Annotated in this window: 44 protein-coding genes (2 of these 44 only partly in view); 15 read left to right on the top strand and 29 right to left on the bottom strand. The window is 42.0% G+C overall.

The genetic code is table 11. From position 1 onward, the window contains the following. From OQX62_RS06655 to OQX62_RS06640, 4 genes are all read right to left on the bottom strand, one after another. Nucleotides 1-71, bottom strand: partial view of a TonB-dependent siderophore receptor gene (locus OQX62_RS06655; RefSeq protein ID WP_265830884.1) — the 5' end (the start) only. Its footprint begins 1,033 nt before the window's first position; only the first 71 of its 1,104 coding nucleotides appear in the window; it begins with the start codon at nt 69-71; its stop codon lies beyond the left edge, outside the window. A gap of 42 nt (nt 72-113) precedes the next feature. Further along, nucleotides 114-1,349, bottom strand: a complete 1,236-nt coding sequence (locus tag OQX62_RS06650; RefSeq protein WP_265830649.1) for a TonB-dependent receptor — start codon at nt 1,347-1,349, stop codon at nt 114-116. Between the two features lie 246 nt (nt 1,350-1,595). Then, nucleotides 1,596-2,204, bottom strand: coding sequence for a GIN domain-containing protein (locus OQX62_RS06645; RefSeq protein ID WP_265830648.1), 609 nt, complete (start codon nt 2,202-2,204; stop codon nt 1,596-1,598). Nucleotides 2,205-2,924: 720 nt separating this feature from the next. Next, the gene (locus OQX62_RS06640) at nt 2,925-3,530 is read right to left on the bottom strand and encodes a GIN domain-containing protein (RefSeq protein ID WP_265830647.1); all 606 of its coding nucleotides are present in this window, start codon (nt 3,528-3,530) and stop codon (nt 2,925-2,927) included. A 242-nt stretch (nt 3,531-3,772) separates the two neighbouring features. Between OQX62_RS06640 and OQX62_RS06635 the strand changes: the two genes are divergently transcribed. Further along, complete coding sequence (locus tag OQX62_RS06635; protein WP_265830646.1) at nt 3,773-4,279, top strand: peptide-methionine (S)-S-oxide reductase; 507 nt, start codon at nt 3,773-3,775, stop codon at nt 4,277-4,279. 81 nt (nt 4,280-4,360) lie between these two features. On the opposite strand, the gene OQX62_RS06630 is transcribed toward OQX62_RS06635, so the two are convergent. The 10 genes from OQX62_RS06630 to OQX62_RS06585 all read right to left on the bottom strand — a co-directional run bounded on the left by OQX62_RS06630 (nt 4,361) and on the right by OQX62_RS06585 (nt 19,530). Continuing rightward, entirely contained in the window at nt 4,361-5,062 is a 702-nt protein-coding gene (locus OQX62_RS06630; RefSeq protein ID WP_265830645.1) for a DUF1826 domain-containing protein, read from the bottom strand. Between the two features lie 137 nt (nt 5,063-5,199). Further along, complete coding sequence (locus tag OQX62_RS06625) at nt 5,200-6,330, bottom strand: alpha/beta hydrolase family protein (protein ID WP_265830644.1); 1,131 nt, start codon at nt 6,328-6,330, stop codon at nt 5,200-5,202. A 1-nt stretch (nt 6,331) separates the two neighbouring features. Beyond that, complete coding sequence (locus OQX62_RS06620) at nt 6,332-8,329, bottom strand: TlpA family protein disulfide reductase (RefSeq protein ID WP_265830643.1); 1,998 nt, start codon at nt 8,327-8,329, stop codon at nt 6,332-6,334. Nucleotides 8,330-8,416: 87 nt separating this feature from the next. After that, entirely contained in the window at nt 8,417-10,348 is a 1,932-nt protein-coding gene (locus tag OQX62_RS06615) for a TlpA family protein disulfide reductase (protein WP_265830642.1), read from the bottom strand. Between the two features lie 101 nt (nt 10,349-10,449). Further along, nucleotides 10,450-11,991 (bottom strand): PKD-like family lipoprotein, encoded by a 1,542-nt coding sequence (locus OQX62_RS06610; RefSeq protein ID WP_265830641.1) that lies wholly within the window; start codon nt 11,989-11,991, stop codon nt 10,450-10,452. A gap of 17 nt (nt 11,992-12,008) precedes the next feature. After that, nucleotides 12,009-12,773, bottom strand: a complete 765-nt coding sequence (locus OQX62_RS06605; RefSeq protein WP_265830640.1) for a DUF4843 domain-containing protein — start codon at nt 12,771-12,773, stop codon at nt 12,009-12,011. 11 nt (nt 12,774-12,784) lie between these two features. Further along, nucleotides 12,785-14,188 (bottom strand): RagB/SusD family nutrient uptake outer membrane protein, encoded by a 1,404-nt coding sequence (locus OQX62_RS06600; protein WP_265830638.1) that lies wholly within the window; start codon nt 14,186-14,188, stop codon nt 12,785-12,787. Nucleotides 14,189-14,197: 9 nt separating this feature from the next. After that, complete coding sequence (locus tag OQX62_RS06595; RefSeq protein ID WP_265830637.1) at nt 14,198-17,656, bottom strand: SusC/RagA family TonB-linked outer membrane protein; 3,459 nt, start codon at nt 17,654-17,656, stop codon at nt 14,198-14,200. A 160-nt stretch (nt 17,657-17,816) separates the two neighbouring features. Further along, nucleotides 17,817-18,794, bottom strand: coding sequence for a FecR family protein (locus OQX62_RS06590; protein WP_265830636.1), 978 nt, complete (start codon nt 18,792-18,794; stop codon nt 17,817-17,819). 166 nt (nt 18,795-18,960) lie between these two features. Then, the gene (locus tag OQX62_RS06585; protein ID WP_265830635.1) at nt 18,961-19,530 is read right to left on the bottom strand and encodes an RNA polymerase sigma-70 factor; all 570 of its coding nucleotides are present in this window, start codon (nt 19,528-19,530) and stop codon (nt 18,961-18,963) included. Between the two features lie 491 nt (nt 19,531-20,021). Between OQX62_RS06585 and galA the strand changes: the two genes are divergently transcribed. From galA to OQX62_RS06555, 6 genes are all read left to right on the top strand, one after another. After that, the gene (galA, locus tag OQX62_RS06580) at nt 20,022-22,913 is read left to right on the top strand and encodes a beta-galactosidase GalA (protein ID WP_265830634.1); all 2,892 of its coding nucleotides are present in this window, start codon (nt 20,022-20,024) and stop codon (nt 22,911-22,913) included. A gap of 191 nt (nt 22,914-23,104) precedes the next feature. Beyond that, entirely contained in the window at nt 23,105-23,695 is a 591-nt protein-coding gene (locus OQX62_RS06575; protein WP_265830632.1) for an RNA polymerase sigma factor, read from the top strand. A 52-nt stretch (nt 23,696-23,747) separates the two neighbouring features. Continuing rightward, a complete protein-coding gene (locus OQX62_RS06570; RefSeq protein ID WP_265830631.1) occupies nt 23,748-24,743 on the top strand; it encodes a FecR family protein in 996 nt (331 codons plus the stop codon). Between the two features lie 120 nt (nt 24,744-24,863). Next, nucleotides 24,864-28,076, top strand: a complete 3,213-nt coding sequence (locus OQX62_RS06565) for a TonB-dependent receptor (protein ID WP_265830630.1) — start codon at nt 24,864-24,866, stop codon at nt 28,074-28,076. A 17-nt stretch (nt 28,077-28,093) separates the two neighbouring features. Continuing rightward, complete coding sequence (locus OQX62_RS06560) at nt 28,094-30,601, top strand: phosphocholine-specific phospholipase C (protein ID WP_265830629.1); 2,508 nt, start codon at nt 28,094-28,096, stop codon at nt 30,599-30,601. 2 nt (nt 30,602-30,603) lie between these two features. After that, nucleotides 30,604-33,876 (top strand): TonB-dependent receptor, encoded by a 3,273-nt coding sequence (locus tag OQX62_RS06555; RefSeq protein ID WP_265830628.1) that lies wholly within the window; start codon nt 30,604-30,606, stop codon nt 33,874-33,876. Between the two features lie 121 nt (nt 33,877-33,997). Here the strand turns inward: OQX62_RS06555 and OQX62_RS06550 are convergent, their stop codons facing one another. The 3 genes from OQX62_RS06550 to OQX62_RS06540 are packed head-to-tail and all read right to left on the bottom strand — an operon-like array spanning nt 33,998 to nt 35,541. Continuing rightward, complete coding sequence (locus OQX62_RS06550; RefSeq protein ID WP_265830627.1) at nt 33,998-35,002, bottom strand: type II toxin-antitoxin system HipA family toxin; 1,005 nt, start codon at nt 35,000-35,002, stop codon at nt 33,998-34,000. Then, entirely contained in the window at nt 34,980-35,327 is a 348-nt protein-coding gene (locus OQX62_RS06545; protein WP_265830626.1) for a HipA N-terminal domain-containing protein, read from the bottom strand. The genes OQX62_RS06550 and OQX62_RS06545 overlap by 23 nt, the downstream gene beginning before the upstream one ends. Continuing rightward, on the bottom strand, nt 35,299-35,541 hold the full coding sequence (locus OQX62_RS06540) for a helix-turn-helix domain-containing protein (protein ID WP_265830625.1): 243 nt from the start codon (nt 35,539-35,541) through the stop codon (nt 35,299-35,301). The genes OQX62_RS06545 and OQX62_RS06540 overlap by 29 nt, the downstream gene beginning before the upstream one ends. A 187-nt stretch (nt 35,542-35,728) precedes the next feature. Here OQX62_RS06540 and OQX62_RS06535 point away from each other — a divergent pair, with 187 nt between their 5' ends. Continuing rightward, the gene (locus OQX62_RS06535; protein ID WP_265830624.1) at nt 35,729-35,860 is read left to right on the top strand and encodes a hypothetical protein; all 132 of its coding nucleotides are present in this window, start codon (nt 35,729-35,731) and stop codon (nt 35,858-35,860) included. Here OQX62_RS06535 and OQX62_RS06530 read toward each other — a convergent pair. Beyond that, the gene (locus OQX62_RS06530) at nt 35,852-36,913 is read right to left on the bottom strand and encodes a carboxymuconolactone decarboxylase family protein (protein WP_265830623.1); all 1,062 of its coding nucleotides are present in this window, start codon (nt 36,911-36,913) and stop codon (nt 35,852-35,854) included. The two genes, OQX62_RS06535 and OQX62_RS06530, sit on opposite strands and share 9 nt — an antisense overlap. A 21-nt stretch (nt 36,914-36,934) precedes the next feature. Then, the gene (locus OQX62_RS06525) at nt 36,935-37,828 is read right to left on the bottom strand and encodes a helix-turn-helix domain-containing protein (protein WP_265830622.1); all 894 of its coding nucleotides are present in this window, start codon (nt 37,826-37,828) and stop codon (nt 36,935-36,937) included. Between the two features lie 444 nt (nt 37,829-38,272). On the opposite strand from OQX62_RS06525, the gene OQX62_RS06520 reads away from it, so the two are divergent. After that, nucleotides 38,273-39,025: a hypothetical protein gene (locus OQX62_RS06520; RefSeq protein ID WP_265830621.1), complete on the top strand. Its 753-nt coding sequence runs from the start codon at nt 38,273-38,275 to the stop codon at nt 39,023-39,025. 474 nt (nt 39,026-39,499) lie between these two features. On the opposite strand, the gene OQX62_RS06515 is transcribed toward OQX62_RS06520, so the two are convergent. Then, nucleotides 39,500-39,859, bottom strand: coding sequence for a winged helix-turn-helix transcriptional regulator (locus tag OQX62_RS06515; protein WP_265830620.1), 360 nt, complete (start codon nt 39,857-39,859; stop codon nt 39,500-39,502). A gap of 129 nt (nt 39,860-39,988) precedes the next feature. Between OQX62_RS06515 and OQX62_RS06510 the strand changes: the two genes are divergently transcribed. The 3 genes from OQX62_RS06510 (at nt 39,989) to OQX62_RS06500 (ending at nt 42,484) form a co-directional block, all read left to right on the top strand. Beyond that, nucleotides 39,989-40,786: an SDR family oxidoreductase gene (locus OQX62_RS06510; RefSeq protein WP_265830619.1), complete on the top strand. Its 798-nt coding sequence runs from the start codon at nt 39,989-39,991 to the stop codon at nt 40,784-40,786. A gap of 202 nt (nt 40,787-40,988) precedes the next feature. Next, nucleotides 40,989-41,216 (top strand): hypothetical protein, encoded by a 228-nt coding sequence (locus OQX62_RS06505; RefSeq protein WP_265830618.1) that lies wholly within the window; start codon nt 40,989-40,991, stop codon nt 41,214-41,216. A gap of 254 nt (nt 41,217-41,470) precedes the next feature. Continuing rightward, entirely contained in the window at nt 41,471-42,484 is a 1,014-nt protein-coding gene (locus tag OQX62_RS06500) for a hypothetical protein (protein WP_265830616.1), read from the top strand. Nucleotides 42,485-42,744: 260 nt separating this feature from the next. Here OQX62_RS06500 and OQX62_RS06495 read toward each other — a convergent pair whose 3' ends face one another. From OQX62_RS06495 to OQX62_RS06480, 4 genes are all read right to left on the bottom strand, one after another. Beyond that, the gene (locus OQX62_RS06495) at nt 42,745-46,653 is read right to left on the bottom strand and encodes a PAS domain S-box protein (RefSeq protein ID WP_265830615.1); all 3,909 of its coding nucleotides are present in this window, start codon (nt 46,651-46,653) and stop codon (nt 42,745-42,747) included. A gap of 542 nt (nt 46,654-47,195) precedes the next feature. Beyond that, nucleotides 47,196-47,843 carry a hypothetical protein gene (locus OQX62_RS06490; protein WP_265830614.1) on the bottom strand — a complete coding sequence of 216 codons (648 nt, stop codon included), beginning with the start codon at nt 47,841-47,843 and terminating at the stop codon, nt 47,196-47,198. Nucleotides 47,844-48,011: 168 nt separating this feature from the next. Beyond that, nucleotides 48,012-48,725, bottom strand: coding sequence for a DUF3891 family protein (locus OQX62_RS06485; protein WP_265830613.1), 714 nt, complete (start codon nt 48,723-48,725; stop codon nt 48,012-48,014). A 13-nt stretch (nt 48,726-48,738) separates the two neighbouring features. Continuing rightward, nucleotides 48,739-50,235, bottom strand: coding sequence for a DEAD/DEAH box helicase (locus OQX62_RS06480; RefSeq protein ID WP_265830612.1), 1,497 nt, complete (start codon nt 50,233-50,235; stop codon nt 48,739-48,741). 169 nt (nt 50,236-50,404) lie between these two features. Between OQX62_RS06480 and OQX62_RS06475 the strand changes: the two genes are divergently transcribed. Further along, complete coding sequence (locus OQX62_RS06475) at nt 50,405-51,199, top strand: SDR family oxidoreductase (protein ID WP_265830611.1); 795 nt, start codon at nt 50,405-50,407, stop codon at nt 51,197-51,199. A gap of 72 nt (nt 51,200-51,271) precedes the next feature. Here the strand turns inward: OQX62_RS06475 and OQX62_RS06470 are convergent, their stop codons facing one another. The 3 genes from OQX62_RS06470 to OQX62_RS06460 form a co-directional block, all read right to left on the bottom strand. Beyond that, nucleotides 51,272-51,667, bottom strand: coding sequence for a winged helix-turn-helix transcriptional regulator (locus OQX62_RS06470; protein ID WP_265830610.1), 396 nt, complete (start codon nt 51,665-51,667; stop codon nt 51,272-51,274). Nucleotides 51,668-51,684: 17 nt separating this feature from the next. Next, nucleotides 51,685-52,278 carry a GNAT family N-acetyltransferase gene (locus OQX62_RS06465; protein ID WP_265830609.1) on the bottom strand — a complete coding sequence of 198 codons (594 nt, stop codon included), beginning with the start codon at nt 52,276-52,278 and terminating at the stop codon, nt 51,685-51,687. Nucleotides 52,279-52,402: 124 nt separating this feature from the next. Beyond that, nucleotides 52,403-53,182: an SDR family NAD(P)-dependent oxidoreductase gene (locus OQX62_RS06460; protein WP_265830607.1), complete on the bottom strand. Its 780-nt coding sequence runs from the start codon at nt 53,180-53,182 to the stop codon at nt 52,403-52,405. A gap of 207 nt (nt 53,183-53,389) precedes the next feature. Between OQX62_RS06460 and OQX62_RS06455 the strand changes: the two genes are divergently transcribed. Both OQX62_RS06455 and OQX62_RS06450 read left to right on the top strand, forming a co-directional pair. Then, nucleotides 53,390-55,495, top strand: a complete 2,106-nt coding sequence (locus tag OQX62_RS06455; protein ID WP_265830606.1) for a carboxy terminal-processing peptidase — start codon at nt 53,390-53,392, stop codon at nt 55,493-55,495. A 177-nt stretch (nt 55,496-55,672) separates the two neighbouring features. Then, complete coding sequence (locus OQX62_RS06450) at nt 55,673-56,620, top strand: hypothetical protein (protein WP_265830605.1); 948 nt, start codon at nt 55,673-55,675, stop codon at nt 56,618-56,620. Here the strand turns inward: OQX62_RS06450 and OQX62_RS06445 are convergent. After that, nucleotides 56,617-57,297, bottom strand: a complete 681-nt coding sequence (locus OQX62_RS06445; RefSeq protein WP_265830604.1) for a DUF421 domain-containing protein — start codon at nt 57,295-57,297, stop codon at nt 56,617-56,619. The two genes, OQX62_RS06450 and OQX62_RS06445, sit on opposite strands and share 4 nt — an antisense overlap. 87 nt (nt 57,298-57,384) lie before the next feature. Next, nucleotides 57,385-57,671, bottom strand: the 3' portion of a protein-coding gene (locus tag OQX62_RS06440; protein ID WP_265830603.1) for an NAD(P)/FAD-dependent oxidoreductase. 637 nt of this gene lie beyond the right edge of the window; only the last 287 of its 924 coding nucleotides appear in the window; its start codon lies beyond the right edge, outside the window — the gene reads right to left on this strand; its stop codon occupies nt 57,385-57,387.

The following is a 57,671-nucleotide window of genomic DNA, read 5'->3' as shown; positions in this document are numbered from 1 at the left end:
ACCGTTACATCGCCATTAAAATTTTGCTGCCCGTTAAGAGAGGTAAAAATTCTTGGGCCGTAATTGAATATAGACCTGTTAAACTTATTGTCTGCCGTCCACTGCGGATAAACCTAGCTGCTGTGGTCAATCTGATTTTCCCCATAAGCAACACTTGTAGTAGATGTCCAGTGTTCGTTGATTTTATAGTTTCCTTCTGCAAAGAAATTAGTAGAAGTAAGTGCAGCATCAAGATTTGAGCCTGTCAGCGCATTTTCAAAAGGCACGGGGATATCCTTTAAACTTTTATACGAGGTATTTTGTAAATTCTGGTGATAGGCAATAGTGGACCTGTTAGTTTTATTCAATTCGGCCTCTATCAGAAAAGAAAGTTTCTCATCTACTCTATAAGAAAAACTTGGTGCAAAAGTATACATCTTTTTAAACCCGTAGTTCTGAAAAGAATTCTCCTTGTGGGCAGCGGCGTTAATTCTCATCAAGGCTGATTTGTCAGCATTTAAAGGCATATTAATATCAGCGGTAAGTCTGCTCAGCTCATATTCGCCTAAAGTCAGCCCTATTTCTCCCATCAGTGTATCCAATGGTTTTTTTGTCACCTGATTAATTAAACCACCAAAGTTCACAATACTGCTTCCAAACAGTGTTCCCGATGGACCTTTGATTACTTCTACGCGTTCTATGTTGATAGGATCTGTCTGATAGGATTGTACAGCCAATCCGTTTCTCACCGTTGTACCAGTTGTAAAACCCCTGATTGTTCCACCTGTTCCGCCGGCAGGGTTATTATTAGGTACCACTCCCGGCACATTTCTTAGAGATTCTTTAAAATCAACCACGAGTTGCTCAGTAAGCAGCTGTTTGGTCACGGAGGTATATACCTGAGGATTTTCTAGATTTGAAATCGGCATCCGGGCTACATAGCTTGTTTTTTTGCTGGCAAACTTGTTAACTTTTGCTGCCGAGATATTCACTGCATTTAACTGTCCGGATGTTTCCTTCAGTATAAAACTGAGCGTATTATTTTGCCCACTTACCAGTACTACATTTTTTTCCTGACTTTGTAATCCTATTGAGCTTGCTGTTACTTTATAAGTACCGGGCTGCAATTTGGTGATTTTAAATTCCCCCAGATGGTTTGTCATACTGCTTCGATTCAGCGAAGGGATAGAAATAGTCACGTTCTCTGCAGGCTGTCCATCAGCTGTTTTGATTGTTCCAGTTAAGATTACGTTTTGGGCTTGTGCAGAAATGCCTGTATTAAAGGCAATAAAAACCAGCAGCAGCATAAAGAGTTTTTGTCCCCTTTGCAATACCTTAATTCGGATAAGGTCGGGTAAATGTTGAATCATTTTTTTAAGATTTGGTGTAAGAATTCGCCAAATCTAGCATTATTTATAATAGGTATAAATAAAGATAGGGAAATAATTACCACTTGCGTCGCTTATTCTCATGATAAGGCACACGATTACTTCATAATCAGTCTGGCCTTCAATAAAATTGTTGTGTTTATAGAAAAGCAAAGAAGTCGATTCAGGTTGTACCCGGATCGACTTCTCCAATAAGTAATAAGTTAAGAGGTGTTGAATGAAAAGATGTTACCTTTTAGCTACTACGGCTATTCTATATGCTGCTTCCTTATTTTCTCCATTGATAGATTCGGTTTTTAACGCTGCGAATTTATCCTTATCAATTGTTGCAAGCCCAGCCATTTTAGAGATATGGCTGTCTGAAGTACCAATCAGTTCCAGCTTTGCACGTCCGTCAATTACGGTATATAAGCTTGCAGTAGTGGCTTTGATACGGGCTTTAGCGTCATCTTTCAGCATTACCTGCAGGTTTTTCAAATTAAAGTTGCCTGATGTTTTAACGCTGGCTTGATCTGCAGCATCGATACGGTATAAATCTTTCGCATAAACAGTCACGGTTACAGGATTACTTTCTGATGAACTGATCGTTAATGTGTTACCCACTTGTTTCAGTGATACCTTCTCCAGATCCAGGTTATCCATCGTTACATATTCTTTGTTGTTCTGTACCAGCAGCACTTTGGTATTACCGGTCACGATTACTTTTTTAATATCCGGATTAAAGGATCCCCTATCGGCTGTAACGTTGGCGGCTGATGCAGTAAGGCTGAATACTGATACTAATAGAACGATGGCAACTGAACCTGATTTTAATACGGTGGCGAATAAAGTTTTCATATCTTTTGTTTTTGAGTTTTCTTAAATGTCTTTTTCTTAATTGTTTATAGTTAAGACGTCAACACCCCGCAAACGTTTCAGCAGATTTCACCGTATTATACCACGGCACTGTAACTCCCGACCAACTCCTGTAATTTTTCGACCAACGGTCACTACCTGCGGTCGTTTAATATTTTAAACACCAGCAGGCTAACTAATCTTTTGAAAACTTCCCTTTTGCTCTTATCATCACAGTGTGCTGATTTATTTTAAACGAATGTAAATCATCATTTTAACAAAGAAAAATATTCGAATAGCAATGTCCATAATTGTCCTCCCTTGTCCATAATTGTCCGGTCAGCAGATGTAAAAAGAATAGACAGGAGGAGTGCCCGGGGTAGCGTTAAGGTAAGTCTAGGGTACGAGTAGGTTTAAACTAGGGTGAGTCCGGTTCAATTCTACTAGTTAAAAAGTACCGGACTCACCCTAGACTTACCCTAGTAGATCTCTAGAGCTAACACAACCCGTCCTACAGCACAGGCGCATGTTACCCTGAAAATGAGTCCGGGTGTTACAGAAAGTCAGAGGCAATAATTTATCGTATTTAAGGAGAAAAAAGTGGAATGCAAATCTTCATTTCAATAGCTCAAAATGATGCTGCTAAACAAAAACAGACAATGCGGGTATGAATCCGCATTGTCTGTTTTTTACTATTTTAAATAGAACCGAAATTAATTTGATCTACTTCAAATTTCTATGTGAATTGAAGGCTACAACTTCATTACCTGCAGTGATCGCTTCCGTTTTTAATGCTGCGAATTTATCCGTATCAATTGTTGCAAGCCCAGCCATTTTAGAGATATGGCTGTCTGAAGTACCAATCAGTTCCAGCTTTGCACGTCCGTCAATTACCGTATATAAACTTGCAGTAGTGGCTTTGATACGGGCTTTAGCGTCATCTTTCAGCATTACCTGCAGGTTTTTCAAATTGAAGTTACCTGAAGTTCTAACATTAGATTGATCTGCAGCATCGATACGGTATAAATCTTTCACATAAACAGTTACTGTTACAGGATTACTTTCTGATGAACTGATCGTTAAAGTGTTACCCACTTGTTTCAGTGATACTTTCTCCAGATCCAGGTTATCCATCGTTACATATTCTTTATTGTTCTGTACCAGCAGCACTTTGGTATTACCGGTCACGATTACTTTTTTAATATCCGGATTAAAGGATCCCCTATCTGCTGTAACTGTGGCGGCTGATGCAGTGAGGCTAAATACTGATGCGAATAAAACGATGGCAATTGAACCTGATTTTAATACGGTGTTGAATAAAGTTTTCATATCTTTTGTTTTTGAGTTTTTTAAATGTCTTTTTCTTAATTGTTTGTAGTTAAGACGTCAACACCCCGCAAACGTTTCAGCAGATTTCACCGTATTATACCACGGCACTGTAACTCCCGACCAACTCCTGTAATTTTTCGACCAACGGTCATTAAAAAATATATCAAAAAGTAAGAATACATTCTATCCTTACCTGATTTGGGATTGGGATGCAGGATCAGAATAATTAACTTTGTGATGTAATGGAACAAATAGGGTTTGGTGGAAGTTGCCACTGGTGTACAGAAGCAATCTTTTTATCTTTAAGGGGTATTATCGAAGTGCTCCAGGGCTGGATTGCTGATGCAGAACAGACAGATTGTTTCTCAGAAGCCGTGCTGGTTACATTTGATCCGGAAATCATATCACTTCAGGAACTAACCGCCATCCATCTCTATACACATAGCTGCACCTCTTCGCATGCGATGCGAGACAAATACCGTTCCGCAGTCTACTGCTTTAACGCTGCTCAAATTGGAATGGTAAAAAATGCCATGCTTGAACTACAGGAAAACTTTCCGGCACCTGTCATCACCGAAAACTTGATGTTCGGACAGTTCAGACTCAACACGCCGGAATACCAGAATTATTATTATAAGGATATAGCAAAGCCTTTTTGTACCAACATCATTAACCCTAAACTGAATGAACTGATCAGCAGATTCAGCAATAAGGTGGATCTGGTTAAATTAACACATTTAACATCCTGATAAACAATCGATTTGAGTGATGTCGCATGCTATCATCCAGCTAGCAATTTTCAAAAGACGTCTGTCATCAAGGAATTATGATCAACAGATCAGTAACAGCCTGCTTTGTCCGGATTTTTCCTCAGGTGCACGGTGAAGACAGGGAAGAACCTGACTTTCCGGATGATCAACTGCCAATCGCCACAGGTTCCCCAGGCCTAAGCTGATGGGCCGTGCATCAGGTTTAGCCTGGTAGTGAAGATCGAAGAAGTTTTCACTTAAGAATGACTCAAAATCTTCCTCTGCACCACGATGCAGTTTTTCAAGTTCAACACGTATTTCCGGAATAAGCACTTTCTGTATGCCCTGTGAATTTGGCAATATGTCGCTCGACTCGCCATAGTAAGTGCATAAAAAGGTATCTGTTGGTATGGGTGAGCGATCTACATGAAAAGAATAAACATCGGTTGGAAGAAAGGGGAAGCTATCATCCCGATCATAGTGGTTGATTATGTTAAGGATTGGCGATGCGCCATGTGCATTCAATAGCTTCAAATCATTTAAAAGAATTTCGCGGGCAAGTTGTCCTTGTTCACTTAACTGAAGTTCACGAATTTCCTCTTCTTCAATAGTTGTTATATTTCCGCTTAGCTCCACTTTTTTAACAATTTCAGAGAAATCACCCATGAGGCTGCGCGTCCAGCAAATGGCATTCATTTCTCCCTTAAATGGCATGGAAACCAAGTCCTGAAAATCTGTGACACAATGAATCTGATGCTCCGCGTAAGATAAGTCTATCATCATACCAATAAAATCATTTTACAACAAAGCTAAGAGAAAGTTCTTTACAACTCATAGAAAGCCTTCAAATCTGCTAATCATACAAAGAGGCTGATCATGTGAATGAACAGCCTCTCAGGTTTTCTATTTAATCGGAAGGATTATATTTTATTAATCCAGGTACCAATAATCTGCAATGCTTCAGGAGAAAAATCGGCTTTTAATGTTGAAGATTCCTGCTGTGTGCAAGTTACACATGGCAGAAAGAGATGATTCAGACCGGGAAGCAAATGCGTTTCTACTTTAGTATTTCCACCCGCAGCAGCGTAATTTTTCCAGTTGGCCAGATTTGATTGGGGGGATACCATCAGATCCTTATCACCGTTCAATGCTAAAATAGGCACCTTTACCTGTGCAATAGTTTTTGGCGCATCAAATTTCACAAAATACCTGTACCACGGACCAATTGCATACCTTACATAACTGTAAACCGGAAAACGGAAATGATCAAACTCTATATTTAATGTTTTAAAATAAGCATCATCTTTTACTTTCCAGTCATTGTAAGTAGTATTCAGCTTATTCTCCAGACTATCAGAATCCGCATATTTCAATGCTACATCAAACATCAACCTATTGATCTCATTGGAACGTTTTTTATCTACCGCTGTAAGCTGCGAATTGTTCACCAGATCTTCATTCTGCTGGATCAGGGAAGCATAACCGGAGGTAGCCAGACCCGCTATGCTGACAATAAAGGCTACATCTTTGCTTTTTCCAGCAGCGATAGCACTGGCGGCACCACCTTCACTATGTCCTAAAAGTCCTATTTTGGCAGGATTAATGCCTTTGATACTTTTCAGGTATTGAATCGCTTTGAGCGCGTCATCAGCAAAATCTCCGGTAGTTGAGGTGCCATAATTACCGGTAGTCTTACCTGTACCACGATCATCCAACCGTAATACAGCTATGCCATTACTGCTCAGGTAATCAGCAATTTCTTTGAACAGTGGATGACCCGCCATCATCCCGTCTCTATCCTGCTGGTAACTACCGGATACGATGACTACAGCAGGCACATTTTTCTTTCCCTTAGGCACAGTTAAGGCACCGGCAAAGGTGATTGTATCTCCCGGGCTCTTGAAGCTGACCGTAGTCTCTGTATATTTTTTCTGTTGCGCGGCCGGAACAACCTGCTCTTTCAGGGCCTGTTGGATTTTCGAAGGTTGCGTTTGTGCATTTGCTGCAACACCGCAGCATAGAATAGATAGTATTAAAAAAAAGTTTTTCATGTTATTTTGCTGTTTTAGTCATTTCAACCAGTGTAGAGATATCATCCGCCAATGCAGAAGCACTGCCATTGTAACCTACGGAGATGAAGCGCAGTTTACCGTTTTTATCGATGAATAATTTTTGTGGTATCCCGGAAATAGTAAATTCTTTACAGATACGGTCAAAAACCTCACTGTTTTGCTTAGACCCTGCTGCTGTGTTATCAAATAGGATATTAAAAGGATAATTGTTCTCCTTGATATATTTCATCACTTCCGCTTTGTAAGTTGTACCACGCTCTTCGGTATCTACGAAATAAAAAACAACATCTTTATCGTTTTTATATTTATCTACCGCCAGCTTCATCCCCGGGAAGGAGGCTTTGCAAGGCACGCACCATGTAGCCCAGAAATCAAGTACAACGGTTTTACCGCGCAGTGCTTTTGAGCTGACTACCTTACCATTCATGTCTTTCATAGACCATTCCGGCATCGCTTTATTGATCATCCCCTCCGCTACCATTTTCTCAAACTCCGCTTTATCAGCCGGATTCTTCAATTTGCTCAGGTAATCATCATATCCTTTATCCGAACCATTTTGCCTGATATAATCTGCTTTAACCATTTCCAGCATTTCGGGTGTTGCCTGGTTATTGTACAAGCTGTATTTCAGTACTTCGTTTAAGTGTGTCGTTTCACCTCTCTTTTGAAGCAGGATGGCGTAGTAATTGTTGACAGTTGCATCTTTATACTCCAGGTACTTTTCTACTACTTCAGTGTATTTAAAAGCTTCTTCGTCTCTGCCCGCACTCATCAGTAAACTGATATAAGGAATGTATTCGAATTTGGCGCGCTCCTGCTCCCAGTTTGTTTTCCATTCCAGGGGTGATAAGTAAGCTAAATCAGCAGGCTGGTTCGCCAGAAAATACTTATATCTTGTGAGCATTATTTCTGCTTTAGTCAATAATCTTTCTGGTGTTTCGTCTTTCCTTTTATAAGGGATACCAACTATTTTATAAAAGATAGTAGATAAAATGTTATAGGGTAATACATCGATGTATTTTTTGAGATAGCTATCATCTTTATTAAGATAACCACCAACCACAATGATATTCTGATAAACTGTGCCATAATTGATAAAGTTATCTTTGTCAAAATCCGCATTGGTTTCAGCAGCCGGAAAATCTGCCAGGAATTTTTCAGATGCTTGAATAAGGGCAGGCATTTCTTTATTTTTACTGATATTTCTATATGCCGCTAACTTTGCGAGATTGCCATTAGGGAATTTCTTAGTGAGTATATTTTCAATAGAATCTTTAAGTTTCTCATCGCCCATAATATTGCCGCTGATGGTTCTTGCTTTCTGCAATTCATCTTCAGTTGCATCAGCGCGGGTAAGGAAAGTAATCACAGCTCTTAGTTTAGGCGTTGCAGCGTCTTTAAAGTAGTTTTTAACTGCTCTGGAATAAGGAATTACCAGTTTAGACTTGTTGGCCTGGTTGAAAGTAATTTCCTGGTTAAACCACATGTAGGTTGCCGTATCGCTGATACCTTCAAATTTCATATAGCCTGGAATATCCATTTCTGTTTTTGGGGAACGGGCTACGCCCCAGCCCAGGTAAGATCCCGGAGCCAGTGCACCCGGACGGTCTTTATCCTGCAACATGATAAAATAACCAGTGTCACGGTTATTATCGGTCAGGGTATCCGATTTAAATTTAACTGCTAAAAATCCACAGTTTGCAGGTGTTTTAAAGCTGGCTTTCCAAAGATTATTTGTACCAGTGAAAGGCACATCCGCTGCCACCCATTTATAGTTGATATATTGATAAATTACAGAAGTGATATTTTGCCTGCCTTCAAGAGGCGTACCCTTGGCATCATAAGATATTTCTATGGTCTGGCCATTGGCAGGCTTTTCCGGTTTGAAGGTGAAATTGGAATGAATTTGCGCAAAGCCAGTTAAGGCAATGCACATCATCATCAGAAGGAGTAAACTCTTTTTTGTTAAGGATTTCATGTTGTGTGTTTAATTATTAAATCGAATTATATGACTGCCGCTGAGCCAAACCTATCGTCAGTTTTTGGCAATCATGGGTATAAAATGTTAATCTGCCTTACGTGCAAGTTCTACCATCATGCTAATTTCATCTACCAATTCAGACGGGCTGCCCATATAGCCTACTTCAGAGAAGCGCAGTTTTCCATTTTTATCGATCACCATTTTATGCGGAATTGGTCCTACACCAAAGCTTTTCGATAGTTTTGCATCTGCATCAAACAGCACCTCAAAATCAAAATTATGGTCTTTCAGGTACTTTTTTACATAGGTTTCATAGTCTTTGATATGCTCCTGGGTATCTACAAAGAAAAAGGCTACATCCTTATCGTTTTTATATTTTTCTACGGCCATCTTCATTCCCGGGAAAGCCGCTTTACAAGGTGCGCACCAGGAAGCCCAGAAATCCAATACAACCACTTTTCCTTTCTGATCGCTCAGTTTTACCAGCTTACCCTTGTTATTCTTTACGCTGAATTCTGGTAAATCCTTTTTGATCATCGACTCCTTTACCTTACTTTCCAGTTCTGCATTTAACTTCACATCTTTTAAAGAGGCCAGATAAGTATCGTAACCGGCTTCAGATTTATGCAGCGCGATGTAGTTCTTTTTCATCATTTCCAGCATCAAAGGCGTCATCTGATTTTTCTTCATACTACTTTTCAGCACAAATTTCAATTTATCCTGCTGCACGGCCCTTTCCAGTAATATGGCGGTTACCTCGTTCAGCGGAGAATTGCCATATTCATATTTTTGCTGTGCAGCATTTGCAAAGCCCAGCGCTGCTTCATTTTTATTTAAATGCATCAGAACGTCTGCATATACACCCGCATTGCCCAGATATACGTCCATAAAACCCTCAGGTTTTACCTCGCTGAAGTCCATCAGCCTATCCATCATTGGCCGCGCATATTCATAAACCTGTTCTGCCGTAAAACTTTTGAGTGACACATATGGCACATACATACACTTATAGAAAGCATTAGGTAGCGTAGCAAATGGCGCTGTTGTGATATACTTTTTGAACGTCACAGCGTCCTTTTCCACCGAGGCAATAATCAGGATAGAGGAATAAACTTTAGCATAGTCGATCCTGTTGGCCTGATCAAAAGCACGATCTGCCTTATCCATTGGGAAACGTTCGAGAAAACTAATATTCAGCTGCAGTAACTTTTTGTAATCCCTTTCTGCTCCGATCAACTTCATGGCTGCAAGCTTCTCCGGATTCCGGCTTTTGATCGCTGCAGAATCAATCGAAGCAATTACATTCGCCATAGAATCGGCCGATGCCGGTAATTCTAAAATTTCAGCGTATACGCGTTTGATGTTATTCAAATCCTTTTCTGTCAAATCAGGCAGGTTTTTCATATAAGCGATATCTCTCACTGCGGCTTTTTTTGCCTTCTCTGCATCTACCTTTTTAAGGACTTTCAAATGGGCATAAAAGATATCTCTCTTGCTTGAAGGCACATACCGAAGTTGCTGTTCCATCCAGTATACCACCACATCATCCCCAATCAAAAACTGGGTTTTAGTAAAGTCAGGAAACATTTCCGGAACTGATGCATTTCTTAAAAATGCCCAGCCTGCATATGCACCGGGAACATTTTTACCATCTTTTCCAAATAAAAGCCATCCGTAAGCCATTGACTGACCAATATCAACTGATTTCCCGCTTTTAAATTTGAAGGCAACCAGACTCGCATCTGCTGGTAAAAGATAGTTGGCGGTCCATATGCTGTCTTTTTTCTCCAGCACAATGTCATTCTTTCTCCACTGATAATTACAGAACTGGTACACCGTAGCTGTGATTTTCTTTTTTCCTTCAAGAACTGTCCCTTTAGGGTTGTAAATCACACCTACCTGCTCCCCTGCAACAGGTTTTTCGGTACTCAGCGTAAAGTTTTTGACCTGCGCAGAAAGTGACAGGTTAGTAATTGCAAGTATCATAGTGATGCCTGCAAGGATTAATTTTTTCATAGGAATTTAATTGATGTTTAATTGTGATGAAGCTTGTATAAGATGATATCTACGATGTCAACTTATGCAAGCTTCATAAAAGATTTTTATAAAATGTACGCCTATAGATTCCCTGCACCTCTTGGTTTAGCAGTGATGTCTGCAACTCTGCCAAAACCTTCAAACTTGTTCAGCGGTGTTGGATTAATCACAGCCGTAGTTGGATTAATACCGAGTTCATATACCCTGCCCTGCGTACCATCCCAGGTGGCTACATATAATAGCGTACCATCCACAGCTGCCAGGTTAGCATTTGGTGTAGGTTTGTATACTTTCATACACGTAATTGTCTCTCCTGCTGGTGCAGTAAATCCAACAGTCGGGCGGTTACTTGTCGTATAGTCATAAAGGTAAATCTTACCAGCTGTTCCATAATAACAAATGTTAGAAGCCTTGTTGCCCTGGTAAAACAGCGCCTGATCAATTTCAGGGAGGTTGGTCATTTCACTGCTGCTGATGCCTAATAGGCCATTATCAGAGGTAGCGAAATTAATTACGTATAACCACCTGCGGGTACCAGTTTTCTCTTTGAAAAAGGCCAGGGTATAATTGCTGATTCCACGATCCATACCCACCATATCCATACCAATATTGGTCAGGTTAAATGGCTGAGCAGTATTTCCCGGCGTACGAAAATCTGTTATCGTGCCTGCTGTAGCCGATGTAGGACGGATAAAACGGCCATACTTTTGGTCATAGCCCACAGCGATCAATGCGCCAGAGGCTCCGCTTACCGTAAAAGGGGCCAGGTAATAATCACCCGTCAAAGCCGCAGAATAAGATGCCACTAACTGATCTGAAGCATTGGTAAAGTACATTTTCCCGTCATTGATCAGCGTCTCATAAGAACTGATATCACTTAAGTTATGTGCTTGCGGATTGATCACTGTTCCGGGTCTCAGGAATAACGAGCCATTATCCCTAAGGAAGCTAAAGTCATTTCCGCTCACTCTTTGCAGTTGTGTACTGGTTCCAACAGTTACCCAGTTTGTAACTATAGCACTAAAGCTGGTCCTTCTGCTCGGACTAATAAAACGACCTATGCCAGGCAGGCCTGCCCCTGTTGCAGATAAGTATAGGTTCCTGATTCTTTTTTCAGGAATAGCAGGAAGGGGCACTGCGTTACGGGTGACTAGAAAGTCCACATCTGATGTTGTTCCTGCAGTGTGTAGTACCAGTACGCCATATTCCATGCCGGCAGATACACTCAGATCAAACACAATATTTGTTTTCGCTTGATTTTTAGTGTCCGTAACAATAAGTTCTACGTTATACAAGCCAATCTGATCAGCGATAGGGACGTTTAACCTGCGTAATGTGGAAAGTACTCTGGGTACATTGGTCTGTCCCGTGGCCACCGTTGTCTTGTACAATTGCCATTTGTAGGTTAGAGTGGTGGTATCTATGCCATTCATCCTGATTTTCGGATCAATAATTAAATTCGCGTAACGCTCGATGGAATAACTTGCAGGCACCTGGGTGGTATCCAGCACAGGGGTATTTACAGTCGTATAATCATATTTCCCGAGGTCTTTTTTACAGGAAACTGCCAGCGTAAGCAGTACTCCGATACAAAAGTACAGGGATAGTCTAATCGTTTTCATAATGCTCTCTTTAAGGGTTAGTTTGGAAAGGTGATGAGTGTTCCGGTTTCATCTGTTAATGGTACAGCATGTGTTGCATTATAAGTTGCAAGTGCTTCTTTAACCCGCAGCTTAATGTCATTCATCATACTGTTGGAATATTCACCCGGATTCAGCGGTACCCTGCCACTTTGCTGTAGGGGAAAATCGCTTATCCCGGTTGTATTCACCACAAAGCGAAACTTCTCTTTACTGTAGGGACCAAAATAAAAGCTCAAACCAATCAACGTATCCCAGTTGGTAGGTTTGACCACATCCTCACTCCAGCTTAAAGTAAAAGTTTGATCCTCTACTACACCAGGCTTAAAGTTCTCGTTAGCAGCGATAGTCAGGTTGAGCGTTAAGCTTGTATTCCTGATATCTGTGGTACGGTTTAATAATACAGGTAAAAAACCTTCTACCTGTCCCGCCTTAATCATCCCATTTAAAAACACATAATGCACACCTTCTGTTGCCGTAGTTCCTGTGGCAATAGTTGCTCCTTTTAACACACGGTCATAGCTGGTGGCCAATCCCATGGTTTTCACCTTAATCTTTACGGTATCCGTAACCACTGCAGCTGGCAATGAAAGGAAAGAAAAAGATTTAGATGTGATTCTTGTTTGTACAAGGTCGGTTGCACGTTCAAAAAAATACAATCTTGGATCATCTTCATAAGTGTCGATCTCCTTTGCGCAGGAGCCTAACAGGCCTGTTAATAAAGTAACAGACAATATCAATAGTGTTCTGAATTTCGTAGTCATTTCTTTATGTATTATCTGTTTCCGTATTCTATTTCCTGATCTGGTTTTGGAAAAACATATACCGCGTTACTACCAGTGGCAGTGGTATAAGCAATTGTTGGAGAGTTTACCCGCTTGTAATAATAAAACAGCTGACCTTCACAGATAAATTCCCTGCGGTATTCTTTGAATATTTCATTCTGAATCTGCGCAGCTGTGTAAGTAGCCGGGATTACAGTTGTCTGTGCCCTGTTCATTCTTACATAATTCAGATAATCTACAGCAGCCTGCGGATCTGTATCTTTTAAACATTCTGCAGCGATGTAATACATTTCAGATACCCTGATAACAGGCATTTTATTTCCATAAAAGGCAATTCCGCTTGCCAGTGGTACCAGTTTGGTTGGAAACAGAATAGAAGTTACATCAGCTGTGGAAGTCAGATAGATCAGACGGTAATCAGACGAGGCATTATCCATTTCAGCCAGGTAATTAGCTGCACTTTTTCCCAGTAAACTGGTGGAAGTCCTTGAAAAATAATTGGTCGCCGTGGCCGCAATGTTATTGATATTCAAGGCAAAAATGATTTCATCCTGAAACAAACGGTCGTTCCCATTAATGATATTTGCCTGTTGCGCTGCAGGATACCTGCCAGAAGTAATCACTTCTCTAGCACAAATCAATGCATTTGTTCTGTCACCAGCATACAGGTAAACACGGGCTTGCAAGGCTTTAACCGCATAATAGTTGAACTTATAAATTCTATCCCTTAAGTATCCTGTTGACGTTTTCCCTTGTAAAATCGGATCGGTACCCCTTAAGGCCTCCGCTGCAATTGCCAGATCTGCCTGGATTTTAGTCAGCACCTCTGTTACAGTAGCTATAGGTGTAGCCTTAGGCTCAATCGTTTCTACATAAGGAATCGCTAACGCTGTAGCTCCACCTGCTGAAGACGGTGCCGGGGCAAACATCCTTAACAAATCGAAGTGCAGGAAAGCACGCAAACCGTAAGCCTCACCTTTAATGATATTCATTGTGGAGGCAGAAAACAATGCCGGATCTGCCGAATTGATATTCATGATTAAGCTGTTGGTGTTGGCCACCACGTTATACATTTTTGCCCAGGAAGCATCAATTTTGGTTTTTAAAGAATCCTGTGCATAATTGAAAGTTTCATAACCTCCATAGCTTGCACCATTAACCGTTGTGTACTCTCTTGCCAGTACATCCATCATACCAAAAGTAAGTTCCTTTCCGTATAAACCGTTAGCGGTCATATCCAAATACACCCCGGTCAGGGCATCCTTGTAACCCTGTTCATTTCTAAAAGCAACTGAAGCTTCTACTTCAGTTTTAGGCTTTACTTCCAGCCATTTTTTGCAGGAAGACGTTGCCATTGCTGCGATCAGCATTAAAACAATATAAATATTCTTCATGTTCTTATCTTAAAAGTTAGCTTGTATAGACATTGATATGGTACGTGCATAAGGATAATCCAAACCACGTTCTGTTTTCACCGTTGCTACCCTGGCAATATCGTTCAGGTTTAAAGCAACATTGATACGGCTCTTATTATTTGGCCCCATGAACTTCAGTTTGTTGAAATCATAGCCTAAGCTGATAGAAGAAAATGTCAATTCATTCAGGTCCTGAACAAATCTGGACGTTGGTTTAGTAGGCGTGATGTCTGCAATATCTTTGTAAATTGCAGCCTGACCTGGAACAGACCAGCGTTGCTCCAATGCTCTTACGTCAACATTATAGATAAAATCAGCATTCTCTACCTTTTGAACCAAACTGGTATTATAAGCCTGACCGCCTAATCTGAATGAGAAAGCAAAATTGACTGTCAGATTTTTATACCTCACATTACTTCCGAAAGATCCGTTCATATAGGGATTAGCATCGCCCCCTACTACATAGTCTTCAGCAGACCAGATGTAGGTTTGTGAGCCATCTCTCTTCACAAAAATCTCTCTGCCGTTAGATGGATCGATCCCCAGTGATGGTACTACCCAGATGGCCGACATTGACTGTCCCGGAACATAACGCGTAGATGGATTTTGTCTCAATGCACGTTCTGCAGCAGTAGAACCAGAATTCAATTTATTTTCATCTTCTGTTGTATTCAGTTGTTCCAGTGAACTGGAAACATTTCTGATCTTGTTTGTATTGTGCGCCGCATTCACAAATACAGTTACAAATGTGTTGGAAGATGAATTGTTATACACCCGCATGCTGGCACCTACCTGGTAGCCCTGATTCCTCACCTGTCCGATATTCTCTTTATACGCGCTGAATCCTGTTGACAAAGGCAATACCTGGTCTGAAAGCAGGTTCTGTGTATCTTTGATATAGGCATCAAAACGCAGGCTTAATTTCTGGAATAAACTGATGTCGACACCAATATTTTTATCCATTACTTTTTGCCATTGCAAATCTGGATTAGCCAGTGAAATCAGGTTAAAACCTACATCACCATTATAATTTTGCGCGGTATTGTACCTGTAGGAAGTTAAAGCGTCATAAGCACTGAAGTTTTGCGTACCGGTACTACCAATACTGGCCCTGATTTTTAGGAGATCTACTTTTCCCTGAAGGCTTTTCATGAAAGCTTCATTATGTACGTTCCAACCCAGACCGGCCGACCAGAAACTACCCCATCTGTTATTTGCACCAAACTGTGAACTGGCATTAGCACGGTAACTCAGATCTGATAAAAAACGGTTGTCATACGCATAGTTTACAGCTGTGGTTACAGCCATCGTACGTGCTGTGTTTTCTGACCCCGTAGGTCTTGATCCGTCGCGGTACTTGTAACCTGCCGAGATGAAATCAAGGTTGTCATTAGGAAATCCTACTGCTGTCATGCCATTGATATTGGTTACGTTTTGTGTAATGGAATAAATGGCATTGGCCAGCAACTGGTGTTTCCCACGGTCAAGTGTATAAGCCGCACCTATATCACTGCTCACATTTGAGTTGTTCCCATTGGTAATGGTATATTCTCCACGTTCCTGATACAACGGAGACGTTACCGGAATAGCTGCGTAGCGCGTATTATTTGCCGAGACATAATTCTCCGAGTTATTGCTTTGCATATTTAAACCTACACGACCGGTGAATCTCAATACTTTGGATGGTCTCCACTCCGTGTAAAAATTCTCTACGATATTGGTGTATTTGCTGTTGTCTTTTGAATTTAATTCGCCGTTATACAAAGGGTTGTATACTGTCGTTCCAAAATTTGTATAAGTTGGAATTAAATGCCCCGACTCATCATTGATTCTCCAGTATGGATTCATCCGCGCATAATCGCTGAAAGACCCATATGGAGAGTTTTTTGCCGTATTTTTGTCGATCGTCAAGATGTTATTGAAGGAAAACTTATCCGTCCTGTAAGACAAATTAATAGAGCCGCTGATTGTAGTCCTGTCCGAACCTTTCATTACCCCGATATTTTTGTTGTAATTCATGTTTGCAGAATACCTTAAAGCCTGATCTCCACCATCAACCATTACACTGTGGCGTTGTCCATAACCATTTTGCAACGGTTGAGAAAGCCAATAGGAATCAACACCCTCTAGAGCTGCTTTTTGGTTGATGGCATATTGAGCCGTCAACACGGCCTCATTTACAGGATTAGCTGAGATATATCTTCCTGCCAGCACTTCTGCCTGCACCTTCTGCGCAGAGTTGGTCAGTTTATAACTGGATAAATCTGGTGCTTCTAAGTTTAAACTTGCTGAATAGGACACACGTAAGGCACCCGGTTCTGGTTTAACGGTCTCCACGACAACTACTCCGTTACCTGCTTTAGATCCATAAATGGCTTTTGCAGAAGCGTCTTTCAGTAAGGTCACGCTCTTGATCATGTTGATATTTAAATCATAAATCCGCTGCAGCGTAGTTTCAAAACCATCCAGGATAAACAAGGGTTGATTTGGTGCATTCGCATACTGATCCCCTACATTAGGAAATCCTGTCTGACCACGCAGCTGCACATCCGGCAGGGCATTTGGATTTGAGCCCAGACTATTGTTTTCTACGATGACAAAAGAAGGATCAAGAATCGCCAGTGCAGCAATTACATTTTGATTGGTTACCACCTTGATCTGAGCACTGTTGAAAGTAGCTACTGCCCCGGTAAAATTACCAACCTTGCGATCGAACAAACCGTTATTAATTACTACCTCATCCAGACTTTTCTGATCTGTCTGCAGCTGAATAATCTTATAGGCACCGCCTTTAATCTTTACCCTTTTGGTAGCAAACCCTACATAACGCACTTCAATGACTGCATTTGAATCCGGCACACTTAAGGTATAATAACCGTTATTATCTGTAGCGGCACCTATTTTAGAATCTACAAGCCAGATACTTACACTAGGGATTCCTCTTTTACTGTCATCAATTACCCGTCCATTGATTTGAATCGGATCTGCATTATTGGTATTCTTTTTTAAGTAGACGTTTTCTTCATTCGCATTTTTTGTAGTGGTTGATGTTTTTAAACTGAGTACGATGTGGCGGTTAACCTGTTTGAATTCTAAATCAGAATTTGCCAGCAATGCCTTCAATAGCTGGTCTACCGTAGTTGTGGTTTCTCTTAGGTTCAGCAATGCCAGACCTTTCATATCTTCTTTTCTGTACAGAAAATGGAAAGGCGTCTGCTTTTCGATCTTGTCGAGTGCATTAACCAGGCTTTCTTTTTTTAAAGTGATCTTAACTTTTACAGTCTTCATTTCCTGCCCTTTCAAAGAAGATGCAGTTAGCAGTTGTGCTGAAATGGTGACCACCAGGAAAGTGAAACAAGTGATGCGCATAAAATCAATTAAGAGTTTTTTGTTTACGTGCCGGACATAGCATGCCCTGTATCTTGCTGCTATTGCAGAAAAAATCATATATTCGAATGTTTGTGTGATTTACAATCTGAGAATTACATTAATGCCAGGGCCTGCCCCACTATGGAGTGGCCCGGAGGTTCTGCAGCATCATCAAACCCCCATTTGATTGATGTAGCAGGACCTTTTTGTTATGTTGGTTTGCTTGCGGTCATGGTTTTTAGTTGAGTTTCGGTTGTATGATAGCCTCCCTGGTTGTGGGATTGTAATGATATGTTGCATGATTAAAATCACAGATCAGCCCAAGAAAATCTGTCAGACTTTGGTTTTCAAATAACGTGGTGGTAAAATGTGCTGCCGCCAGTTCTTTATCATCAATGGTAATTTTCACATTAAAACGCTCTTGCAGCAGCAATACAGCCTGATTAAACTCGATATCATTAAAGAGCAGGTCTTTCTCCCGCCATGAAACTGTTTGATCTGCATTGATTTTGTTCACCGTTGCTTTATCTTCCTTTACGTTATAAACCACTTGCTGGTTTGGTGTCAGTGTGCCCAGTGTCTTGCTCTCTTTATTCACAATCACTTTACCCCTGATGACAGTTACGGTGATTTTGCCAACTTCCTGACGGGAGTCAATATCGAATGCCGTGCCCAGAACAGTGGTTTTTACCTTACCTGTGTGTACAATAAAAGGCTGATGCGTTAAATGTTTAATATCAAAAAATGCCTTACCGGTCAGATAAACCTCACGGGTAGGCTGACCATTAAATGAAGCGGGATAGGTTAAACGACTGCCGGCACTTAAAATCACGGTACTTCCATCCGGCAACTGGATCAGGTCATTCGTTGCAGATGCAGGTTGAGTATGTTTGGAAACCATTTGTGATGGTTTTTCTTGTGGCAACTTAAAAAACAGAAGACCAGCAGTAAGCAGTAACAGGAGCATAGCCGCAACTGCCGTTATTCTCTTCCAGCTGTAAGGCATTTTTTTAACAACAGCACCTTGACCAATGGATTGCTCTATTTTATGGAATAACAATTCCTCTCTCCCCTTTTTTCCGCCCATTGTGGCTTCGTTCCACTCATCTGAAACCTGGAAATGATTAAAATAGCGGTTATATCGTAAAATATCAGCGGCATCGGCGCTGCCATTATGTATTCTTTCTAGTAGCTGAAGGAATTCTTCCTGTTTCATTGCTGTTCCTTATAATGACTTTTAGCTTCCCTTCGGGACGCTTATATCTATAAGGCACTTAAAAAGCAGTTACCCCCACAAGAAAAATAAAAAAAAATCAAACAATTTGACTTTTCATGAAAAACAAGCGAAAATAAAACAGGACAGAACCGTTAAATAATGAAATCTAGCTCAGAAAAACTATTAAAGAAACAACAAACACCCTCAAAAAAGAGACTTTAAGCCTTTTTATAGCAGTAGTCATCTGTCTTTCCACAGCTTTTTCAGAAATACCCATCTTTTCAGCAATTTCTTTATTACTCAATTGCTCAGTTCGGCTTAAAAGAAATACTTCTTTACATCTTGCAGGTAAACCTTCCGTAAATTGAACGATGGCGGTCTTTAATTCTTTTAATTCGAGTTCACTATCGGAATTATTGAAAGAGGCCTCCAAATTTTCCATTCCATTATGGAAAGATTCCCGGAGCCGGGTATTGCGAAGGGCATTTGCCACCTTATATTTAACAGCTGAAATCAGATAGGACTTTAAAGACGTAACTTCCAGGTCTTCCCTGTGGTTCCAAACCCAGATAAAAACATCCTGCAAAACGTCCATACAGCCATCGTGGTCTTTCAGTACATTAAACGCAACAGTGTACATGGCAGACCAGTGTCTTCTGTATATTTCATCAAAAGCCGCTCTGCTGCTGGTATTTAGCAGGCTCACTAACTCTATATCTGAATAGTCTTTATACATGAAGTTTAGGTGTGTTAAACCAAATTTATGAAATTATTATTGGTTAGACACATAAAACTATGGTACAATAAAAAATAGAATAGATAGTTAAGCCTAAAAGTAAATTTTTAATACTGTGTTTAAAGACAGATGATAATCAGCTGGGCTGACGACTTCTACTTCCCTCACCGCAATCAAAGTTCCGGTTGTAAAATGGTATAATTCCACTTTGTTTAAGTAGTAAGGAATCAATCAGCATCATGACATGCTACACTATAAAACATTGAAAGCCCTGCTTTTAGTCAAATGGAAATAGGATGGATTATCATTTATACGGTATGATCTGATCAAAAAACGAAGAATGTAAACAGATAGATTTGATTATATAGTAATTTAATAAACAGGTATTCCTGTTATGCATGATTTTTCAAATGAAAAAGCTATGTTAGTACATGCGCAATTTTAGCAGCTAGTTACTAATAAGATATTACCAATATAAATCTCAAAACAACATGTATAAAATAATACATATATTCTCGGGCACAGTTCTCGTCAGCTTCTTTTTTTTCACAACCCTGGCTTTTGCACAGCCAACGGAAGTATTGGTACGCCAGCGTGTACTGCTGGATCAGAGCTGGCGGTTCTCGTTTGGACACCCCTATGATACCAGGCGCGATTTTGATCATGCAACCGGTTATTTCTCTTACCTCACTAAAGCCGGTTATGCCGATGGTGCTGCTGCTGCAAAATTTGACGACCGTCCATGGCGGGAACTGGATTTACCTCATGACTGGGCCGTAGAACAAGGTTTCAGTCAATATGGAAGCTTTAGCCATGGCTTCAAAGCGATTGGTGCAAAATTTCCTGAGCAAACTATCGGCTGGTACAGGAAAAAAATTACAGTTCCGGAGACAGATCTTGGCCGGAAGATCAGTATAGAATTTGATGGCGTATTCAGAAACTCAAGTGTTTGGGTTAACGGACATTATTTGGGCACGGAGGCCAGCGGATACAATAGTTTTGCCTATGATATCACCGATGTAATTAACTACGGCGGGGAAAATGTAATCGCCGTAAGAGTTGACGCAGGTATGGAAGAAGGCTGGTTTTACGAGGGCGCAGGTATTTATCGTCATGTTTGGCTTGCTAAAACCTCTCCGGTTCATGTGAAGAAAGACGGCACCTTCGTGACCACTGCTATTGATCTTAAAAGCAGGAATGCAACAGTTCATACAGCCACTGAGGTCATCAATGAAGCTAAGTCAGCACAGGCAGTTTCCCTGGTGCACACACTTGTAGATGCATCCGGAAAAACCGTTGGTACCACCAGAAAAGATGGTGTAACGCTTTACCCTCACCAATCACAACAAGTAGCAGTCAGTTTTCCTGTTGAAAATATAAAACTCTGGGATCTTGAGGTTCCGTATTTATATACGCTCGTCACTACCATAGTCTGTAATGGAAAACAAATGGATCGTTATGAAACACCTTTTGGCTTCCGAACCATCCGTTTTGATGCTAAAAACGGATTTTTTCTCAATGATAAGAATGTAAAGTTAAAAGGGACAAATAACCATCAGGATCATGCAGGAGTGGGTACGGCAATGCCTGATGAGCTACAGTTTTACAGGATAAAAGCGCTCAAAGCCTTCGGTTCAAATGCATTCAGGTGTTCACATCATCCGCCAACTCCGGAAATGCTGGAGGCATGCGACAAATTAGGGATGCTGGTCATTGACGAAAACCGGTTAATGGCTACAACGGACCAGCTATTGGGCAATTTAACCCGTATGATCAAGAGAGACAGGAACCATCCCAGTGTGATTCTCTGGTCAGTAGGTAACGAAGAATGGGGCATCGAGAATAGTATTACAGGCAGCAGAATAGCTACTACGCTACAAGCTGTTGCAAAAAGTGTTGATTCTACACGCGCCACAACTGCAGGCGTCAGTGGTGGTTTCCAAAGTGGTATATCTGACGTTCTGGAAGTGATGGGTTACAACTATATGGCCAACGGGGATATCGACAAACATCATCAGCGCTTTCCCGACCAGGCTGGTGCAGGAACTGAAGAAGGGTCTACTTTTGCCACCAGGGGAATTTATGAAACCGATACTGCAAAACATTATGCAGCAGCCTATGATCAAAAGCCGCGTCCTTCATTTTACAGTATAGAAGAAGGCTGGAAGTTCTATTCCAGCCGTCCTTATCTCGCAGGCATGTTTATCTGGACAGGATTCGATTACAGAGGCGAACCTACCCCTTTTGGATGGCCTTCAGTAACCTCCTATTTTGGCATGATGGACTTATGCGGATTTCCGAAAGACAATGTTTATTACCTCAAATCATGGTGGACTGATATTCCAACCCTGCATCTGCTGCCGCATTGGAACTGGTCTGGTAAAGAAGGGAAACAGATGGACGTCCGGGCCTACAGTAACTGTGACGAAGTAGAACTTTTCCTAAATCATAAGTCGCTCGGAAAACAAGCAATGAAAGTAAATTCACACCTGGAGTGGAAAGTAGCTTATGCACCCGGAACCCTGGAAGCTATTGGCTATAAAAACGGGAAAAAGACCATGCGTGATGTAGTTCAAACTACCGGGACAGCTTCGGCACTTCAGCTGTCTGGTCATCAGCCTACAGTTAAAGCAGACGCTGAAGATCTCGTGATCGTAACTGTTTCGGTTAATGATAAAGCACAACTGACTGTACCAACCGCTAACAATGAGATCAGCTTCAGCCTGAAAGGTCCCGGGCGAATTATAGGTGTTGGAAATGGAGATCCGGTTTCTTTAGAGAAAGACAGAGTTATTGAAGATATCACCAACATCAAAATCACTGATTTGAAAGAAAAAGAACTGCCGGACTTATCGGCCGGGAAAATATTAGTAAACACCGATGCCAGCTCCTGGAAAGAAGCTTTTACCAGTCGTAATTACAAAAAACTGGCAGCTGCTTATATCCATCGTGGAACCTTTGATTTGCCAGATGACTTCAGGGGGCAGCGTCTTACCCTATTTTTTAACAGCATAGGAACAGATCAAACGATATACATCAATGGAAAAGAAGTCGGGGGCAAATTAAAAGAAGGTGAAACTGCTGGTGAGATTGTACTGGGCGGCATTTTATTAGCAGCAGGAAAAAATACAATAGATATCATCGCACATCCCTTAACGAAAAAAAATGACTGGGATATTGTGAATGGCGACCCCGGAACCATTCAAATCTATCGTGCTGCGGACCAGTGGAAAAGAAAATTATTCAATGGACTTGCACAGGTCATTATCCAATCTACAGGTAAGCCGGGAGAAATCACCTTATCTGCCACATCACCAGGTTTGAAAAGCAGTACATTAAAGGTGAAAGCTGTGCAATCGCCGAACAGGTTTGCCCATAAATAGGGAGTTTGCGAAAATCAACAGCCGATATGCAGACAGGTAAGAATGGTGGAGTGCGGCCTTTAAAGCAGCCTCTGCAAGTGGTCCGGCCGATGCTACTCAGGGTCAATTCAAAAAATCCCCTGCATTAGCCTCATAATAATCCCGGCAACCTTAACATCTTATTAATATGTGTTTATCTAATTTTGCATGGAATGGATAATGTTAAATCAGATAAAGAGTTGATCAAAGAGATTTCTTCAGGTGATGAACTTGCCTTTCAACACCTTTTTGACCGTCACTGGAAGCCGCTTTACGCTTTTGTTGACCGTCTGATTGGTGATGAAGATCAAACAAAAGATATCCTGCAAAATAGCTTTATGGAAATCTGGAAACGAAAAGAAAGTCTGTTCGCAGACGATTCCCTGATGCCCTTATTGATTAAAATTGCTAAAAATGAAGTCATTACTCTATTTCGCAGAAACAAGGTACGCCTGGCAGGAGATCAAATCCTGATCAGTAAACTGCAAAGGATGGAGGAAGCTGATGACAGGCTGATTGCTTCAGAGCTGAAACAGGAGATTGATAACGAACTGGTGAAAATGCCTTTCAATATGCGGCAGTGCTTCCGCCTCAGCAAATTTGAAAACAGGTCTGTCAAAGAAATTGCCCTGGAGCTGCGCCTTTCAGAACAGACAGTAAAAAATAATATTTCTGAAGCTTTACGGCGACTCAGAACGGCATTGCTGAACAGCGATGCAGGCTATCTGGCACTATTTTCTCTCGCGCTTTTAAACTTAACATAAGCTTAACAATTACTCAAAGTACTTTTTGACCTTTCATACGCTTTGTAGCTGAATGAAAAGAAAAAGTGAACAATTTTTAAAAGATAAACTGCTCCGCTATCAAAATAATGAATTAGCCAGGGAGGAAAAGACGATTATAGATGATTGGTTTGAAGGCGAGCGGCTAGCCTCGGCTGATCAGTTTCCAAAAAATGAACCGGATGCGGAACAAGTACGACTGGAAATATCCGCAAGGCTCCATCAACAAATCAACCCGGCAAAAACCTACAAACTACCTTATCACTGGCTGGGAATAGCCTGCTCCTTATTCCTGGTGATCGGTATCGCTATTTACTATTACCCGCAACGGATGTCAAACAGCAATACGCCACTCGCAACTGAGCAGGTTTTCCATACGCCCAATGGTAAAATGAATAAAATTACCCTGAAGGATGGCACGGAAATATGGATGAATGCCGGCACCACATTGAGAGTTGCGGCAGACTTTAGTCATTCCCGTGAGAGAAAAGTTTACCTGGACCAGGGTGAAGCCTTCTTTAGCGTAAAACGCGATACCCTCAGACCGTTCAGCATTGCCACAAAAAATATGCTCACCACCGTTTTAGGAACATCCTTCAACATCCGCGCTTACCCGGAAGCTAAGATTTACCAGGTAGCGGTAAACACAGGTAAGGTCAAAGTGGCCAGAAAAAACAATAAACAATGGAGTTTACTCAGTAAGGGTCTCCTCAAAGGAGAAGTACTTACCTACCATAGCCTTTCCGGAAAGACGGACATTGCGCCGCACCATGCGAAACTGATCAGCAATTGGAGAACTAACCGGGAAATCTACGCAGATGGTCTTACGCTGAGTGAGATTGGCGCACAAATTTCCAGGCAGTATGCTATTGAGGTTAAAGTAACAAAACATGAAAACGAACAACAGAAATATCACCTGACCCTTCCTCATGAGGATCTTAAAATCGTACTGCAGCGGCTTACCATAGCTACGGGTATGAATTACCAACTCAGCCAATCACAGTTAATTATTAATCCAGCCAGACCATGATATAAGAGATAAACAAACGAAAAAAGCCGAAAGTGTTCCCGCACTTCCGGCTCCGGCCAGGGCTGAAGCAGCTCTGCCTGATTTAAATTAATCCCGAAAAATTAAAATAAGAAATTAAATATGCAATATTATTACCAATTATCACGAATAATAAAGACAAATTGCCAGTTTTTAACGAAACTGAATAGCCTCGTACTGGTTATTTTACTCTCCTTTTCCATATACAATGCAAATGCACAATCCACCGATGCCTCAGTTACAGGAAAGGTTACAGATGAAAAAGGAGTACCTGTTCCGGGAGCTTCTGTCGTATTAAGAAACGAATCTACAGGTTTCCGCGCCGTAACCACCACTACTAAAGACGGACTCTATAACCTGATCCAGCTTCCCCTGGGCAGGCCTTATACCATTACAGTAACTTATGTGGGTTTTCCAAAACAGGTAAAGGGCGACCTTTCCCTGAACCAGGGGGATAACATCGTAGCGAATTTCCGTTTAACAGAGGGAAATACCGAATTGAAAGAGGTAAATATCAACGCTAATGGACTGAGTAAAAGGATAGACCGTTTTGGCGCCAGTACAGCCATTACTGCGCAGAATATTCAGCAGTTGCCCACGCAAAACAGGAATTTCAACAACTTATCCGCCCTTGCTCCTACTACCAACGGAACAAACATCAGCGGTCAGCGTGCTTCTTCTACAAACTATACCATTGATGGTGCAAGTGCCCGTAATAATCTTACTTCGGGTGCGATCGGCAGCGGCCCCTATTCCCTGTCGCTTGAAGCGATCCGTGAATTTGAAGTTTCCACCAATGTGTATGATACCTATAGAGGACGTGAAGGCGGTGGTACGGTAAGTGCAGTCACCAAATCAGGTACAAATACCTTAACAGGATCTGTTTTCGACTATTACCGTTCAGATTTTCTGGCCAGCCCTAACGACATCAGGGGAAATAAACGTGAGCAGAAATTCACGACCAACCAATACGGGTTTAGTTTAGGCGGGGCAATCATTAAAGATAAACTCCATTTTTTTACGGCTCTTGACCGTCAGGATGAAAGTATGCCCTTCCAGATTGGTGATATCCGCGATGATGCAGACGCCATCAGTCTCGGCATCAGCAAAGGTGCGCTCGATAGCGTAGTCAACATTGGTCGCGCCAAATACGGTCTCGGCAGTGGTCCGCAGGTAGGTGAATTCAAAAGAAAAACCCTTGCTAATACTTTCTTTGCCCGTTTAGACTGGCAAATCAACGATAAAAACAGGTTAACCATCCGTAACAACTATTCAGACTGGAACAACCCTGTTAGTAACAGCGACAACTCCAACATTAATCTTTTTGAAGTATGGGGAGATTTCAAATCAAAAGAAAACAGCACACTCGTTTCCCTTCGTTCTCAAATTAAACCTAACCTCCTCAATGAGCTGAAAGTACAATATCAGACCGCAACCCGGAATTATGTACCCAACAGTGAATTGCCCGCAGCAAATATTCCGAGAGCAATTGTAACGGTGAAATCTACCTTACCGAACGGTACCATTGGTAACAGAACTGTGCAACTGGGCGGACAGCGCTTTTTTCCTGAAGACAACAAGGAAAACCAGGTACAGTTAGTGAATACTTCTTACTATACCAGCGGAAAATATAAATTCACCTTTGGTACAGACAATACCTTAACCTATATGGACACTTACCTGTCCAGTGAACAAAACGGACGTTTCATTTTTAACAACCTTGCTGAATTTGAAAATCTCAATGCATCCAGGTACGTAAGAGAGGCACCGATCAATGGTAAACCCACCGTACAGCAGTACATCCTCAATGCCTCCTTATTCGGGCAGGTGGAATATGATATTGCACCCCATATCAATGCCATGTTTGGTCTGCGTTATGACGTAACCAGTTTCCTTTCTACGGCTGATTACAATCCGGTGGTAGACCGTACACTGGGACTAAAAACAAACAGCAAGATCACAGACGCGGGTAAGATCCAGCCCAGGCTACAATTGACATGGGATATCAACGGAGAGAAAAAGGATATCATCCGTTTAGGCGGAGGTTTGTTCTCTTCCTATCCTGTAAATTATGCCCAGGTAAACAATATTCAGAACAGCGGAACCAAAGTAGCCTCCATTGATATTTCACGTCCAGCTACAGGAACAAGTCTGGTACCGGTTCCAAACTTCCCGGCTTACCGCGCAGACCCGAATACTGCTCCCGGCATTATCGCAGGAGTACCTTTTGTATCTACCATTAACCTGAATGACCCGAACTTAAAGATGCCTTCCATCTTTAAAACCAATTTAAGTTACAATAAAATTATTGGTGATCAGCTCAGACTCGGTGTAAACTTGTTGTATTCCTACACTAAAAACAATTATGTGTACCTGGATAAAAACCTGGTAGACCAGCCCTATTTCACCCTCGCCAATGAAGAGAACCGCTCGGTATTTGTTCCGGCAGCGTCTATCACCGCATCGGGTACAACTAATAATGTACTGGGCAGAAAAACCAATGAGGTTGGTCGCGTGCTGATGCTGACCAATGGTGCAACGTTAAGACAGGCAGCAGTGATCTTTGATGCCAGTTACCGCTACCTGAAGGATGGTTATCTGAACGTAAGTTATACCTTAAATGATGCAAAAGATAACAGTTCCTATAATGGAAACGTGGCGAACACCTCTACTTTCAGACCGGTAAAATCTGATCCGCGCGACCTCAGCAGCGTAGATTATTCGGACAACCAATACAGGAGCAAGCTGGTTGTATACGGAAGTACGCCAAGCTGGAAAGGTTTTTCAGCCAGCGCTACCTTCAGGGGAATGGGTGGCACACGTTATTCCATGACGGTGGATGCAGATATTAACGGCGACTTTGTCGGAGGCCCGGGTAATGACAATGACCTGGCTTTTGTGTTCGATCCAAACAGCCCGACAATAAGCCCGGCAAATAAGGCTTCCATGGAGAAAATTTTAAATAACCCCGAAAACAGATCCAAAGCATATATACTCGAAAGCCTGGGCAAGATCGCCAACCGGAACGGCGGTATCAATCCTTTTTCAGGCACATTCGACATCAGGGTGCAAAAGGAATTTAAAACTTATAAAACGCAGAAATTAACCTTAAGCTTTGATGCATTCAATTTTGCCAACCTGCTGAACAAAAAGTGGGGCGTAAATTATAACCTTGGCGACCAGAGCTTACTGTATGTGACGCGGTTTGACCAGGTAAAACAACAATATGAATACCGTGTAAACGAAAATGTGGGGGTGACCACGCCAAACGGCACACCTTACCAGATCCAGTTGGGTGCCCGGTATTCCTTTTAACCATTAATTTATAGCATATGGATTCACGCAGAGATTTTATAAAAAAAGCAGCCCTCCTTTCCGGAGGTGCTGCTATCATCAATACCTTACCACCGGTCATCCAAAAGGCAATGGCCATTGATCCGGCAGTAGGCAGCACGTTTTATGATGCTGAACATATAGTTTTCCTCATGCAGGAAAACCGTTCTTTTGATCATGAATTAGGTACCTTACAAGGTGTAAGAGGATTTAATGATCCCAGGGCGATCGACTTACCCAACAAAAACAAGGTTTGGCTGCAGACCAATAAGGAAGGCGAAACCTATGCCCCATTTCATCTGGACATTAAGGAAACTAAAATAGCCTGGATGGGTTCGATCCCGCATAACTGGACCGACCAGACCGATGCACGCAATGGAGGCAAATACGACAAGTGGCTGGACGTAAAAAAACCATACAAACCAACTTATGCGCATATGCCTTTAACGGTAGGTTATTGCAAAAGGGAGGACTTCCCCTTTTACTACTCCCTGGCAGATGCATTTACGGTGTGCGACCAAAACTTTTGTTCAGTCATTGCAGGTACGCATCCCAACCGTTATTACTGGATGACAGGAACCGTTCGCGAAGAAAACAGTGCTACCGGTATGGCGCATTTATGGAATATCAGTAATTATGATAAGCCTACCCTGAACTGGAAAACCTATCCTGAGCGCCTGGAGGAAAATGGAATTGCCTGGAAAGTTTACCAGAATGAACTGACCATGGGCTTTGGCCTTAACGGAGAATCAAGTTCATGGCTCAGCAACTTCGGCACAAACGTACTGGAATATTTTGAGCAGTACCATGTGAGACTGCATCCCGGTGGGATTGCCAACCTGCAGGAGAAGAAAAAAATGCTGCTGGCACAACTTGCGGAAGCCCCTGCCGAAAACATGACTGCAGAACAGCAGACGCGTCTGGATGCGTTGAAAAAGCTGCTCACTAAAACCGAAGAAGAGGAAAAGAGCTATACCACGGAAGCACATGCAGCTTTATCGGAACAGGCGAAAAACCTGAACGCCCGGGCCTTCGGGATCAATTCCAATGACCCTGATTTCCATCAGCTCAGTCCCTTAACTTATACTGAAAAAGGAGTGGAAAGAGAACTGAACATTCCAAAAGGAGATATCCTCCACCAGTTCAGACAGGACGTAAATGAGGGTAAGCTGCCCACTGTTTCCTGGTTGATGACGCCGGCAAACTTCTCCGATCATCCCGGCGTACCCTGGTTCGGTTCATGGTTTGTAAGTGAGGTGATTGAGATCCTGACCAAAAATCCGGAAGTATGGAAAAAGACCGTATTCGTCTTAACCTATGATGAGAATGACGGCTATTTTGATCACGTCCCTCCTTTTGTACCACCTCATCCCCATAAAGAACACGCGGGCAAGGTATCGGCAGGACTCGATCCAAAACTGGATTTCGCCACCAAGGCCCATCAGACCAATCCTTCCATGAAAGAAGGCAATCTGCGTGACAGCCAGATTGGCCTGGGTTACCGTGTACCGATGGTAATTGTTTCTCCATGGACGCGCGGCGGATATGTATGCTCGGAAGTTTTTGACCATACTTCTTCCTTACAGTTCCTGGAAACTTTTATCGGGAAAAAATTCAATAAGAAAATTACTGAAGAGAATATTACTCCATGGAGGAGAAGCATTTGCGGCGATCTTACTTCGGCCTTCAGACCTTATAACGGGGAAAAGATTGTTCAGCCGGCGTTTTTAGAAAAAACAGCCTTTATGGAGCGTATCTATTCTGCTAAATTTAAGGAAGTGCCGGATAATTACAGGAAATTAAATGCGGAAGAAATCGCCCTCATCAATACCAACCCTGCAGCATCTGCCTTTTTTCCGCAGCAGGAAAAAGGCATCAGGGATGCAAATGCCCTGCCCTATGAACTGTATGTGAATGGAATGGCCGATAAGGGAACATTTAAGATCAGCTTTACTGCAGCAAAAAAACAATTTGGAAAAAGAGCTGCCGGATCGCCTTTCACCGTATATGCAATGAACCCTTATCAGGGAGAAGTATTGCGTGTGTGGGATTATACGGTTGCTGCTGGAGACACCCTGGAAGATGAATGGAAGATCGCGGATTTTGAAGGCGGCAATTATCACCTGAGAGTGTATGGCCCCAATGGTTTTTACAGGGAATTTATAGGTAATGCGGCACATCCGCAGCTGGAAATTAACTGTAGCTATGAACCAGATCCCCATCAGCCTACCAGATTAAGCGGCAACCTTATTCTAACGGTAAACAACCCCGGTACCAGGAAACAGGAAGTATCAATTGTAGATCTGAGTTACAAATCTGGAAGCAAGACCTTAACTATTGCTGCGAAGCGGAAAGCCAGTACTTTAATTAAACTCGGAAAAAGTTTCAACTGGTATGATCTCGCCATCACAGTTGCCGGTAAAGACGATTACAGTGAAAGATTTGCTGGCCGTGTAGAAACCGGCGCAGTGACCAAAACAGATCCTTTAATGGGCAGAATGGTTTAATCATGCGCAAATACCTGCTGATCATATTTCTCCTGATTTCAGTAACTACCAGTGCCCAGAATACTAAAACCAGTATTTCGGGTAAGGTGGTTACTGAAACGGGCGAAATATTGACAGGGGCTTCCATTACCTTGACCCAATTGAATACGGGTACAATTTACGGATGTGTAAGTAATTCTTCCGGTTTGTATTTTATGCCAAATGTAAATCCCGGCGGTCCCTACCTGATCACATTGCAGCATGCAGGCTACGAGGCTTACCAATACGCCAACCTGCACATCAAACTGGATGAACCGCTGGTATTTAATATTACCGTGCACAGCAAAACCATTGTTCTTCCGGAATTCAAAGTCACAGGTTCGGCAAGGGAACAGCTGGTGCCCGAAAAACGGGGACCGATGTTTCATATCGGATACCAGGAATTTGACCGTCTGCCAACCCTCAAACGCAGTATTGCCGACTTTATACGGTTAACACCTCAGGCCTATGGCGGAGCAGTTGCAGGAGGAAACTACAGGCAAAACTTCATCACTATTGACGGATCAGAATTCAACAACAACTTTGGTGTAGGGCAAAATCTGCCAGGAAATGGCGCGCAACCCGTCTCGCTCGATGCCATTGCGCAGATTTCCGTAAGTATAGCGCCCTATCACTCCATCTGGGAATCAGGTTTTATCGGTACCGCTGTGAATATGATTACCCGGTCTGGCGGGAATAACATTACAGGTGCAGCCTATTCCTATTTTCATAGCGGATATAACAATGCCGACCGCAATGCAAAACCAGGTTTTACAGCAAATTCGAATAATTATCATGTGGAAGGGTTTAGAATGGGCGGCCCGGCCATCGAAAACAAACTGTTCTATTTCCTCAGTTACGAACAGGAACGTGAAAGTTATACGCCACAGGTATTCCATGCAGCAACTGAAGCCTTTCCCTTTGGGAGCGCGACAAATATTGCACGTCCCACGGAAAGAGAACTGGATGAAATCAGCCTGTTTTTAAAAGAAACCTACGGTTATGAAACGGGCAGCTATCAGGATTATACCTTTCAAAATAAAAGCCGTAAAGTACTGGGGAGGATTGACTGGAACATAGCCACAAACAACACATTCAGCATCCGTTACAATCAGCTCAACAGCAGCAAACCTGAACTCTTAAACGGATCAAGAAGTCCGCTGATCCCCTATTCTTCCACCATGGGCCGCACTACATCAAATGCACTGAATTTTAATCATTCCAACTTTACTACCCAGTCCAACTTCTATTCTCTCGCGGCAGAATGGAACAGTAAACCCGGAGCCGAGCTCACCAACACCATACGCGGATCTTACACCCGCCAATATGAACCCAGAACGTCAGACAGCCAGCTATTTCCCTTTGTTGATATCCTGAAGGATGGCGTACCCTTTACCTCGTTCGGCTATGAACCTTTTACTTATGGAAACAAAAGAGAAGTAAAAGTACTCTCCCTAACAGACTACCTGACCTGGAACTATGGCAGGACAAACAATGTGGCAGGATTTCAGGTAGACTACAGCAAAACTAATAACAGCTATATGCCTTTTGCCACAGGTTATTATACCTATGCTTCATGGGAAGATTTTGCGACCCATCAGAAACCACAGGAATACGCATTAACCTATCCCCTGAATTCAGCCTCAGTTCCCTCAGAATTCAGCTTCAACGCCATGAATGTATCAGCCTATTTTCAGCAGACCAGAAACCTGTCAGACCGTTTGAAAATTACTGTCGGCGTGAGGTCTGACATCCAGCTATATCCAGCCGCACTCGAAGAAAATGAACTTTTGGCGAGCCTGAATTTTGCCGATGGTCAGCAATTACATACTTCAAAATTACCCAAACCCACCCTGTTGTTATCGCCCAGAATGGGTTTCAGGTATGATTTAAATGCCAGTAAAACATTACAGCTGAGAGGCGGAACAGGAATATTTACCGGCCGAATTCCCTATGTATGGGTTATCGCTCAGGCGAGATATTCGGGTCTTTACCAAATTACGCAGGCCTGGCAGGGAAAAGAAAATACACCTGCCTTGTTAAGCCCCGCTCCCCCCGCATATCCAATAGCAGCAACGGGAAACACCTTACCTTCCATCGTCAGCCTCATTTCCAGGGATTTTAAAATGCCGCAAAGCTGGAAATCAAGCCTGGCCTTAGACATCAGCCTACCCGCCGACTTCAAAGCTACCCTTGAAACCATATTTAACCGTGATCTGCGTGGAGTGTTGTTCAAAAATGTAAACTTAAAGTCGCCCACCCCCCTATCGATACCGGGTTATCCGGACAACAGGCTGGTATATCCCTCTGGCAATGCAGACAAGTACATCAATCCTCTGAATAGCTCAGGCATCCCAGATGCTCAGGGAAGCTCTCCGCTGAATGCAGTGATGGTCTATAACTCCTCTAAAGGGTATTACTTATCTATAGTTGCACAGATTGAGAAAAGGAGCAGGAATTTATCCTTTTCCATTGCTTACAGTCATAGCAGGGCCAGGAGTTACCATGATGGTGATGGTGACCAAACGCTTTCTGCGCTCAATGCTACTCCATCCGTAAATGGAGTGAACCATCCCGAGCTCAGTTATGCGGGATATGTCATGCCTAACCGGGTAGTTTCTACGCTCACCTATCATTTGCAATATGCAAAAAACCTGAAGCTGAATATAGGATTGGTTTATCAGGGTTCAAATGAAGGACGATTCTCCTATACCTACAGCAGGGATTTCACCAGAGATGGCACCAATAATTCGCTGATTTACGTACCTGCAAATCCTTCTGAAATACAATTTGCGCCACTCAGTGTGGTTACCAGTAATGGCTTAAGAACATTTAGTGCAGCAGCGCAAAGCGATGCCTTTTTCAAGTATGTAGAACAGGACAGCTACCTGCGAAAGCGAAAAGGTAAATATGCGGAACGCAATGGAGCACTATTTCCATGGCGAAACCAGTTTGACCTGAGGCTGAGTCAGGATCTGAACCTGAACCTCAGGAAGAAATCACATACCCTTCAGCTGACTTGCGATATATTGAACGCCGGCAATCTCATTAACCCTAATTGGGGATTGAGAAAAGTGCCCAATGCCAGCGCATTGCTGGTACCCTCAAACCTGAATACACTTCAACCCGGTGGCTCTGTATTACCTGCGTTTCAATTGGCCGTAATTGGGGAAAAGTTAATTACGGATACATTTAGGGACGATGTGAGTTTAAATTCAGCGTATCAGCTGCAGTTTGGTTTGAGGTATATATTTTAAACAAGCCAATCTTGCATCAGCCTTTACTCAACATAGCTGATATGTAACTAGCTATTCAATTACTTTCCTGACTTCAGTATATGACTACTTCACTATGAAGCATATAACCAGCAAGCAGCAACTATTTCAGAAGATTTCTTTGACGGTTGTAATAAAGCAGATATCCTTTTTTTTGTTCAGGATTTAAATACGATCTGGAAATAAGATCTTCCACCAGTTGCTGCCGCACCAGAAACGGTGCAAGTATGGACTCAATCCTGTTCTCCTGAATACCTATACGCTTAGCAAATTCGATAAAGTCCAATCCCGAAGGTGCTCCGCTTTTCCTTTTCCACTTCCATGACTTGAAATCATCCGCAAAAAGCCCCCCATCCAATGCAAAATGCGGATCATCAACATGTATCCGGGTATTGAGCAAATCATAAGCAGGACTCAACACAAAATCACCCGAAGCTGTTTCCAACAGCGCGAAATTCTTCAAATGCGCATCCCCATTAGAAAAAAGATAGTTGAAAACCACCAACTTAAAAAACTTTTCCATTTCAACCCTCCAGGAAGGCACGAATTCTCTGATTAGTCCCCCCAGTTCCTCATAACTATAATGGTACTTGAAATCAGGGCCATCGGTATCCTTCGACATTCCAGCCAGACTGGCAAAATCCTCCTTCCTGTATTTACCACCATCCGGCCTGATGTCAAACCTTAAAGTGATATAAGCAGCTGCCCCATCCTCAAAAAAAATCAGTGCGTTTTCTGCAGTAGTGATCTTATAAACCTGTCTGGCAAGCTGCATGGTTAAGTGCTCATTTGCCGGAACCTGATCGACATGCTTGATATCCCTGGGAATTGGTTTTAAAATATAAGTTCCCTGTTCCCCATCCTGAGTAAGCCTGAGTCTGTTTTTCTCCAGCAGTAAAGACATTTTCTCCTGCACCCCGGAAATGGAAATTCTTTTCCGGTTTTCAATAAACTGCTCCATATCCTTCCCATCTTTATCTGGTGAAGTATATGGCAAAATATGGCTTACTTTCTTGCCGGAGAACACCCTGCGTAAAGCCAGCTGGCTATAAGTATCAAAACCCTCCGCTAAAGTTCCCGGGCAATTATTTATTTCTGGTGAGCTCATCAATCTGTAATGGTTTAACTGTAACCGCACCAATAGTATCATTCCCCGCAGTTGCCAAAAGCAGCCCGAAAGCATCCTCCCTATCTATCCTAAATTGCCTGCTCTGAAGCTCTTTGTTTACCCCCTCGGCCAGCATATTAAAAAAGAAAGGGAACAAATAAGCTGACCTGTATTCCTGTTTTGATTTCGGTAAAGTCAGGCTAACCGCAGGAGCAGAAAGATCATTAAAATACGCTTCGTCATAACGAAAGACGTACATCTTCCGACTCTCCTCAGTCAGCGTAGCCGCCAACCTATTATTCAGAAATATCCTGGCCGCCCGCATATCTTAATTTATAAATATCTTTAATTTCAAACTTCAGTTCCAAACCCAATACATCCGCAATCTTGTCCAGCACATCTACAGTAGGATTTGCCTCACCACGCTCAATCTTGGAAATCGTATTCAAACTGATCCCAGCAAGATCTGCCACATAAGACTGGGACAGTTTAAGCTCCTTACGACGCATTTTAATAAAATCTGACAGATGAATTAACATTATAATGTGATTTTTATATAAAAATAAGCAATAAAATAGAAAATACAATGAAATTCACATTATAATATGAATAATAGTAAAGTCACTGATTTAATTATAGAAAATGTAGCGAGATTCATATTATAATAGGAAATGATTAGACTAAGTATTAATATGCAACAAGCACAATTATACTTAACAGACATCCATGTGGAATAAGGAAATTGCTTCTGAACCGGGCACTTCAACGTTTAAAAACCACCGGCAAATGCTGGCGGCAATCCTGAATACATTAAAATCATGCAATACCCAGGCCGATAAGAATGACATTTTATTTTAGTTTCCCGAATATGAGTTCAATCGTTGCAGGATCCAGCATCGCCATATCTACCAGCTTCAGTGATTTCACCATCTTTAAGGTGGTGGTTTTATAATGTTTGAAATGGGCCGATTGCAAATGCGACTGATAAGCGGCTGCATTGGCATAAATCTCCAGAAGCCTGAACTGCGTTGGGTTCTCTTTCTGATACATAGGGAAGATCGAAATCACACCCGGTTCCATTTTTACAGACTGTGATGATTCCTGCTGAAGAATGCTTTTATATTCTTCCAGGTAGTCCGGAATAATTTCTATTTCAGATATCCTCACCATCATATCAGACTGTATAACAGGCAATTCATGTTGACCGATCAACTTCCTTAAAATGTTTGCCTGTCTTCTGCCAGCATTTATTTCGATTACACCGGCAAGTTCTGCCAGCTGTACGTCCGTTATACCTGTATTTTTACCCATCGATAGATGAGCTTTCAGCTGAGGCTCCACGCCTGGAATGGCGGCCAATGCAGCAATGGTGACAAACTCCCGCTGGCGATAGTTCAAAACATCACGGTTAAAGATATCAGCAAATAAATGTTCCTTCAAAAAAACGTCGATTACCGGTGCAAAGGCATTAGCCCCGGTTTTGGGTCCTTTCTCTTCAACCCCCGTAAGCTGTTGTAAATTATGCTTTCCAGATTGGTACTTATCGCCACTCTTTACCGGTGTGGCATCATTACCTTCCCGATCTTTTATATTATTTCCTTTTCTTTCTTCTAATACGGTCATCAACGTACTGATGCCATTCAGGCTCCGTGGAAAACCACAATAGGCATACAACTGTACAAGCGATTCTTTGATCTCATTGATGGTAAGACCCGCATCCAGTCCTTTGTTCAGGGCAGACTTCAATTCTGGTAAATTTCCGGTTGCCGTTAGTGCTGATATTGCAGCCAGAGTTTGCTGATGTGTATTTAATGCTGTCATGCGGATATCTTTTTCCTGTGCTATACTGGTTGATACGGATAATATAAATAAGAGTGCAATTGTTGATTGAAAAATAGTTGATGTGCTCATTCGCTGAAGTTGATGTGTATCTTAATTTAGTGATCTGAAATCTTGCGGAGATTGTCCCACATGCTGCTTAAACATACGCGTAAAATGCTGGGGATATTTGTAACCCATTTCATAAGCAATTTCACTTATCGATTTGCTGGTATCAAAAATCTTTTCTTTGGCTACAGCAATTACCTTATTTTGAATGTATTCCTGTGCAGACTGACCTGTTTCTTTCCTGATGAGGTCTCCAAAATATTTTGGAGATAAATGAAGTTGTTCAGCGCAGTAGCCTACAGTCGGCAGCCCTGCTAAACGCTGATCTGCTATAAAATAATTGTCGATCAGTTCTTCAAACTTTGTCAATATATCTTTATTCACATACTCCCTGCTAATGAACTGGCGGTCATAAAAACGTTCACAGTAATTCAGTAACAATTCGATATTGCTAACGATCAGCTTACGACTATGTTTGTCTGTAGGATGAATAAGTTCATAGCCTATTTTCCCAAAACATTCCAGCAAAATCTGCTTTTCCCTGGCAGAAACATGTAGTGCCTCTTTCACATCGTAGGAGAAAAAATGGTAATCTCTCATCGTCTTTCCTAGTGCTGTTCCCCTGATCAGGTCCGGATGAAAAGCAAGGGCCAAGCCGTTAGGCTGTAACATGGTGCCGTCTTCCTCAAAACCAGCAAGCTGACCCGGGGCGATAAACAGCAGCGATTCTTCCTGATAATCGTATTGACTGCGACCATACAGTATATCAGCGCATTTTTCATGCTTAAGAAAAATAATGTATAACTCTGATAGAAAGCGATGTACCCTGATCGGTTTCGATTTGGATTGATCTAATAAAGTAATCAATGGATGGAGCGTCTCCTGCCCCCTTTCTTCATTAAATTGAGTGATACTCTCCAGTTTGGCTATCGGTCCCATTGGCAAATGTTCTATTTCAAAATTAGAATAAGAATTCGCTATATAATCATTTTGGCAGGCCAATCAGGAATTTTGGTAAGTGATACAGGAATACATATAAGTGGCCGACCAACAAGTAGCGTGATTCTGGAAATATACCTGACGCCTGACAGCAATAGCTGGACACCGGGTGATTCACGCCTGATGCCAGAGCAACTCCTATAACATACCACAGCAGGGATTTTACCATGGAGAACTATAATTGTAGAATTTCGGAAAGATCCTCAAAACAGAGATGTTATTTTAGCAATTAGAGCAGCTGCGATTACTACAGGCACCGCGATTGTTGTTGGTACCATAGTTGAAGATGTCGCCTCAGCTGGCGTAGGTATTCTAGATGATGCAGCTAGTTTTGCCCTTGCATACAGAATTGTTAGATTAGCATATATGTTATAAGTATTAAATATGGCCACTCACTTTTTTTCAAAAAGCCCAAGAATCATGGGTTGGTACAACGAAGCTGCATCAGTAAAATTTAGCGAACATTTTTATGATTTTATGGACAGGAAGGTGGTTACGTTATTTAAACTGGGAACAGGTTTATCCCCCTCGGCACAAATTACAATCACAATGGGGTCACAGGACCGGGGTATTAAATTTTATGAGGTAGAAAATGAGCTGTCACGTATAAATATTGTTCTTTATATCGCTGATGGCATAGGCCATGAGATCAGTTTTTGCTGGAAATCAAAGTCTGGCAAGCTTATATCTATTGCTGACGAAGAGTTTGACGAAGAGGATCTGGAATGTTGGATGGAAGGACTAACACCCAAAAAATATTACGAGGAACTCGCAGCTGATGTTGACAAGAGAGCTCCTTTCAAGATGAAAAATCTTCCCTTTGAGTTGGAAATCAGGAATTATGCATATACTATGCATGTATATGTGACAATTAATGAAAAAGGACTGTTTAACTCAATTAGCGAAACGTTGAATCACATCTTCTTGAAATTTAACCAATTGGCCGATGAAAGAGAAAGAGGAAAGAATGCAGGTCCCATCCTGCAAGCGGTCCATAACTGGAAGATTGAACTTGAAAAAGACGGTCGTCTGCTCATTTATATTGATGCAGCCAGCCCTGATATCCTAAAGAATTTAATGAAAGGGCTTGCGCAGTATCAACAAGTTACCAAAGTAGAAATGGACCTATGTTCATAAAGAGCGCGATATTGGTTCCCTCAAACCTGAGTACACTTAAATCCGGAAATCTACAACAGAATTAGTCTCACCACGCTCAATTTTAGAAATAATATTTCAGGCGGCCCGACAAACTATTGGCTTCATTTTCAGAAACAGGTTCGATCAAACAACTCATCTGAGATATACTCTTGTAAATTTGCGCTTTGTATATCAACTTTTGCTGGGTTATAATAACATGTCTAATGTTCCAAATAAGATTATTGTAAAATCCATCTGGAATTTGCTAAGTTGGGCTAACGAATGCTTTGAGTATAGTCTCCATTTAACTAAATCTATTTTTTTAATTTATTCTCAATAACTGAGTTTTTATATATCCAAGTGAAAACAGTGCGAAGTGCTTTACGATACAGGCAGACCTATATACTTGTTAAAAAATCCCCCTTTTTGCTTGAAAATTCTTAAAGATATGATTTTGCTTAACAGCACCCCTGGTCATTCTACTACAGGATTCCATGTTGAACATGAACCCGGATTTTCCATCTGCTCTCCCCAGTCATTCATCGCTTTTAACACCGGAATCAGCGTTTTTCCCAATTCGCTTAGTTCATACTCTACCCGCGGTGGCTTTTCCATATAACTTTGCCTTATGATCAGCCTGTCCTCTTCCAGCTCTTTGAGTTGCTTTGACAGTATCTTTCGGGAAATATCGGGCATTTGCACCGCTAGTTTACCAAAACGAATTTTTACACCGGTAAATATCCTGATCAATACGATAGGTTTCCATTTACCGCCAATGTATCCCATCGTGCGTACGACGGCGCAGTTGTCGGGGTTTTGAAGTGCTTTTCTCATTAGTTACCTTTATGTTACCACTAATTGCCTTTAGTTACATTGGCGTAACCACCAATATCCGGCAGATTCCAGAATGACTGGTTTGGTTTTAGTTTCTTTGCGAAACAAAAGTAAACTATTTTCAAGACTATGAATAATCAAAAACAAACGGATCAAAATCTTGCAGGTAAAATCGCACTGGTAACTGGTGGTACAAAAGGAATAGGCAAAGCCATTGCAGCCAGATTGGCTGCGGCAGGTGCTACCGTGATCGTTACGGCACGTAATCAGCCTGCTGAGGCGGGGTTACCTTATCTTTTCATTGCGGCAGACCTGTCCCGGCCGGAAGATGTAACCCGGGTAGCGGAAGAAATTACCGCACAATTTGGCGGCGTAGATATCCTGATCAACAACATGGGCGCAAACACTTTTCCGGGAGGTGGCTTTGGTACACTGAATGATGAAGATTGGAACCAGGCATTTCAAGTCAACCTATTTTCCTCTGTCAGATTGGACAAAGCGTTACTTCCCCATATGCTGACTCGCAAAAACGGTGTTATCATTCATATCTCGTCTACCACCGGACAATTCCCGATATGGGAATCTACCATGGCATACACTTCGGCCAAGGCTGCCCTGAATGCTTACAGCAAAGCGCTTTCTGATGAGGTGGCGCCACAGGGTGTGAGGGTAGTAACGGTATCACCCGGACTGAACAAAACTGAAGCCATGTCCAACTTTCTTAATGACCTGGCGAAAAACGCGGGAATTTCTGTAGAAGAAATGACGCAAAATCTATTCAACCGGGTGGGCGGTGTACCCCTCGGCAGAATGGCCCAGCCGGAAGAGACAGCAGAACTGGTGTACTTCCTGGTTTCTCCTAATGCATCTTATATCACAGGTACAAATTACCATATCGATGGAGGGAATTTTCCAGTTGTCCGGTAACTTTTTATCAAAAGCAAGGAGCAGAAGTAAACTTACTCCAGTGTAGGACAAATATGTGTTGGTTTAGGGTTAACATAGGGTTGGTATAGTGTTTTACTATTCCAACCCTATAATGCTGCCTATATCAACCCCTCCTAAATATGCAGTCAACCCTATTATAATACTCATATTAGCACCATGGTGCCCGCAAACAATTTGCCATATGAAACAAAGACAGTACTGGTTGCTATCCAGTATCCCGAAGGAATTCCTGAACTTCGGCCTGAAGGCTTTTTCCGGCATCGGAAAACAGGATCTGCGTAAACATTTCATCAAACCGAATAAACAAGACGCCGTTAAAGGTGAATCCCCTCAGCTGAAAACAGATTTCAGCAAACTGGTGGTGCCGATAGAAATATCCCTGAATAAACCTCGGATTTCGTTTCTATAGCAGCACCAAAATCATGACTGACCTTGAACAAGGCCTCTTCATTACTTACATTTTTTATAGTACCTAACAATTAGCGGGCAATACACGAAAGTTTATATGCAACCATAACTTTGTCTTAAATATACGAATCCGGGCATATGGCAGTATGAAACGATATCGGATGAAGGGAAAAAAAATAGCCCTCGCAATATCAATTTGATTACTAACCGGCAATGAATTACAAAATGTAAAATTATATAATTAAAAAATTTAATATGGAATCACAGAAAAAACGAATTTTAATTGTGGGCGGTTATGGCATGGTTGGAAGTAACATCGCAAGACTCATCAGACAAGCTGATCAGCATATCGAACTTATTCTTGCAGGCAGAAATCCGCAAAACGGAATAGCTTTAGCAGAGGAATTAAATCATTCAGAAACAGCCTATATCAATCTCAAAGAAGGCTTCGAGCTAAGTCAATTTAAGAAAATTGACCTGATTATATCAGCAGTAGATGATCGCAGCAATATCTTAAGAGAAACTGCTATCTTAAATGGCATTGCATGTATTGCTGTAAGCGAATTAGGGGATCAAATTTCTCCCACAGCATTTCTAGGCCTTCACAAAACGATTCTTGCGCCTGTTGTATACGCAGGTCATTGGCAAGCGGGAATATTAACCCTGATGGTCAGGCAACAAGCGAATAAATTCAGTCAAATAGAAACTATCGAACTTGCAGGATTATATGACCCAAAAGATAGCGTAGGGCCGCTGGTGGCAAACGAAGTGAGTGGTTTTGTTGGTGAGGCGCTCATTCGCAAGGGCGGAAATTGGCTATCATTACAAGCAAAAGAAAACCCGCGAACTATTGATTTGCACAATCATTCATCAGCAACAGGTTACCCACTCAGTACGCTCGATGTTCCGAGCATAGCCGCTTTTACGAGTGCGAAAAATATTCGATTCGACTTTATTACAGGGGAATCTATAGGGACTAGTAAGGGCGTCGAAGCTTCTCATGATTTATACATTATCATTGAGGGCACACTACTATCCGGCGAAAAAAGGAAACTCAAAACGATTTTATCCGGCCCAAAAGGGAATTCGCATCTCACAGCCGTGGGCGTATATTTAATCACAGAAAAGATATTGGGCTTGAATGGACAATCTGAACAACAAACCGGGGGTTTGTATCTTCCGGAAACTATGATCACCACTGATCATATCAGCAACCGGTTAGAAGAATTTGGAATCGAAATAATTGAAGAAACCTGGGAAAGTTTGTAGAACTTAATCAGTGTATCTGAGCAACATTTAACAATTCACAAAAGGATGGTATTTATGTAACCGTGACAAGGGAAATTACTATGATCATTGCGACGTCTGGCGCTTCGAAAATGGAAAAATTGCAGAACTGAAAGCTTTGTCATTGAAAAAATCCTGACAAATGAATTGTTAAATGAAACTGCAGGTGGCAATTGAGCCTAATGCGTATAGCTATGGCTATACGCATTAGGCTCAATTGCTGATCACAAGGACGGTAAACATCACATCAACTGCATACAGATTTCTACTTCATCACGCAGTGCCCCGAACATGCTGGTGGCAGAAAGGACAGATGCATCTTTAGAAATCTCTATTTCCCGGGCCAGTTTAGCGAGTTTAGGCAGCCCGGCCGACACCGCTGTACCATAAACTTTATGGCCTTCAGCCGATATCTTTTCTTTTTCATTCCTATCTATAGCCGTCTGAAGCACCGATAAAGATTGCCTTAACTGGATTTTGGTGAGTGACAGAATCTCAGCGAGGATCAGCGCATCATCACCAATATGTCCGCGTAAAATTTCAGGATTAAAATGCTGCAGATCTTCAGCTTGAACAGCACTAAAAGTATCTTCAAATCCCTCCAAATGCAACCACTTTTTGAGGATCTGTATGACCGTATCTTCAATCACGGGTTTCACTACAAAGTCATCCATGCCAGCATTTACACATCTCTCACGCTCGTCTTTTACGTTTCCGGCGGTCAAAGCAATGATGGGTACCCGGTTGCCACCAGTTTCCAGATTCCTGATGGCAGTAGTAGCTTCGTAACCATTCATCTCTGGCATTTGCACATCCATTAAAATCAGGTCTGGCATGGCTGTCTTAAAATGTTCTATGGCTTCTACGCCATTTCTGGCTTCAATCACTTCTGCATTCGCCGCTGCTCTTGAGATAATTGTTTTTGCCAGGAGCATATTTACCGGGTTATCGTCTGCCACAAGAATACGAATGGCTGCTTTTGTGATTTCCACTGAAGTATCTTTTACAGCAGAAGATTGAGGTTTGTCTTTAAGTAATACATGCGATAGCAATGCATACAATTCCGTCATTTTAACTGGTTTTACCAATCTTGAATTGACCTGCAACTCCTCACACAGACGAATTATTTTTTCATCATCAGCAGAGCTGAATAGCAATACAATTGGCTGTAAGCTTTCACTATCACCGAAACTCTCCCGAATCTGACGGATTGTATCCAGGCCATCCAGATATGGCATATGATAATCCATCAGGATCACATCAAAATGTTCCCCTGACGCTAAAATCTGTAAAGCCTCAAAACCATTTTTAGCTTGTGTACAAATAATCCCTTTTAGCAGGAGCATTTCTTCAAGGATCGTCCTGTTGTTCATATTATCATCCACTATCAGCACCTTCTGTATCCAGCTGATATCTTCCCACACTTTGGCTTCACCTTGCTCACACTGCATCCATACCTCAAAAAAGAATTCGCTTCCCTTTCCAAGGATCGTATCCAATTCAAGCTTGCTGTTCATCAAGCCCAGCAGTTTATTTGTAATTGCCAGACCTAAGCCCGTGCCTCCATATTTTTTTGTGGTAGAACCATCTTCCTGGGCAAAGGCTTCAAATATTTTTTCTTTTTTATCTGCCCTGATCCCAATTCCCGTATCTCTCACGCCAAAACGGAACAGAGACCGGTCTGCCTGTTGCTCCAGTACCTCAATTTTAAGTTCTATTTCGCCCTTCTCGGTAAACTTTGCCGCATTGCCAAGCAGGTTAACCAAAATCTGTTTCAAACGTACTGAGTCTGTCCATATAAATCTTGGCAGATCTGGAGGCAAATGCAGCAGCATCTCTAACCCTTTCTTTTGTACTTGATAGGAAATGATGTCGGTCGCCTGCCCGCTGATCTCATACAGGTCACACTCCTCTATGTCTAATTCCAACTTACCCGCCTCAATTTTGGAGAAATCCAGGATATCATTGATAATACCCAGCAGCGCGTTAGCAGATTGATTAACGATAGAAAGGTATTGTAACTGTGTATCATTGAGCTCGGTCTTCAGCACCAGATCTGTAAATCCGATTACTCCGTTTAAAGGGGTTCGGATTTCATGGCTCATATTAGATAAAAAGTCTGATTTGGCTATGCTGGCCTGCTCTGCTGCCAATTTTGCCTGAGCTAACTCATTGCGCTGCTCTATAGCTGAAGTAATGTTTTGTGTAAAGATCATCATTCCTCCAATGCTGCCGTCTGCTGCAAACCAGGGTCGCATCTCCCAGGTGATGTATTGCTTTTGCTGGCTATCAACAGGTATAAAAATATCTTCTTCTTTCCGCTCTATTTCACCCTGGAGAATTCGCTGATGCCGCTGCCTGCCCTCAATAGTTATAAAAGAAAAATAATCATAATATGAGCCGCCAATAATATCTTTACCTTGAAGACCATAATCCTCCAGCCAGCGGTTGCTCACTGCAATATAGTTCATATTTTTATCCAGCATCGCAACTGCGGCAGGTGCATGAGTGGCAAATGAAGAAAGAATTGCTCTTGACCGCTCCACCTCTAACTCTGTTTTTTTTCTGCGGTCTATATCCTGAAAAGAGCCATACAGTCTTACGCATTTACCATCCTCAAAAATCGCGTTTCCCATTGATTTTACCCAGATTTCATTGCCCGTATAGGTAACAATCTGCACTTCTATATCCCATGATTTGCCATCAGCAATTGCCTGGTTAATGGCGCCAATTATGCTCTCGCGACCTGAACCTTCTTTATAAAAATTGATTCCGGTTTGCAGGTCCGGCTCAATTTCTTCCGGTAAATCATGAATTTCCCTTGTGACTTGTGTCCAGTAAACTTCTTTTGTAGAAAGATCAAGTTGCCATCCACCAACCCTGGCTACCTGATTGGTTTGCCTGAGCATTTCAGATAACTGTGAAAGACGCATTTCCATTTTCTTGCTTTCTGTAATATCCAAGGCATTACCGATCACATAGGGATTTTTACCAGGCCTTTTTTCCAGTACATTATTAAAAAGCAGCGTTTTTAAGCTTCCATCCTTATGGATGACCAGCATTCGTCCGGCTCCGCTGCCGGTTTTCGCTATATGATTCAGATAAGTACTCAGGTAAACGTGCCGTTCCGCTGGAATGATATCAAAAAGACTCATTTTTATTAGCTCAGCTACGCTATAACCCATAATGGTTGCACCCGCCTGATTGACTGATGAAAAATTACCATTTAGGTCGTGGGTACAGATAAGGCCCTGGGAGTTTTCAACTACGGCTCGCAGATCAGCTTCTTTTTCAGCCAGTTTCTCCTCGCTTTCCCTGATTTGGGTAACGTCTCGTCCCACAGCAAATAAGTTACCTGTATTTTCCTCTGGACTGATAACCCATTGAAATGTCTTGTAATTGCCAGATGCGGTCTGGAGACGATGTTCAAAATTAATAATTGATTGCCCTTTTTTCAATTTTTCCATTTCGGCAACAGTACGCAACTCATCCAGCGGATGTACCAGATCAAAAATCGTTTTTGCTAATATCTCTGCTTCAGACCAGCCTAATATTTTATTAAAAGCCGGATTTACTTTTCTAAAAAAACCATCCGTGCCTGCTACGCAGATGAGGTCGTTAGATAACAAGAACAGCTTTTCAAAATTCCTTAGCTCTTCCTTCAATCTTCGTTCAGTGATCAATTGCATCACCTCCTGGCTTAGCAAATGTAAAGCTTCCTTTTGCTGGTCATTAAGACGGTTAGGCTTTCTGTCTATTACACATAGCGTACCTATCTGATATCCGGCAGGATCGATCAGCGGATATCCCGCATAAAATTTCACGTGAGGATCTTGCGTTACCAGCGGATTATCTCTAAACCGCTGATCTGTATCTGCGTCAGGAACTTCAAAAAGCACTTTATCCATGATGGTATAGTGACAGAATGCAATTTCTCTGGAAGTTTGATCGATATCTAAACCAACTTTTGATTTAAACCATTGCCGATCTTCGTCTACTAATGTAATCAGTGAAATTGGTGTCTGACAAATTATGGCAGCGAGGGACGTGATCCTGTCATACTCCTGCTCAGACAGCGAATTCAGAATTTCATAGTTTTTCAACGCCTTTAAGCGGTCTTGTTCATTTGCTGGCAGCACTAACTTATCCATAGGCAGAAATATTTAAAGAGCTTAATTTAACTAAAAAATATAGCATTCAACAATATATATATAGGACAGGTATGTAATGCCTGTTTCTCCTAAAAAGCAAGCTTAATATGGTGGATATGGCAATACTTTTTTGTACATGTAATGAAGTGCCTGATGCTGTAATTGATTTTTAGAGACAAGATATTATGATTTTTGCATCCATCACTTGACAAGTGTAGCTTTACACCTTACAATATTAGCATGATAAAGAGTTTTAAGCACAAAGGGCTAAAAGTGCTATAGGAGGAAGGGGAAAACTAGTAAACTCCCTGCCGATCAAATCAGGCACATAAAAATGATGTTAGAGGTCGTCGACAGCGCCCAAGAAGTACCATTTCCGCAGCTTGTCCTAAAGATAATTTACCCGATTCATAGAGTTTTGCCGCCAGGCAATCTAACTGTACTCTGATGATCAGCCACTAGAAAATCAGGCACACTGATTGTCATTGTTGTCATGGGAATGAATTTGTGAAATAAAAGGGGTTTTTAAACTCCTCTTGATACTACTTGCAGATAACCTCCCCTTGCGCATCCAAAATCCTGACTACCTTATCAAAAGAAAATCCAAAAACTCCTTCACGTCCCATCATTACTAATGTTGATCCTACTTCAGGTCCTGTATGCGTAGCGCAATTGTTTTTATCGTCAGGTGTTGTATTTGCAGCAGCATATACCCAAAATGTCTCCTGCCTCCCATCGAGTTCAATGACCCAGTACCTATGGTGAAAGTTTTTACCATGACTTTCGCCAAGCCCTATTACTTTTGCGTGTTTTTCTATTGGGGTTTTGTTAATCAGATATCCAGAAACCAATATCACTTTGTAGGGAACATATAAAGCAAATATAGTCAATATGCTGAGTCCAATTACAGTCACTACTTTGTTCCAGAGACTAAGCACCACCCAACCAGTGGCAGACTCTTTTTCTGTATTGCCTTTCATGATCCATTTGAATTTAGGATCAAAACGGTACACAATAGCAAAGAGTGAAAACGCGTAAATGGCGAGAATGATTCCAACAAGCAGATAATTTCTATCCCACAGGAGTTCAGAAGCCCACAGCGCATCCTTTGCAGTAAAAAAGGCCATTAAATAGAACGCTGGTGCGGCAACCAGACTAAAAAACTTCCTGTAGATCAAATCGAAAATCATCAGAGCCAGGAAGATCCAACAAAATGAAAAAATAACTATTGAAAGGGGGAATTCATTGTTCATGCTGAGCCTCAATACCACTTTATTAAATATGTAGTGATAAAAAAGAAAGGTTCCAAAGCCAATAACAGAAACAGCTGTAAGCAATTTTTTCATGTTGGTTCAAACTTACATTCCAGTTAGCCGCAAGTGATGGGTCTTCACGTCAGCATCTGCTATCATCGTCCTGAACTCGGCTGTACTTTTAAAAGCCATTTGCGGTAAGATCCTGGATTCATAACTCACTACAAAGGAAGTTTCTTCAAATGGCCAGGGATTAACCTGCAATCCCTCACCCACTGCATGCATTTCGTAGGCAGTTCCATCCGGGCCACTACTGATTTCAATCTTACGTTGTTCTGGCTGTATCTGCTGCTGGCAGATGAGCAAGGAAAAGGCATCACAGAATTCAAGCAATTCATATCCCCTGCGCACTTCCTCCTGGCTGCTTTGAGCTACGTTGATCCACTTCTTTTCCCGCTCTCTGAGCGCTTTGATAAAAGAGGCAGCTTTAGAATCCGGACCATGGACAAACTGAATATGCCTGGAGATTAAAAGTGCAATATAAGCACTCTTGGTTTCTGCCATGGCAATGAGCCGGTCGGCATATTCTTTTTTAAAACTGGTGTTTTTGAAATTGACAGGTCCTCCGCTCGGGTTCAGTAAATCTTCATTCTCAAACTCATTGTATACGTCATCATGCTCAGCGGTCGCGATGAGCGTATCTACCCACCGTTCAGGCTGGTCATTCTTTTTCCAGTGTGCACAGATCTGCGCGGCAAGCAGCCCATGTGAGCGCTGGGTAATAATTTCCCATCCAGATTCGGTGTAATTTACAATCATATTTCCTTGATAATTATACTGCTGTTTTGAGTACTGCCCTGCGACTCATAATCTTCTGCACGAGTTTTTCTAATCTCGCATGATAATCTTCCCGCAGCCAGTCGGTATAGTTCTTAGTTACTCTACCAAGACATTTACCATATTGTTTGATTCTCCAGTCAATTTCTTTTGTCAGTTCTTCGGTGAGTTCAAGAGCCTCCAAAACAGTCGCGCTGTTATCTACACACATCAATGCATGCTGACGGATTGAATCCCTGATCACAATGTTTGCCTTCTGCCCGCTTTCTACGGCCGCCTGATGTGCTGCCTGCACGTCAAAAGAGATCTCCCTGCTGTTTGGAAATTTACTGCGCATATCAGAAGGCATCTGGTGTGCCTCATAACTGGTTTTACTGGTCAGCATTTCATGATAGGCCTCCGGATTTTCAAAAACGTGTTTCCAGTCTACCGGCGCAGACCATTCTCCGAAACGGTCAGTATTGTTACCCAGGTCAATAATGCTAAAGGTTTTCTTTTGCGGTAGTCGCCTCGAGGCCCTGCCGATCATCTGATGATAAAGTGTAAGTGAGGTAGTTGCCCTGTTCAGGATTACGGTTTGAATAGAGGGTTCGTCAAAACCTGTAGTCAGAATGGAGACCGAAGTAAGGATGGCTCCTTTTGTTTTTTTCAGCCACTTCAAAATCTCTGCTCTTTCAGTAGCACTCGTCTTATTGTCCAGGTGTTTGATGGGATAACCTAAAGCTGAAAAAACTTCCTCTACTTTCCGGGAAGTGAAAATTCCATTGTTAAAGATCAGGGTCTTTTTATTTTTAGCATGCGCTTCATAAGCATGGACCAGCAAATCGAGCATGGCTTGCGAGGTGTATAATTCATCAGAAGTACTTACGGTGAAATCTCCATGAAGCCCGGTTTTTAAGGTATTCAATTCCACATCGTACCTCCAGGTAGAAGGTTTGGCCAGGAAGCCCTGCTCAATCAAAGAACCGATTTCAGCGCCAACCACCAGTTCGTTGTAGTTTTTACGCATGGGCAGGTTGATGTCTGAACTGAAAGGGGTAGCGGTAACACCAATCACAGCAGCGTTCTTAAACTTTCCAAGCAGCTTATGGAATGAATTGTGGTGCGCCTCATCTACAATAACCAGACCCACATCATCCACGTTAATCAAGCCCTCATTGATCCGGTTTTTCAGGGTCTCTACCATGGCCACATAACAGCCATAACCATCTTTCCTGGATATCTTTTTAACGGCACTGTTGATGATCTTATTACTGATGGCCGTCATCGATAAAACTGCAGAAGTTTGCCTGCACAGCTCTACCCTATGGGTAAGTACGATTACTTTTTTGTTGTATTTTTTGATGAACCTGCCGGCGATCTCCGAAAATATAACCGTTTTACCCCCGCCTGTAGGCAATTGGTAAAGCAGACGATGATTGCCCGGATTTTGTTCCAGCTTTTCGAAAAGGAGCGTAATATCACTTTCCTGATAATGATATAATTTTTTCATGAAGCTACAACTACGAATTCTGCCGAAAGTTTGTTCCCGGCATAAATTAAATTGCATTTAATTTCATTCCAAGGTGATAGGGATAAATTTACCCCTATGGGAATAGCTTTTCCGTACTTGTAAACAACTGAAATACTGCTGATTATTGTATGATAAAAAAGCAGAAGAAATGAAAAGCAATTTTGACATCAGTACAGAATTAACAGGAAAAATAGCATTAGTGACTGGCGGAACTAAAGGCGCCGGAAAAGCAATTGCAGAACGACTTGCAGCTGCGGGAGCCCGGGTAATCATTACAGCAAGAAATCAACCTGAGGAAACAGACGAAAGATTCCATTTTATTGCGGCCGATCTGAGTACGGAAGAAGGAACGGGAATCGTAGTGCGGCACATTGAACAACACTTTAGAGGGATCGATATTCTGGTGAATTCTATGGGCGGTTCTGAAACGCCTGGCGGCGGTTTCGCGGTTTTGACAGATCAGCACTGGACAGACACGTTACAACTCAATTTAATGGCACCAGTGAGATTGGACAGGGGCTTATTGCCTTTTATGCTGGAAAAAGGTTCCGGAGTGATTATACATGTAGCTTCTACACAGGCAAAATTACCATTATACGATTCTACGTTACCTTATGCTGCCGCAAAAGCGGGATTGCTCAATTACAGCAAGTCACTGTCAAACGAAGTTGCCAGAAAGGGGGTGAGGGTGCTCACAGTTTCACCAGGCTGGATAAAAACGACGGCATCTGTGAGAATGATGGAGCGGATAGCAGAAAGTTCAAATATCACGATAGAAGAAGCCACACAAAGTGTAATGGACGCGCTGGGCGGGATACCAATGGGCAGACCTGCAGAACCTGAAGAAGTAGCAGAATTGGTAGGTTTTCTGGTATCACCACGAGCCGCTTATTTAACGGGTACAGAATATATCATTGACGGCGGCACCATAAGAACAATATAAAACACTATAAACAACCAATAAACTTAGAAAAATCAGCATAAAAATCTATCACGACCCTACACCTAAGCGGGCTTACACTGCTCTTGCTTCGAGTTTGGTTTGGTCAACTTTTAAGCGTGGGTTATTTAGAAACACCTGCTGTAAATGGTCGAAATGATCTGCGCCCCAATTGCCAATAACCGCAATAACGGGTAAAATGCTTTCACCAATATCGGTTAAACTATACTCCACCTTCAGTGGCAGCTGATTGTAAATAATTTTAGAGACCATTCCCTGTGCTTCCAGTTCATTCAGTTGTATGTTCAATACCCTGCGTGAAGCACCGGGAATTTTCTTTTGCAGCTGACCCGGACGGACTACCCCCTGAGAAATGTAATACAGTAAATGCATTTTCCATTTACCTATTAAAACCTCGCGTGCCATCTCCATTCCACAATCAATATCAACAGGAATTTTTCTCTCGTACATAGCTGATCAATTTTTGATTAAAAATAAGGCTTTGCCACTTCATATTTCCACACCACCAGGTTCCAATCTTCCACCCCATCGTTATATACGCCCAGGATCTCAAATCCTAACTTCTGATGTGCCTTCAGGGAGGTTGTATTTCTCACAGAAATCTCAGTTACACAGAGCTGATACTGACCAGCAGTCACCTCCTTTGTTTGCTGATACAACTGACGGATCAATCCCCTGCCCCGGAAATCTTTGTGTACACAAACTTGTCCGCCCACTATGAACTGGTAATCCATCAAAGGTTTGCCCTGGTAAGTCCATTTCCTGAATTCCTGGAACATCGGTATCAGACTTGGCAACTCCTGTTCCATATCACAGGTCATACCCAGATTATAACCCACAACCTTATCCCCGCTAAGTGCAATAATCTGCGGTGCAGTAGCAGCCATTAACTTCAATATACGCATATCATGCGCAGCAAATACAAACCCTTCTGTCAATTGCTGTGCTTCACTTATACTGGTATAATGGTTTTGTTTTTGCAGCTCCAAAATCTGCTCAAAATGTGCATCTGTAGTAGCTACCTCAAAAGTAATTGACCTATCCTTATTTCTCTCTTCCATCAGTAAAAATCTTACAACAAAAATAATATCTTTTGACTCAACAGCAGGGCTTGCAACCTGATAATTTATACAAAAAGGTCCCTTCAAATGAATGAAAGGACCTTCTATATTTTAGTATATCAGATTATAATCCGAAACCACCATCAACAGCAATTGCCTGTCCGGTAACGTGTGGTGCTGAAGCCAGGTAAACAGCTAACTGTCCCATATCTTCCGGCGTCTGCGCTTCTCCCTGAGGTAAAAGGCTCTCCTGATTTCTTTCCCATGATTGCTCTTCTGTTTCCCCGTCTTTCGCAAAAGCTTGCGCCAATCCTTTATCACCTCTCCACATTCCTGTACCTACGATACCAGGACATAGAGCATTTACGGTGATACCTTCTTTAGCTACTTCTTTAGCCAGTGAATTAGTGAAACCAATCACTGCAAATTTAGATGCACTGTAAGCAGATACATCAGACATTCCTGTTTTACCTAAAATAGATGATACATTGATAATGCGGCCGGATTTATTTGGCAACATCACTTCCAGCTCAGCTTTACTGCATAAAAATACACCTTTTGCGTTTACGTTCATGATCTGATCCCACTGATCGCCGGTCATATCAATCACTTTATGGATGCCCAATACACCTGCATTGTTAACGGCTATATCTAAGGTACCAAATTCTGAAGCCACAGCCTGAACCATCGTTCTTACGGTTTCAAACTGGGTAACATCAACCTGGTATGCTTTTACTTTTACACCTTCCTGCTCTACTAATTTTATTGTCTCTTCTAATACATCAATACTGATATCAGCTAATGCAATATCAGCGCCTGCCTTTGCTAAACTTACCGCAATACCCTGACCAATACCTCTTGATGCTCCTGTAACTAACGCAATTTTTCCTTGTAACGAACTCATAATATTAAGATTGAATGTTTAAACTTATATAACTAAAACCTGAAGAGCTGACTGATTGTTTTTTCGGAATATGTTTGTGACATCATCATGTTAATTGGCTGCTGACTAACTGCTGTTTATTCCTAACACTCTTTTAACTATATTTATGGACGGAAAGAAAGACCTCATCTTTCCTATCTCATTTAATCAACAAAACTGACAACACAAATGAACAGAACCACGTGGTGCAAAGTATTAATTATGTTAACGGCGGCCTTTACCTGGTCTTCGCCTGTGAGTTCCAAAGCAGCAGACCCGGCAAAACAAAAAGTCATTCTAACAGCAGTAGGCAAAATGCTGGAACAATATCATTATAGCGGCAGACCGATAGATGATGCCTTTTCAAAAATAATTTTCGAACAGTATATTGACAGGTTGGATCACGCCAAAGAAATCCTGATGGATGAAGATGTGAAAGCACTGAAGAAATATGAAGTGGCTATTGATGATGAAATACATGGTGCAGACATCAGGTTTTACCCTGCTGTAACCAGTTTAATGGTGAAAAGACTGGACGAAGCGATGGCAATATATAAGGCCATCCTTGCAAACCCATTCGTTTTTACAAAAGAAGAATACCTGGAAAAAGATAAAGCGAATTATAAGTATGCAACTACCAGTGCACAGCGGGCAGAAAGATGGCGTTTGCAGTTAAAGTATCTGACGCTTGATAATTTGATAGCTGCACAGAACCTGCAAAATCAGGTAACGAAAACAGCGGACAGTCCTAAAAAAACTGATCTGCAGCTGGAGAAAGAAGCGCGGGAAAAAGTCCTTAAATTACTAAACAGAAGGTTTGTAAGGATAAAGGCGGATCTGAACATGGATAAACAATTTGATGTTTTTGTGAACACCATTACAGAATGCATGGATCCGCACACGAATTATATGCCACCGGCAGAGAAAAAACAGTTTGATCAGGAAATGAGCAAGAAGTTTTATGGTATCGGGGCAAGGTTACTGGAGGAAGATGGTATCATCAAAATTCAGGGAATCGAACCAGGTGGTCCGGTATGGAAAAACAATGAAATTGGCATTAACGATAAAATCGTTAAAGTTGGACAGGGCACAACGGGACCAATGGAAGATATTACCGGTCTAAGTACTACGGATGCAATTAAACTGATCCGTGGCGATAAAGGTACCACGGTACGTCTGGGTCTGATCAAAGCAGATGGTTCGGAGAAGATAGTGACGCTGGTGCGACAGGAAATTGTGCAGGATGAAGCATTGGCCAGAAGTGTGGTGATCAATAACGAAGGAGTTAAAGTAGGATACATTTCATTGCCTCAGTTTTATGCTGATTTTAACAATCCAAAGGGTTTTCATTGCGCGGCTGACGTAGCAAGGGAAGTGATTAAACTGAAGGCAGCACAGGTAAGCTCCATTGTGATCGATCTGCGCAACAATGGCGGCGGTTCATTGCAGGAAGTGATTGAAATGGTAGGTCTGTTTATTCCTGAAGGCCCGGTAGTGCAGGTAAAGGACAAACAGGGCAGAATACAGGTATTGAAAGATATGGACAAAGGTGTTTTATATACCGGCCCTCTTGCAGTGCTGGTGAATGAATACAGTGCTTCTGCATCAGAAATCTTTGCTGCAGCAATGCAGGATTACAAAAGAGCGGTGATTATTGGCAGTACCTCAACGTTTGGAAAAGGAACGGTGCAGGCACCAAAACCAATTTATAATTTTCAGTCCACAGGTGCCGAGCCTGGTCAGGAAGCTGCCGTAAAAATGACGATTCAAAAGTTTTACCGCATTAACGGAGGTTCTACGCAACTGAAAGGCGTGGTGCCCGATCTGATTCTTGCTGATCCTTACGAATTATTAAAATTCCGGGAGCAGGACAGGCCGCTGGCTATGGCATGGGACAGTATCCCCCCGGCGGTTTACACAGCTGCGGCGAATGCGGCTGAGATTTCCATGTTCAAAGATCTGGGGAACAAACTGATCGCTGTTGATTCTGCGTTTCAGCTCATCCGAAAAAACACGCTGTCACTGGATGAATCTCAGAATAGCAAAATCAATCTGAAGATGACTGATTTCAAAGCGAGAAGAGCGACAATGAAAACTGAGTCAGACCAATTAATCAAAGCGCTGGAGTTACCGGATAATAAATTACTTACTATTGAGCAGGAGTCTGCTCATGACCATTTGGACGAGCTTGAAAAAGCAAAAATGGAGCGCTATAAGGACTGGACGAAGAAATTAAGCAAGGATATTTATATCAAAAAAGCGGTAATGATTATTAGTAAAGTACCGGTTACATAAAATTTGAGTACATCCCCTTTCCTCTATTGGAAAGGGGATGTTTAATTGAAAGGATCATAAAAATGCCTGATACCTATCTGATTTTTACCTGTAACGGGAAATGATCAGGGCAGGAGCTTTTCATTTTGAACTGTAAACATTAATTATATATATTTATAGTATCTAATTAATTCTCACATGTCAGATAACCGCAGGTCATTTCTAAAAACTTCAACGCTAGCGGTTACCGCAGCCCTATTCAGTCAGCCGATAGATTCATTGGCACAAATCACCAAAAGTGCGCATACTTTAGCGTCGCTGGATACCAATCTGGTAATTTATCACAGTGCACATCTAAATGGAGAGATTGAACATTTCAAAGAAAATACAGGCGGTATAAAACAGCTGAAAAAACTACTTGACAAACAGGAGGATGGAGGGCTACTTTTAGATGCCGGTAACTTCCTGGGAAGCAATTGTACTGCGGATCATCAGTATTCAGTTGTTGAGGCCATGAATAAAGCCGGTTATCATGTGAGTACTCCGGGGATACAGGAACTGGCTCAGGGCGAAGATAATCTGGCTCAGCTCATGAATGTGATGCAGTTTGATCTGGTTAACTGTAATTACCAATTCAGCAATCAGCATCTTACAAAAAAAGTAAAAACTTTTCAGGTGATCAGGCTGGGAAAATTAAAGATTGGTATCACAGGGGTGGGGCCACAAATTGAGGGTATCCGTTTTTCAGACCCGGTTAAAGGTGCAAATAAGATTGCGGCACACTTAAAGAATGAACTTAGATGTGATTTCGTAGTTTGTCTTTCCGGACTGGATTACAGACTACAGGATCATCTTCCGGATAATACCAAACTGGCAGAAAACGCTGCACATATCGATTTCATAGTAGGCAGCAGTACGCATAAACTTGCCGGAACCACAGCCGTTTTAAGAAATAGTACAGGAAATGAAGTTTATATCAGCAATCCTGCACCTAAAGGTGTTAAGATGGGTAAAATGACATTTGCCTTCAACAAGGATCAAATACAGCTTGCTGGTTCACGCCATATGATTTCCAGTGCTGACCGTACTTATTCTCACGCACAGGTTAAATCTATTTTAAGCACAGCGGATACGGTAGCCTGTTAACTGCAACGCTTAGTATCGAGTGCCATTACCCACTCCTCGCAGTTGCACCGTCTGCAAATATGTGAGGAAGTGGTAATATCTTCCACATTTCCACAATAGGTACAGGCATATGTTCCGGGGGCAGGTATCAGTTTACTTTTTTTCTCATAAACTTTAGGCCATATCGGGAGACCTTTTTTCACTTCTTTTTCATCGAAAAAGATGAAGCTCACATTGCCATTGGTTTCCAGAACAGCTGTTCGGATCTGCCCGAGGTGCTCCACATTCTGCTGCCGCATCTCTGCCAAAAACTCATCTTTCCCAAAAAACAGCTCTTTCTGATCTACCAGATCAAACATGCCATCTTCGATAATATATAGTGCCTTTCCTTCTACCAGAACTTCAAACTTTTCACTTTTTGAAGCCAGCCAGGTCATCAGGCGATAAAAAGCGCAAATCACTATAAATACGATAATGGCTGGCAGGATGGGCTCATCGGGATTGAACATAGGGTCGCCCGCAGCTGACCCTAACCCGATAATAATAGCTACCTCGAATAGAGACAGCTGCCTTACCCCTCTTTTGCCTGTGGCACGCAATACAATCAGGATCAATGCGAACATGATTAACGTACGCGCGACAACTTCTACTGCCAAACTGAGGTCTACCCCCTTAAAAAATATCTGAGTCCATTCCATAATATAATACTACTGTTTAAACTCATTATAATCGATTTTGTTTAGCAGTCATTTAAATTGGGACTCCTGCTACCGTTGATCAGTTTATTAATGCCTGCCGAATTTATCGGCTATCAATTCATGATTGATGATCGCTCCTGCAAAACCTCCGGTGGCTACAGCGCCAGAAACAGCTCTGCGCATCGTGATATTATCACCAGCAGCATATACTCCCGGGATATTGGTTTGCTGCATATCATTAACGACAAGATATCCGGCTTCCGTAAAGCGACAGCCGAGCAGTTCGGGAATGTTGCTCTGCTGTATAAAAGCTGGTCGCGCATAGAGCGCATCCAGTGTTTGGATAGACCCATCTGTAAATTCGATATATTGCA

Origin of the sequence: Pedobacter sp. MR2016-24, assembly GCF_026239655.1 — a bacterium.
GTDB lineage: Bacteria > Bacteroidota > Bacteroidia > Sphingobacteriales > Sphingobacteriaceae > Pedobacter.
The sequence above is the reverse complement of the archived record's forward strand: the minus strand, read 5'-3'. Positions and strand labels throughout refer to the sequence as shown.

What these genes read in the sequence shown, in the direction of transcription:
- OQX62_RS06550 (WP_265830627.1), bottom strand. Translation starts at nt 35,002, where the DNA reads ATGAGCTCACCAGAAATAAATAATTGCCCGGGAACTTTAGCGGAGGGT.
- OQX62_RS06455 (WP_265830606.1), top strand. Translation starts at nt 53,390, where the DNA reads ATGAACAGAACCACGTGGTGCAAAGTATTAATTATGTTAACGGCGGCC.
- OQX62_RS06480 (WP_265830612.1), bottom strand. Translation starts at nt 50,235, where the DNA reads ATGAAAAAATTATATCATTATCAGGAAAGTGATATTACGCTCCTTTTC.
- OQX62_RS06520 (WP_265830621.1), top strand. Translation starts at nt 38,273, where the DNA reads ATGGCCACTCACTTTTTTTCAAAAAGCCCAAGAATCATGGGTTGGTAC.
- OQX62_RS06470 (WP_265830610.1), bottom strand. Translation starts at nt 51,667, where the DNA reads ATGTACGAGAGAAAAATTCCTGTTGATATTGATTGTGGAATGGAGATG.
- OQX62_RS06570 (WP_265830631.1), top strand. Translation starts at nt 23,748, where the DNA reads ATGAAAAGAAAAAGTGAACAATTTTTAAAAGATAAACTGCTCCGCTAT.
- OQX62_RS06590 (WP_265830636.1), bottom strand. Translation starts at nt 18,794, where the DNA reads ATGAAACAGGAAGAATTCCTTCAGCTACTAGAAAGAATACATAATGGC.
- OQX62_RS06595 (WP_265830637.1), bottom strand. Translation starts at nt 17,656, where the DNA reads ATGATTTTTTCTGCAATAGCAGCAAGATACAGGGCATGCTATGTCCGG.
- OQX62_RS06495 (WP_265830615.1), bottom strand. Translation starts at nt 46,653, where the DNA reads ATGGATAAGTTAGTGCTGCCAGCAAATGAACAAGACCGCTTAAAGGCG.
- OQX62_RS06635 (WP_265830646.1), top strand. Translation starts at nt 3,773, where the DNA reads ATGGAACAAATAGGGTTTGGTGGAAGTTGCCACTGGTGTACAGAAGCA.
- OQX62_RS06625 (WP_265830644.1), bottom strand. Translation starts at nt 6,330, where the DNA reads ATGAAAAACTTTTTTTTAATACTATCTATTCTATGCTGCGGTGTTGCA.
- OQX62_RS06610 (WP_265830641.1), bottom strand. Translation starts at nt 11,991, where the DNA reads ATGAAAACGATTAGACTATCCCTGTACTTTTGTATCGGAGTACTGCTT.
- galA (WP_265830634.1), top strand. Translation starts at nt 20,022, where the DNA reads ATGTATAAAATAATACATATATTCTCGGGCACAGTTCTCGTCAGCTTC.
- OQX62_RS06460 (WP_265830607.1), bottom strand. Translation starts at nt 53,182, where the DNA reads ATGAGTTCGTTACAAGGAAAAATTGCGTTAGTTACAGGAGCATCAAGA.
- OQX62_RS06620 (WP_265830643.1), bottom strand. Translation starts at nt 8,329, where the DNA reads ATGAAATCCTTAACAAAAAAGAGTTTACTCCTTCTGATGATGATGTGC.
- OQX62_RS06450 (WP_265830605.1), top strand. Translation starts at nt 55,673, where the DNA reads ATGTCAGATAACCGCAGGTCATTTCTAAAAACTTCAACGCTAGCGGTT.
- OQX62_RS06505 (WP_265830618.1), top strand. Translation starts at nt 40,989, where the DNA reads ATGAAACAAAGACAGTACTGGTTGCTATCCAGTATCCCGAAGGAATTC.
- OQX62_RS06640 (WP_265830647.1), bottom strand. Translation starts at nt 3,530, where the DNA reads ATGAAAACTTTATTCAACACCGTATTAAAATCAGGTTCAATTGCCATC.
- OQX62_RS06560 (WP_265830629.1), top strand. Translation starts at nt 28,094, where the DNA reads ATGGATTCACGCAGAGATTTTATAAAAAAAGCAGCCCTCCTTTCCGGA.
- OQX62_RS06650 (WP_265830649.1), bottom strand. Translation starts at nt 1,349, where the DNA reads ATGATTCAACATTTACCCGACCTTATCCGAATTAAGGTATTGCAAAGG.
- OQX62_RS06475 (WP_265830611.1), top strand. Translation starts at nt 50,405, where the DNA reads ATGAAAAGCAATTTTGACATCAGTACAGAATTAACAGGAAAAATAGCA.
- OQX62_RS06525 (WP_265830622.1), bottom strand. Translation starts at nt 37,828, where the DNA reads ATGGGACCGATAGCCAAACTGGAGAGTATCACTCAATTTAATGAAGAA.
- OQX62_RS06510 (WP_265830619.1), top strand. Translation starts at nt 39,989, where the DNA reads ATGAATAATCAAAAACAAACGGATCAAAATCTTGCAGGTAAAATCGCA.
- OQX62_RS06530 (WP_265830623.1), bottom strand. Translation starts at nt 36,913, where the DNA reads ATGAGCACATCAACTATTTTTCAATCAACAATTGCACTCTTATTTATA.
- OQX62_RS06605 (WP_265830640.1), bottom strand. Translation starts at nt 12,773, where the DNA reads ATGACTACGAAATTCAGAACACTATTGATATTGTCTGTTACTTTATTA.
- OQX62_RS06545 (WP_265830626.1), bottom strand. Translation starts at nt 35,327, where the DNA reads ATGCGGGCGGCCAGGATATTTCTGAATAATAGGTTGGCGGCTACGCTG.
- OQX62_RS06500 (WP_265830616.1), top strand. Translation starts at nt 41,471, where the DNA reads ATGGAATCACAGAAAAAACGAATTTTAATTGTGGGCGGTTATGGCATG.
- OQX62_RS06535 (WP_265830624.1), top strand. Translation starts at nt 35,729, where the DNA reads ATGTGGAATAAGGAAATTGCTTCTGAACCGGGCACTTCAACGTTTAAA.
- OQX62_RS06585 (WP_265830635.1), bottom strand. Translation starts at nt 19,530, where the DNA reads ATGTATAAAGACTATTCAGATATAGAGTTAGTGAGCCTGCTAAATACC.
- OQX62_RS06465 (WP_265830609.1), bottom strand. Translation starts at nt 52,278, where the DNA reads ATGGAAGAGAGAAATAAGGATAGGTCAATTACTTTTGAGGTAGCTACT.
- OQX62_RS06630 (WP_265830645.1), bottom strand. Translation starts at nt 5,062, where the DNA reads ATGATGATAGACTTATCTTACGCGGAGCATCAGATTCATTGTGTCACA.
- OQX62_RS06575 (WP_265830632.1), top strand. Translation starts at nt 23,105, where the DNA reads ATGGATAATGTTAAATCAGATAAAGAGTTGATCAAAGAGATTTCTTCA.
- OQX62_RS06445 (WP_265830604.1), bottom strand. Translation starts at nt 57,297, where the DNA reads ATGGAATGGACTCAGATATTTTTTAAGGGGGTAGACCTCAGTTTGGCA.
- OQX62_RS06540 (WP_265830625.1), bottom strand. Translation starts at nt 35,541, where the DNA reads ATGTTAATTCATCTGTCAGATTTTATTAAAATGCGTCGTAAGGAGCTT.
- OQX62_RS06555 (WP_265830628.1), top strand. Translation starts at nt 30,604, where the DNA reads ATGCGCAAATACCTGCTGATCATATTTCTCCTGATTTCAGTAACTACC.
- OQX62_RS06565 (WP_265830630.1), top strand. Translation starts at nt 24,864, where the DNA reads ATGCAATATTATTACCAATTATCACGAATAATAAAGACAAATTGCCAG.
- OQX62_RS06485 (WP_265830613.1), bottom strand. Translation starts at nt 48,725, where the DNA reads ATGATTGTAAATTACACCGAATCTGGATGGGAAATTATTACCCAGCGC.
- OQX62_RS06515 (WP_265830620.1), bottom strand. Translation starts at nt 39,859, where the DNA reads ATGAGAAAAGCACTTCAAAACCCCGACAACTGCGCCGTCGTACGCACG.
- OQX62_RS06600 (WP_265830638.1), bottom strand. Translation starts at nt 14,188, where the DNA reads ATGAAGAATATTTATATTGTTTTAATGCTGATCGCAGCAATGGCAACG.
- OQX62_RS06615 (WP_265830642.1), bottom strand. Translation starts at nt 10,348, where the DNA reads ATGAAAAAATTAATCCTTGCAGGCATCACTATGATACTTGCAATTACT.
- OQX62_RS06645 (WP_265830648.1), bottom strand. Translation starts at nt 2,204, where the DNA reads ATGAAAACTTTATTCGCCACCGTATTAAAATCAGGTTCAGTTGCCATC.
- OQX62_RS06490 (WP_265830614.1), bottom strand. Translation starts at nt 47,843, where the DNA reads ATGATTTTCGATTTGATCTACAGGAAGTTTTTTAGTCTGGTTGCCGCA.